We start from the raw sequence: 44,959 nt of genomic DNA on the forward strand, positions 1-44,959 counted from the left end.
CGAGTAATATCGGGCTTACGCTGTTCGTTGTTTCCTGGACGGCCCGGGCACTGCCCGGGCCGTTTCAGGCTGAGATGCCCCTGATGTGAGCCGGTAATGACCAAATCCGAACTGATCGAAATCCTTGCGCGCCGGCAGGCGCACCTGAAGGCCGATGATGTCGATCTGGCGGTCAAGTCATTGCTGGAAATGATGGGGGGCTCACTGTCGGCCGGCGATCGCATCGAGATCCGCGGCTTCGGCAGCTTTTCGCTGCACTACCGTCCGCCGCGCCTGGGTCGCAACCCGAAGACCGGCGAATCGGTTGCCCTGCCGGGCAAGCATGTCCCTCATTTCAAGCCAGGCAAGGAATTGCGGGAGCGGGTCAGCAGTGTGCTGCCGCTGGACGCAGATCCGGCCTGAGCCATCCGTCGCGCGACTTCGTGCGAATCCCACCACGAGTCGGATAAGCTACGGCCTCCTGCCAATGGAGCTGTCGCATGAAAGTTTTTCGTCTGCTGGTCCTGCTGGCGGTTCTGATCCTTGGTCTGATCATCGGTGCGGTCAACATGACGGCCATGTCGATCAACCTGCTGTTTACCCAGTTGAACACGTCCGTCGGCGTGGCGCTGATCGCCGCCCTGCTGATCGGTGTCGTGGTCGGCGCTGGTCTGGTGCTGGTAAGCGTGGTCATTCCGCTCTACAGCCAGCTGCGACGTGCCAACAAGTCGGCGGCTGCGCCGTCGGCGCCGGTGGCCCCCTCCCAATCTTTTGATGGACGTTGATCGAAGATGGAATTCGTTTCCGAGTGGTTCTGGTTCTTCCTCTGTCTTCCGTTGGCGGCTCTGGCCGGCTGGGTGATCGGACGCCGCGGCGGTCAACGCCACGGTGACAACCAGGTCAGCCACCTGTCCAGCACCTATTTCCGTGGCCTGAACTACCTGCTCAACGAGCAGCCGGACAAGGCCATCGAACTGTTCCTGCACATCGCCGAGCTGGACAAGGAAACCTTCGAGACCCAGGTCGCGCTGGGCCATCTGTTCCGTCGCCGTGGTGAAGTGGACCGCGCGATTCGCCTGCACCAAGGCCTGGTCAACCGCCAGGACCTGAGCGACGCGCAGCGCGTGCAGGCCCTGCTGGCACTGGGCGAGGACTACATGAAGTCCGGCCTGCTGGACCGTGCCGAAACCGTGTTCACCGAACTGGCACAGCTGGACCAGCGCGCGCCGCAGGCGCTCAAGCACCTGATCGGCATCTACCAAGCCGAGCGCGACTGGGAAAAGGCGATCGACAACGCCACCCGCTTCGAAGATGTCACCGGCGAGCCGATGGGCAAGCTGATCGGGCAGTTCGAATGCGAGCTCGCCGAGCGCTTCCGTGGTGCGGGCAAGCTGGAAGAGGCGAGGGCGGCCATCGCCCGCGCCTACCAGGCCGATGCAATGTCGGTCCGTGCCGGCATCATCGAGGGCCGCCTGGAAACCGATGCCGGCAATGCCGAGGCCGCCGTGCGCGCCTTCGAGCGTGCCGCCCGCAACGATCCGGAGTACCTGCCGGAAGTGCTGCCGGCGCTGATGGACAACTACCGCAAGGTCGGCGACCTGGGCGGCGCGCGCGCCTTCCTGTCCGAGATGACCGAGCATTACCGCGGCATCGCCCCGGTGCTGGCCCTGACCCGCCTGATGGAAGAGCAGGAGGGGGTTGCGCCTGCGCGCGCCTACCTCGGTCGCCAGCTCAAGGACCGCCCGTCGGTGCGTGGCGAATCGGCCCTGATCGACCTCACCCTGGCCGAGGGCGCAGATTCCACCGCGACCCTGCACGACCTCAAGCACATCACCGACCAGCTGCTGGTGCGCAATCCCGCCTACCGCTGCACACGCTGCGGATTCGGCGCGCGTACCCACCATTGGCAATGCCCCAGCTGCAAGGAATGGGGCACGGTCAAGCCGCTGTTGAATTACGCGGTGCTCTGAACCATGCCGTGGCTTGTGATGGCCGCGCTGCTGGGCCTGGCCCTGCTCAGCGCGGCATTGACCTGGGCGGCGCGCGTGTATGCGCTGCGCAGGCAGCTGCTGGATCAGCCCGGCGAGCGCCGCAGCCATAGTGTCGCCACCCCTCGCGGTGGCGGCATCGCCATCGTGATCAGTCTGCTGGTTGCCGCGGCCGTGGCCGCTTTTTTCTGGCCGGACGCCGCGCCCAGCCTGGCTGTTGCCAGCCTTGGCCTGCTGCTGGTGGCCGGCATTGGCTGGTGGGATGACCATCGGCCGCTGCCAGCCATGCGCCGGCTGCTGGTGCATTTCCTTGCCGCCCTGTTGCTGGCAGGGCTGGTCAAGATGCACGGCGGCAGCTGGCTGTTGAGCCTGCTGGTGCTGTTCTTCACCGCCTCGCTGATCAACATCTGGAACTTCATGGATGGCATCAACGGGATTGCCAGCAGCCAGGCCGTCATCGTTGCGCTGGGCTTTGCCACCGTGCTGCCGTGGCCTTATTCGCTGGTGGCCGTTGTTCTCGGCCTGGCGTGCGTGGGTTTTCTGCCATTCAATTTCCCGCAGGCGCGGATCTTCATGGGTGATGTGGGCAGTGGCGCGCTGGGCTACGCCGTGGCCGTCGTGCTGGCGGTCGCCGCACTGCACACCGACATCAACTGGATCCTGCTGTTGCTGCCGTTGTCTGCATTTCTTGTGGACGCGGGCTTCACGCTGTTGGCGCGCATGCTTTCAGGCCAACGCTGGATGGAACCCCACACCCAGCATGTCTACCAGCGCGCGGTGCAGGCAGGAGCCAGCCATGCCCTGGTGACAGGGATGTACTTTGTTTTGGGCCTGTTCAGTATTACAGTGTTCAATATCTGCACCAATTTGCAGCCGAGGTGGGAGGCTGCCGTAGCGGTCGCGTGGTTTGCCGCGCTGACCCTGCTGTGGCTCCTCCTGCGCAATGGATTGCGCCACCGATAAGGAATTACTCGATCTATGTCTTCACCCTGGCGGGACAGAATCCTCGGCCTGATGCCGCGTACGGCCATCGTCTGCCACGACTTGTTCATGGTATGGGCCTGTTGGCAGCTGTTGCATGCAGGTCGTTACTCGATCCTCGCCGATGCTCCCGCATTGCCGTTGTGGAACGTGGATACGACGCTGGTACTGGCGCTGCAGGGACTGGTGTTCTGGCGTATCGGCCTTTATCGCGGCCTGTGGCGTTTTGCCAGCGTCAGCGACCTGCTGAACATCTTCAAGGCCAGCTTCATCGGCCTGATCGCCATTGTTCTGGTACTGGCCTGGAAGCGCTTCGACGGCGTGCCGATGTCGGTGCTGGTGATCTATCCGTTCGCGCTGTCGGCGCTGCTGGGCGCTCCACGCCTGCTGTACCGGGCGTGGAAGGACTATCAGTCGCTGCAGTCCGACTCCACCGCGCGCCGGGTGCTGATTCTCGGCGCCGGCCAGGCCGCCGAGACCCTGGTGCGCGACCTGCGCCGGTCCGGCAATTTCGAGCCGGTCGGCCTGCTCGATGATGCGCCGCACCTGCGTGGCGCCAAGCTGCAGAGCCTGCCGATCCTGGGGACCCTGGACGACGCACCGGCGGTGGCCCGCGAGACCGCAGCCAAGCTGCTGGTGATCGCCATGCCCTCGCTGGATGCGGTGGGCATGCAGCGCGTGGTGGCCATCTGCGAGAGCACCGGCATTCCGTTCCGGACCGTGCCCAAGCTCAGCGACATCCTGCAGGGGCAGTCGCTGCCGGGCCAGTTGAAGGAAGTAGCGATCGAAGATCTGCTCGGCCGCAAGCCGATCATGCCGGACTGGAACCTCATCCGTGGCTGGTTGGGCGGGCGCACGGTGATGGTGACCGGTGCCGGTGGCTCGATCGGGTCCGAGCTGTGCCGCCAGTGTGCGCGCCATGGTGCCGGTCGTATCGTGCTGCTGGAGATCAGTGAGCTGCTGCTGTTGACCATCGAGGGCGAGCTGCGCCGCAGCTTCCCTGATGTCGAGATTGAAGCGGTGCTCGGTGACTGTGGTGATCCCGCGGTGATCCGCCACGCGCTGTCGCTGCACCCGGTCGACACCGCTTTCCATGCGGCTGCCTACAAGCACGTGCCGGTGCTGGAGCGTCAGCTGCGTGAAGCCGTGCGCAACAACATCCTGGCCACGGAGAACGTGGCCCGCGCCTGCCTGGAAGCCCACGTCGAGCACTTTGTGTTCATCTCGACCGACAAGGCGGTGGACCCGGTCAATGCGCTGGGCGCCAGCAAGCGCTATGCGGAGATGATCTGCCAGAGCCTGGACCAGAAGTCCACGCACACCCGTTTCGTGACCGTGCGTTTCGGCAACGTGCTGGCGTCGGCCGGCAGCGTGGTGCCGCTGTTCCGCGAGCAGATCCTCAAGGGCGGCCCGGTCACGGTGACAGACCCGGAGGTCAGCCGCTATTTCATGACCATTCCCGAGGCGTGCCAGCTGATCCTGCAGGCGGCCGCGTCGGCGTCGCACGGCGCGATCTACACCCTGGACATGGGCGAGCCCGTGCCGATCCGGGTGTTGGCCGAGCAGATGATCCGCTTGGCGGGCAAGCAGCCCTACAAGGAAATTCCGATCATCTATACCGGCCTGCGCCAGGGCGAGAAGCTGCACGAGACGCTGTTCTATTCCGACGAGGACTACCGGCCGACCGCGCACCCGAAGATCCTCGAGGCCGGCGTCCGTTCGTTCTCGCGGGACATCGTGCTGGGCAACGTGCCGAAGCTGCGCGAGGCCATTGCCCGGTACGACATCGATACGATCCAGGAAATCCTGTTTGCGACCATGCCGGAATTCTCGCCAATCGAACAGGATGCTTACATTTCATCCGCTAAGGTTGTGCCCTTTCCGGCACGTGAGGCCAACAGGCACCAATGAGCAAGCGCATTCGCAAGGCGGTATTCCCGGTAGCGGGTCTGGGCACGCGTTTTCTTCCGGCGACCAAGACGGTGCCGAAGGAGATGCTGCCGATCATCGATCGGCCGCTGATCCAGTACGCCGTGGATGAGGCGATCGAAGCAGGCTGTGACACCCTGGTGTTCATCACCAACCGTTACAAGCATGCCGTCGCCGACTATTTCGACAAGGCCTACGAGCTGGAGCAGAAGCTCGAGCGCGCGGGCAAGCACGAGCAGCTCGAATTGATCCGCCATGTGCTGCCGGAAGGCGTGCGCGCGATCTTCGTCACCCAGGCCGAGGCTCTGGGCCTGGGCCATGCGGTGCTGTGCGCCAAGGCGGTCATCGGTGACGAGCCGTTCGCCGTGCTGCTGCCCGACGATCTGATCTGGAACCGCGGCGCGGGTGCGCTGAAGCAGATGGCCGACCTCAACGAGGCCAGTGGTGCCAGCGTCGTCGCCGTGGAGGACGTGCCCCACGACAAGACGGCCAGTTACGGCATCGTCGCCACCGAGGCGTTCGACGGCCGCAAGGGGCGTATCTCGCAGATCGTGGAGAAGCCCAAGCCGGAAGACGCACCGAGTGACCTGGCAGTGGTGGGGCGCTACGTGTTGAGCCCGAAGATTTTCGAGCTGCTCGAGCAGACCCGCACCGGTGCCGGTGGCGAGATCCAGCTGACCGATGCGATCGCCGAACTGCTGAAGACCGACGAGGTCGATGCCTATCGTTTCGAGGGCACCCGTTTCGACTGCGGCACCCACCTGGGGCTGGTCGAGGCGACGATCCGCTTCGCGCTGGACAACCCGAAGCTGGCCGGCCCGGCGCGCGAGAAGCTGGCGGCGATGCTGGCGGAGTAAGGGTTTTCAAGCGCTCCGTTCGCGGCGCCTTGATTGATACGTGATGGGCGGGATGGGTGGGCCTTCGCAGGACACGCTGTAAACCCGTCCATGGGGGCTCGATGGCGCCTTGCTCGTGTGCGCTGTCCTGCGCACACGGCAAGACCGGGGTTGGGCGTCCTGCCCAACCCGCCCGAGGCATGCCTCGGGCCCATGGCGCCAACGGTCCTGCAAAGGCCCACCCATCCCGCCAGCTTGGTTTCCTGCGGGCGCGGACGGGAAGGGCGGAATCAAGAGCAGGGCAGAAACGAAAAAGGCAGCCGATGGCTGCCTTTTTTCGTTTTCGGAGCATCCACGCATGGCGTGGATCTACTGCTCTTGCCTCTTCTTATCCCACCGCCGCGGGGAGGCTGGAAGGGCCGGGTTGGCAGGGCTGCCCGGGACCGTTGGCGCCATGGATGGCGCCATCGAGCCCCCATGGATGGGTTCACGGCGTGTCCCGGGTAGCCCTGCCAACCCGGCCCACGCCTTGAAGCCCAACGAGGCAACGCCTTGAACCTTACAGCGCCTCGAAAATGCCCGCCGCACCCATGCCGGTGCCGATGCACATCGTCACCATGCCGTACTTCTGCTGGCGACGGCGCAGGCCGTGCAGCAGGGTCGCGGTACGGATCGCGCCGGTCGCACCCAGCGGATGGCCCAGCGCAATCGCGCCGCCCAGCGGATTGACCTTGCTCGGGTCCAGGCCGCAATCGCGGATCACGGCCAGCGACTGCGCGGCGAAGGCTTCGTTGAGCTCGATCCAGTCCAGCTGGTCCTGGCTCAGGCCGGCCTGCTTCAGCGCCTTCGGAATCGCGGCGATCGGGCCGATGCCCATCACTTCCGGGCGCACGCCGGCCACCGAGAAGCTGACGAAGCGGGCCAGCGGGGTCAGGCCGTAATCCTTGATCGCCTGTTCCGACGCCAGCAGCACTGCGCCGGCGCCATCGCTCATCTGCGAGGAGTTGCCGGCAGTGACGGTGCCGCCGAACTGGCCGTTGCGGAACACCGGGCGCAGCTTGGCCAAGCCTTCAGCGGAGGAATCCGGGCGCGGGCCTTCGTCGGTGTCGGCCACCTTGTTGCGGGTGATGATGCGCTTGCCGTCGGCCAGGTCGGGCTGGTGCGAGACGATCTCGTACGAGCTGATCTCGTCCTTGAAGTCACCATTCTGGATGGCGGCCATGGCCTTCTGGTGCGAGGCCAGGGCGAACGCGTCCTGTTCTTCGCGCGAGACCTTCCACTCTTCAGCGACCTTCTCGGCGGTGATGCCCATGCCGTAGGCGATGGCGACGTGGTCGTTGTCGAACACGCTCGGGGCCATCGCGATCTTGTTGCCCATCATCGGCACCATCGACATCGATTCGGTGCCGCCGGCCAGCATCAGGTCGGCGTTGCCAAGGCGGATCGCGTCGGCCGCCTGCGCCACGGCCTGCAGGCCGGAGGAGCAGAAGCGATTCACGGTCTGCGCGGCGATGGTGTTCGGCAGGCCGGCCAGCAGCACGCCGATGCGCGCCACGTTCATGCCCTGCTCGGCTTCGGGCATCGCGCAGCCGATGATCGCGTCATCGATGCGGTTGACGTCCACGCCCGGCGCCTGCGCCACGACGCTGCGCAGCACGTGGGCGAGCATGTCGTCGGGGCGGGTGTTGCGGAACATGCCCTTGGGCGCCTTGCCAACCGGGGTGCGGGTGGCGGCGACGATGTAGGCGTCCTGGATTTGCTTGGTCATTGCAGTGATCTCTTGAATAGGGGTTGGAAGAGGTTGCCGGCCAGCGGCCGGCACTACCGATGTCTTCCGTCAGTTCCGCAGCGGCTTGCCGGTCTTGAGCATGTGCGCGATGCGGGCCTGGGTCTTTTCCTGCTGGGCCAGTTCGACGAAGTGCTTGCGCTCCAGGGTCAGCAGCCACTCTTCGTCGACCAGGGTGCCGCGGTCGACCTTGCCGCCGCACAGCACGGTGGCGATGCGCTCGGCGATCTCGTAGTCGTACGGGCTGATGAAGCGGCCTTCCAGCATGTTGACCAGCATCATCTTGAAGGTGGCGATGCCGACGTCGCCGGCCACCTGGATGCGGCGTGCCGGCAGCGGCGGACGGTAGCCCGCTTCGGCCAGGGCGCGTGCTTCGGCCTTGGCGATGTACAGGGCCTCGTAGCTGTTGAACACCACCTTGTCGGTGCTGCGCAGCAGGCCCAGTTCCTGGGCGTTGACCGCCGAGTTGGACACCTTGGCCATCGCCACGGTCTCAAAGGTCTTCTTCAGTTCGGCGAACACGTCACCGCCCGGGCCAGCGGCCTGCGAGGCACGCACGGCCAGTTCCTTCAGGCCGCCGCCTGCCGGCAGCAGGCCGACGCCGGCCTCGACCAGGCCGATGTAGCTTTCCAGGAAGGCCACGGTCTTGGCGCTGTGCATCTGGAACTCGCAGCCGCCACCCAGGGCCAGGCCGCGCACGGCAGCCACCACCGGCACCAGCGAGTACTTGATGCGCTGGCTGGTGCGCTGGAAGTTGTGCACCATTTCTTCGAACTGGTCGACCTTGCCGGCCTGCAGCAGGCCGAGGGCGCCAGCCAGGTCGGCACCGGCGGAGAAGGGCTCCTTCTGCTGCCAGATCACCAGGCCCTGGAAGTCCTTCTCGGCGCGGGTGACGCATTCCTGCAGGCCATCCAGCACGTGGTCGGACACGGTGTTCATCTTGGTCTTGAAGCTGACCACGGCAATGCCATCGCCGTCGTGCCACATGCGCAGGCCGTCGTTCTCGAACACGGTCTCGCCCGGCGCGAACTTCTCGCCCAGCAGCGGATCGGGGAAGCGCTGGCGCTGGTACACCGGCAGCGACGAACGCGGCAGCTTGGCGTTGCGCGACGGGCTGTAGCTGCCCTCGGCGGCGTGCACGCCATCGCGGCCATCGAACACCCAGTCCGGCAGCGGCGCGTTGCTCATGCTCTTGCCGGCGACGATGTCATCGGCGATCCACTGCGCGACCTGCTTCCAGCCGGCTGCCTGCCAGGTTTCGAACGGGCCCAGCGACCAGCCGTAGCCCCAGCGGATGGCCAGATCGACGTCGCGCGCGGTCTCGGCGATGTCGGCCAGGTGGTAGGCGCTGTAGTGGAACAGGTCGCGGAAGGTCGCCCACAGGAACTGCGCCTGCGGGTGCTGGCTCTCGCGCAGCTTGGCGAACTTCTCGGCCGGGTTCTTGATCTTCAGGATCTCGACCACTTCCGGTGCGGCGGCGCGGTCAGCCGGACGGTAGTCCTGCTTTTCCAGGTCCAGCACCACGATGTCCTTGCCGACCTTGCGGAAGATGCCGGCGCCGGTCTTCTGGCCCAGTGCGCCCTTGGCGATCAGCGCATCCAGCCACTTCGGCGACTTGAAGAACTCATGCCACGGGTCGTTGGGCAGGGTATCGCCCATGGTCTTGATGACGTGGGCCATGGTGTCCAGGCCGACCACGTCGGAGGTGCGGTAGGTGGCCGACTTCGGGCGGCCGACCAGCGGGCCGGTCAGGCCGTCCACTTCGTCGAAGCCCAGGCCGAATTCCTGGGTGTGGTGGATGGTGGACAGGATCGAGAACACGCCGATGCGGTTGCCGATGAAGTTCGGGGTGTCCTTGGCGTACACCACGCCCTTGCCCAGGGTGGTGACCAGGAACGCTTCCAGGCCTTCCAGCACGCTGGCGTCGGTGGTGGTGGCCGGGATCAGCTCGGCCAGGTGCATGTAGCGCGGCGGGTTGAAGAAATGCACGCCGCAGAAGCGGTGGCGCAGCTGTTCGGGCAGCACGTCGGCCAGCTTGTTGATGCCCAGGCCCGAGGTGTTGGAGGCCAGCACGGCGTGGTCGGCCACGAACGGGGCGATCTTCTTGTACAGGTCCTGCTTCCAGTCCATGCGCTCGGCGATGGCCTCGATGATCAGGTCGCAGTCCTTCAGCTGTTCCAGGCCGGTCTCGTAGTTGGCCGGGGTGATGGCTTCGGCCAGCGACTTGCTGGCCAGCGGCGCCGGGCTCAGCTTGCCGAGGTTGGCGATCGACTTCAGCACGATGCCATCGGCCGGACCTTCCTTGGCAGGCAGGTCGAACAGCACGGTGTCGACGCCGGCATTGGTGAGGTGGGCGGCGATCTGGGCACCCATGACGCCGGCACCCAGCACAGCGGCGCGGCGGACTAGCAGGGAATTGGACATGGTGTAGGGCCTTTGTTGGTCAGCAGTTACTGGGTGGAATCAATGGAGGCGGGCAGGGCGCTGCCGCTGCGGGCGGGGCACGGAATCCGGCCTCGGCGAAATGGATCAGTTCATGGGCGGCATGGGCACGATGCGCCGTTTCGGTGACACCGGCAGGTCGCTTGATCAGCCCGAAATCGGCCATGGCATAGGTCAGCGAGCCAGCGAGGAAATCCAGGCGCCAATAGAGCTCTTCCTTGCTCAGGCCGGGCACACAGGTGGCGATCGCCTTGCCGAACTCACGCAGCACGTGGCCGTAGTGGTCGGACAGGAACTTGCGCAGGTTGTCGTTCTTTTCAGCGTAGGCACGGGCGATCACGCGGACGAAGGCACCGCCGTTCTGGCGGTCCTGGGCCAGCGCCAGGGCCGGCTCGACGAAGGCGGCGAGCACCGGCCGCAGTTGGCCGGGGTGTTCGTTGCGGGCACGCTCGAGCTGGGCCAGGCGGGCGCCGGTCATCTCGTCCATGCGGCGGCGGAACACCTCGTTGACCAGGTTTTCCTTGGAGCCGAAGTGGTAGTTGACCGCAGCGATGTTGACGTCTGCCTGGCTGGTGACCTGGCGCAGCGAGGTGCCGGCAAAGCCGTGCTGGGCGAACAGCTCCTCGGCGGCGCCGAGGATCCGGTCCTTGGTCGAGAAGTGGGCGGGCTTGGCCATCGGGCGGGCGGACCTTAATCAAACGATTGTTTGATACTAGAACCAGACGGTACCGTATGGCATTTTGCAGTGCAGCAAAAATGCCTTGGCTGGTCAGAATCCGCTCAGGTGGGTGAATGGGGTGGTGGCTGGGGTCGGATCCCCCCTGGGGCTCCGACCCCGGTGCTGCCCCATAATGGGGTCAGAGCCCCTGCGGGGATCCGACCCCTGCGCCCACTGCCGGCCAGCGGCCGGCACTACCACCCTGTCGTTTTATCTTTTACAATCCGCGCACGTTTATCAGGCTAAGCCCGCGTTTCGACGCGGCTTTTTTTTTGTTACCCTTCGGGCCATCAGCGGCCCGATTCCATTGGAGACATCCCATGGCGCTGGAGCGCACCCTTTCGATCATCAAGCCGGACGCCGTTGCCAAGAACGTCATCGGCGAAATCTACGCCCGCTTCGAAAAGGCCGGCCTGAAGGTCGTGGCGGCCAAGTACAAGCAGCTGTCGCGTCGTGAAGCCGAAGGCTTCTACGCCGTGCACCGCGAGCGTCCGTTCTTCAACGCACTGGTGGAGTTCATGATCTCCGGCCCGGTGATGATCCAGGCCCTGGAAGGCGAGAACGCCGTCCTGGCCCACCGCGACCTGCTGGGCGCCACCAACCCGAAGGAAGCCGCTGCGGGCACCATCCGCGCCGACTTCGCCGAATCCATCGATGCCAATGCCGCCCACGGCTCGGACTCGGTCGAGAATGCCGCGATTGAAATCGCGTACTTCTTCGCCGCCACCGAAGTCGTCTCGCGCTGAGAGTAATGCCGTGAACGAGGTCGTACAGAAAATCGCCATCCAGCCGCTGCCGAAGTCGGCACCCACGGCTGGCAAGCAGAACCTGCTCGACCTCGATCGCGCGGGCCTGGAGAAGTTTTTCGTCGAGGTTCTCGGCGAGAAGAAGTTCCGCGCCCATCAGGTGATGAAGTGGATCCACCATCGCTACGTCACCGAGTTCGATGAGATGACCGACCTCGGCAAGGTCCTGCGCGCCAAGCTGCAGGAGCATGCCGAGGTCCTCGTCCCGAACATCATCTTCGACAAGCCCTCCGCCGACGGCACCCACAAGTGGCTGCTGGCGATGGGCGTGGATGGCAAGAACGCCATCGAGACCGTGTACATCCCCGACAAGACCCGCGGCACGCTGTGCGTGTCCTCGCAGGTCGGTTGTGGCCTGAACTGCACGTTCTGCTCCACCGCCACCCAGGGCTTCAACCGCAACCTGACCACCGCCGAGATCATCGGCCAGGTGTGGATCGCGGCGCGCCACCTGGGCAACGTGCCGCACCAGATGCGCCGCCTCACCAACGTGGTGATGATGGGCATGGGCGAGCCGTTGATGAATTTCGACAACGTCGTGCGTGCCATGAGCGTGATGCGCGACGATCTGGGCTACGGCCTGGCCAACAAGCGCGTGACCCTGTCGACCTCCGGCTTGGTGCCGCAGATCGACCGCCTGTCCACGGAAAGCGACGTGTCGCTGGCGGTGTCGCTGCATGCGCCGAACGACGAGCTGCGCGAGACCCTCGTGCCGCTCAACAAGAAGTACCCGATCGCCGAGCTGATGGCTTCGTGCGCACGCTACCTGCGCGCCAACAAGCGCCGCGAATCGGTCACCTTCGAATACACCCTGATGAAGGGCATCAACGACCAGCCCGAGCACGCCCGCCAGTTGGCGCGGCTGATGCACCAGTTCGACAACGCGGTGCAGGCCAGGGACTCGGGCAAGGTCAACCTGATCCCGTTCAACCCGTTCCCGGGTACCCGCTACGAGCGTTCCGAAGAAGCGCATATCCGCGCCTTCCAGAAGATCCTGCTCGACAGCAACGTGCTGACCATGGTGCGCCGCACCCGTGGCGACGATATCGATGCCGCCTGTGGCCAGCTCAAGGGCCAGGTGATGGATCGCACGCGCCGCCAGGCCGAGTTCAACAAGACGCTGCAGGCGGGGAAGGGGAGCGATGCCGCGGCCTGACCGCCTGCCGGTGGCCCTGTTCGCAGGCGCGCTGGCATTTGCAGCGGGCGGTTGCACGACCACCAGTGAGATTCCGATCGGCCCGGGCGGGGTCGCGCCGATCCACAGCGTCCGCGATGCGCCGGGCGTGCGCCAGAAGTTCCACTACGAGGACCTGCTGGCGCTGGCTGCCCGCGACATGCAGGTGGGCAACCTGGACGAGGCCGAGCGCAAGGTGCGCCGCGCGTTGAAGCTGCAGCCCAATGGTGTGGACGCGGTGATGTTGCTGGCCGGTGTGGAAGATCGCAGGGGGCGCGAGCAGCAGGCGGGGGATGGCTTCCGCCGCGCTGCAGAGCTGGCACCGCAACGCGGTGACGTTCTCAATAATTACGCGGCATGGTTGTGCCAGCACGGCCACTCGGCCGAATCGCTGGTCTGGTTCGATCGTGCCCTGACTGCCCCGGACTACGCCACGCCCGCCGCTGCCCTGGCCAATGCTGGTGGATGCGCGCTGGACGCTGGCCAGCTTGAACGTGCCGAACGCGACCTGCGCGCCTCCCTTTCCCACGTACCTGGCAACCCGGTCGCGTTGGAGGCGATGGCCCAGCTGAGCTTCCGTCGCGGCCAGTTCATGGAAGCCCGGGCCTTCGCCGAACGTAGGATTGCGGCTGCACCGGCCACGCGTTCCGTGTTACAACTTGCGTCTGAAATCGAGGCGCGACTGGGTGATCAGGCGGCATCTGATCGCTATCTTCAGCGGATTCGACAGGAATTTCCGCAGGACGCGGGCTCCTAACTCCAGGGTTGATGCATTGTGATTGATGACCAGACTGTGAGCGATCTCGAGACTGTGGCCGGCTGCGGCACCCGCCTGCGCCAGGCCCGCGAGGCCGCCGGACTGACCCTTGAAGACGTCGGCCAGCGCCTGCGCATGCCGGTTCAAGTGGTGAAGTCGCTCGAGCAGGAGCAGTGGCAGAAGCTCGGCGCGCCGGTGTTCGTGCGCGGCCAGCTGCGCAGCTACGCCCGCCTGCTCGGCGTCGATGTCAGCGAACTGCTGGAACAGGCCCAGGTCGGCCCGGTGGTTCCGCCCACCCTGGTCAGCCACACCCATACCCCGCGTGCGCGCCGGATCGCCGAGAATCTCGGCCGCCGTGCGCTGTATGTCGGTATTACCGCCGTGCTGGCGGTCCCGGTCTGGTTCGCCACCCGTGGTCACTTCGATGGCACCGCACCTTCGCCGAACACCGCTTCGCTGGATGTGATCCCGGCCGCCGTACCGGTTACCCCGGCCGGCCCCGGGTCAGCCGCCGCGGCGCCCGCCGAAGTGGCGGCCGCACCTGTCACCAAGCCGACTGCTACCCCCTACGTTGCCTCGCTGGCCCCGGTGCCACGCGCTGCGCCGGCCGCTGCGGCCAACCTGGACATGCAGTTCAGCGGCGACAGCTGGGTCGATATTGCCGGTCCGGATGGCGGCAGCGTCGAGAAGGCGTTGATCAAGGCGGGCGAGACCCGCAGCTTCACCCCCGGCCAGGTGGCCCGGGTCACCTTGGGCAACGCCTCAGCGGTCCAGGTTCAGCAGAATGGCGCTATCGTCGATCTGACGCCCTATCAGCGAGCCAACGTGGCACGCTTTCAGGTATCCTCTGAAGGCTCCGTTGTCCCGGTTTCACACTGAGGCGCGGTTTCACCACCTTCGATAATCCCAATGGTCCCTCCCGATGGGCGGGGCGAGAGTACGCATGGCGATCGACGACCTGCTCGACGAGCACGAACAAAGTGAACGCGTCCGCAGCTGGCTGCGGAAGAATGGTGCCAGCATCCTCGGTGGCGTAGTCATCGCCATCGGTGCCATTGCCGGCTGGCAGTGGTACCAGAAGGATCAGGGCGGCAAGCTGGCCTCGGCCAATGTCGAGTACCAGAAGGCCCTGGTGGGCCTGCAGCAGAACAAGCTCGACGACGCGGCCAAGGCGGTCAAGGCGCTGGAGGCTGGCCCGTCCAGCATCTACGGCGACCTGGCTGCGCTGCAGCTGGCCAAGGCCCAGGTCGATGCCGGCGAGAATGAAGAGGCGCTGGCCACCCTGCGCGCGGTGAAGGTCGAAGGCGACCTGCAGCGCGTGGTCGACCAGCGCGTGGCACGCCTGCTGGTGGCTACCGGCAAGGGCGATGAAGCGATCAAACTGCTGGGCAGCGCCACCGACAGCAGCAGCCTGGAAATCCATGGCGATGCGCTGATGGCGCAGGGCAAGCGTGACGCCGCCCGCGAACAGTATGAGAAGGCGCTGAAGACGCTGGACGTGGCAGCGCCGCAGCGGCGACTGCTGGAAACCAAGGTTATGGACGCCGGCGGCACCGTCGCCGCCCCTGCGGAGTCGGTTTGATGAGTCAGAAGGTCATGATCACGCGCGTCGCCACCGTACTCCTGCTTGGTATGGCGCTGTCCGGTTGCAGCACCATGAAGGGCTGGTTCGCCGGCAAGGACGCAGCAGCGAAGAAGGCACAGGAGCCGGCGGAACTGGTGAAGTTCGAGCCGACCCTGAAGGTCAACAAGGCCTGGTCGGTCAACCTGGGCAAGGGCGAGCGCCGCATCGGCGTACGCCAGGGCCCGGCAGTGGCCAATGGCCACGTGTTCGCCGCGGCGATCACCGGTGGCGTGCACGCCATCGACCTGCAGACCGGCAAGAAGGTCTGGACCTGGGAGCCGAAGAAGGAAAAGAAGAAGGCCAAGCTGCGGCTGTCCGGTGGTCCGGGTGTCGGCGAGAACCTGGTGGTCATCGGTACCCTCGATGGCCAGGTGATCGCGCTGGACATCAACGATGGCAGCGAGAAGTGGCGCGCACGCGTGCCGAACGAAGTCATCGCCGCGCCGGCCATTGCCCAGGGCATGGTCTTCGTGCGCAGCAATGACGGTCGCGTCACCGCGTTCGATGCCGGCAACGGCACCCAGAAGTGGTTCAACCCGAGCGAGCTGCCGGCGCTGACCGTGCGTGGCAACGCGCCGGTGGTGGCCGGTCCGGGCGTGCTGTTCATCGGCAAGGACGAGGGCAGCGTGTCTGCGCTGGCCATGCAGGACGGCCGCACGCTGTGGGACCAGAACGTGGGTACCGGCGAAGGCCGTACCGAGCTGGACCGCATGGCCGATGTCGATGGCGCCCCGGTGCTCGACGGCAACACGCTGTTCGTGAGCAGCTTCAAGAACCAGACCATGGCTATCGAAGGCCCGACCGGTCGCCCGCTGTGGGCGCGTGACCACGGCGGTGCCGGCGGTGTGGCGGTGTCTTCGGGCAATGTTTTCGTTACCGACAACAAGGGCGGCGTGTTCGGCCTGGACAAGGCCAGCGGCGCGGCGATGTGGTCGCAGACCGCACTGGCCCGGCGCTCGCTGACCGGTCCGGCGCTGCACGGCGACTACGTGGTGGTCGGTGACTACAAGGGATACCTGCATTGGCTGCAGGCCTCCGATGGCGCGATGGCGGCGCGGGCGAAAAGCGGCGGTGATGCGCTTCTGGCCCAGCCAATCGTCGTCGATGGAGTGCTGCTGGTGCAGAACGTTGATGGCAAGCTGACCGCATTCCGGTTGGCAAATTAATACGGAGTAATCGCGATGCTGCCTTTGGTCGCCCTGGTTGGACGGCCGAATGTCGGCAAGTCGACCATATTCAATGCACTGACCCGTACACGTGACGCCCTGGTCCATGACCAGCCCGGCGTCACCCGGGACCGCAACTATGGCGTCTGCCGGCTTGACGAGGACAACCATTTCCTCGTCGTCGATACCGGCGGCATCGCAGAGGAAGAAGAAGGCCTGGCTGGTGCTACCACGCGCCAGGCCCGCGCTGCCGCTGGCGAAGCTGACCTGATCCTGTTCGTCGTCGATGCCCGCGAGGGCACCTCGGCGATGGACGATGAGATCCTGGCCTGGCTGCGCAAGCTGTCGCGCCCGACGCTGCTGCTGATCAACAAGATCGACGGCACCGACGAGGACACCGTGCGTTCGGAGTTCGCCCGCTACGGCTTCAGCGAGATGCTGACCGTGTCGGCTGCCCATCGCCAGGGCCTGGACGACCTGCTTGACGAGGTCATCCAGCGCCTGCCGGAAGAGGGCAGCGGCGAAGAGCTGGACAACGATCCGAACCGCGTGCGCATCGCCTTCGTCGGCCGCCCCAACGTGGGCAAGTCGACCCTGGTCAACCGCATCCTCGGCGAAGAGCGCATGATCGCCTCGGACGTGCCGGGCACCACCCGCGATTCGATCTCGGTGGACCTGGAGCGCGACGGCCGCGAGTACCGCCTGATCGACACCGCCGGCCTGCGTCGCCGTTCGCGCGTGGACGAGGTCGTCGAGAAGTTCTCGGTGGTCAAGACCATGCAGTCGATCGAGCAGTGCCAGGTGGCCGTGCTGATGCTCGACGCCACCGAAGGCGTGACCGACCAGGACGCCACCGTGCTCGGCGCCGTGCTGGATGCCGGCCGCGCGCTGGTGATCGCGATCAACAAGTGGGACGGCCTGACCGACTACCAGCGTGAGCAGGCCGAAACGATGCTGTCGCTGCGCCTGGGCTTCGTGCCGTGGGCCGAATCGGTGCGCATCTCGGCCAAGCATGGCTCGGGCCTGCGCGAGCTGTTCCGTGCGGTGCACCGTGCGCACGAATCGGCGAACAAGACCTTCACCACCAGCGAAGTGAACAAGGCGCTGGAAGTGGCCTACGAGACCAACCCGCCGCCGACCATCCGCGGCCACGTCTCCAAGCTGCGTTACGTGCACCCGGCCGGCGCCAACCCGCCGACCTTCATCGTGCACGGCACCCGCCTGAAGGAACTGCAGGAGTCGTACAAGCGCTACCTGGAGAACTTCTTCCGCAAGCGCTTCAAGCTGATCGGTACGCCGGTGCAGTTCATCTTCCGCGAGGGTGCCAACCCGTACGAAGGCAAGAAGAACGTGCTGACCGAACGGCAGGTCAAGGCCAAGCGGCGCTTGATGAAGCACGTCAAGGGCAAGTGATCCACGAGAGGCGGCCGCAGGGCCGCCTTTCTCGTTGTGGCGATCCTGTCGGTAGTGCCGGCCGCTGGCCGGCAACCTCAGCCAGGCAGCCCCGGCACCGGAATCCGATAGACCACCGACGCAAACTTCGCGCTCTGCTCGGTGCCTACCACCTGGCCGCCCAGTGCTTCGGCAATCCGCCGGCTGGCCACGTTGTCCACCGCCACCGGGTAGCGATAGGCGACCGCAGCGAGCCGTTCCGCGCACCAGTGGACGACGGCGCGCACTGCCTCGCGGCCGTAGCCCTGTCCGTGCTCGCGCTCGCTTATCCAGATGCCAAGCTCGGGTTCGCCCTCGGTAGCGCGGTGCACGGCGGCGATGCCCACAAAGCGTCCGTCCTGCAGATGCCGGATCACGAACGTGTATTCCGCGCCTTGCTCGATCAGGCGCAGCCATTCCTGGCCGATCGTTTCGAATGCCGCAAAAGACCCCGGCGGATCGAATGCCATGAAGCGGGTCAGCGTTGGCGTGATGCCGGCGAAGACTTCGTGGCCGTCGGCGCATGAGAACGGCCGGAGCACCAGGTGCTCGGTCTGTACGGGATTGATCAATGGTTTCACCGGCCAGAGGGTCCTACGCGCCGTCGGCTCCGTCAACATGGGCCCCGGCTCTACAATGGACGCCATGAGCATTCCAGAGCTTTCCCCCGAGCAGGCGCGTGCGCGCGTGGCCCATGGTGCGGTGCTGATCGACGTGCGCGAGGCGCATGAGCGGGCCGGCGGCATGGCCGAGGGCGCGCGTGGTGTGGCCAAGGATGAGCTGCTGACCGACCCTGCCGCGCACCTGCCTCTGCCGGAACAGGAAATCCTGCTGATCTGTCAGAGCGGCAAGCGCTCGGCTGATGCAGCGCAGGCGCTGCTGGATGCGGGCTATGCCCACGTGGCCTCCGTTGCCGGCGGCACCGTGGCCTGGCGCGAGCAGGCGCTGCCGCTGGTGCAGCCACTGACCAGCGCCGCCGACCGCGATTTCTACGACCGCTATTCGCGCCACCTGCTGCTGCCGCAGGTGGGCGAGGCCGGCCAGCGCCGCCTGCAGCAGGCCCGGGTGCTGGTGCTGGGCGCGGGCGGCCTGGGTGCGCCGGCCGGGTTCTACCTGGCGGCCGCCGGGGTAGGGCACCTGCGCTTCGCCGACCACGACCGTGTCGAGCGCAGCAACCTGCATCGGCAGATCGTGCATACCGAGGCCAGCGTCGGCCAGCTGAAGGTTGATTCGGCGCGTGAGCGGCTGCTGGCGTTGAACCCGTCCATCGAGGTCGAGGCCGTGCCCGAGCGGGTCACCTCGGAGAACGTGGACCGCCTGCTGCAGGACGTCGACGTGGTGCTGGACGGTTCGGACAACTTCCCGTTGCGCTACCTGCTCAACGATGCCTGCATCAAGCACGCCACGCCGATGGTCTACGCCGCCATCGAGCGTTTCGATGGCCAGGTGAGCGTGTTCGATGCCGGCCGCCAGCGCGGCGTGGCGCCGTGCTACCGCTGCCTGTTCCCGGAGCCGCCACCGCCGGAGTTCGCGCCCAACTGTTCCGAGGCCGGCGTGCTGGGCGTGCTGCCCGGCCTGGCAGGTGTGCTGCAGGCCACCGAGGTGCTTAAGCTGCTGCTGGGCATCGGCGAACCGTTGGTGGGCCGCCTGCTGCGCTTTGATGCGCTGGGCATGCGCTTCCGCGAGACCCGCATCAGCCCCGACCCGCAGTGCGCGGTGTGCGCGCCGGGCGCGCCGTTCCCGGGGTACATCGATTACGCCGCGTTCTGTCGGGGTGGGTGAGGGCGGGGCGGGGGCGGGGCCCTGGTAGATGCCGACCTTGGTCGGCGCTTGTGCCAACCAAGGTTGGCGCCTACCGAATCGGGTTGGCGCCCACCGAGGGGCGCGCACGGTTTCGGGATGATGCCCGGGGCCACTCCCGCTATCGTTCCATCTCCAAGACAATAAAACGCAACACACGTGCTATTGCCGTCATCGGTGTTGCTCTATCGTTGAGGCCGATTTCGATTTCCGGGGAACCCACCGCATGGCGGTAGAAGCAGCGACCAGCGAGCTGGTCAAGGTCGTCGCCCTGTTGGGCGCAGCGGTGGTGATGGTGCCGCTGTTCCGTCGGCTCGGCCTGGGCTCGGTGCTGGGCTACTTCGCCGCCGGCCTGGCGATCGGCCCGTTCGGGCTGGGCTGGTTCTCCGACCCGCAGGCGATCCTGCATACCGCCGAACTCGGCGTGGTCATGTTCCTGTTCGTCATCGGCCTGGAAATGCGGCCCTCGCACCTGTGGAGCCTGCGCAAGGAAATCTTCGGGCTGGGCACGCTGCAGATCGTCACCTGCGCGCTGGTGCTGACCAGCATCGCCAAGCTGTTTGGGCTGCCGTGGCAGATCGCTTTCATCGGCGCCACCGGTTTCGTGCTGACTTCCACTGCGGTGGTGATGCAGCTGCTGGCCGAGCGCGGCGACATCGCGCTGCCGTCGGGGCAGAAGATCGTCTCGATCCTGTTGTTCGAGGACCTGCTGATCGTGCCGTTGCTGGCGCTGGTCGCGTGGATGGCACCGGCTGCCGGCAGTGCCGATGGCGAGGGCTCGCGCTGGATGTCGGTGGCGATCGGCGTGGGTGCCATCGTCGGCCTGGTGCTGGTGGGCCGCTTCCTGCTCAATCCGCTGTTCCGCGTGCTGGCGGAGTCGAAAGCGCGCGAAGTAATGACCGCCGCCGCGCTGCTGGTGGTGCTGGGCGCGGCGCTGCTGATGCAGCTGTCCGGGTTGTCGATGGCGATGGGCGCATTCCTGGCCGGCGTGCTGCTGAGCGAATCGACGTTCCGCCACCAGATCGAAGCAGACATCGAACCGTTCCGCGGCATCCTGCTGGGCCTGTTCTTCCTCAGCGTGGGCATGGCGCTGGACCTGGGTGTGGTGGCCGGCAACTGGCCGATGATCCTCGGCCTGGTAGTGGCGCTGATGGCGGCCAAGGCGTTGTGCATCTACGTGGTTGCGCGCCTGATGGGCAGTGACCACGCGCAGGCGCTGGACCGTGGCGTGTTGATGGCGCAGGGCGGCGAGTTCGCCTTCGTGCTGTTCTCCGCCGCAGCCAGTGCCGGTGTGATCAGCCTGGACATCAATGCCAACTTCACCGCCGTGGTGGTGCTGTCGATGGCGCTGACGCCGCTGGTGGTGCTGGTCTACAAGCGCGTGGCGCCTACGCCGACCGTAAGTCTGGAAGGCGTGGATACCGCCGATGGCCTGTCCGGCAGCGTGCTGCTGATCGGCTTCGGCCGCTTCGGCCAGGTGGCCAGCCAGTCGCTGCTGGCCCGCGACGTGGACGTGACCATCATCGACAACGATGTGGAGATGATCCACAACGCCGAGCGCTTCGGTTTCAAGATCTATTACGGCGACGGCACCCGGCTGGACGTGCTGCATGCCTCCGGCGCGGGCAGTGCGCGGGCGATCGCGGTGTGCGTGAACAATGCCGAGGACGCCGACCGCATCGTCGAGCTGGTGGCCCATCAGTTCCCGCAGGCCAAGCTGCTGGTGCGCTCGTTCGACCGCGAACATTCGCTGCGGCTGATCCATGCCGGCGTGGATTTCCAGATCCGCGAAACCTTCGAGTCGGCCCTGCTGTTCGGGCAGGCGGCACTGGTGGAGCTGGGCGCGGACGAAGACGATGCGCGCGAGATTGCCGAGCAGATCCGCGAGCGCGATGCCGAGCGCTTCGAGCTGGAAATGGCCGGTGGCAGCCTGAGGGCCGGCGCGCACATGGTGTTCGGCAGCGCGCTGCCGGGTGTGCCGACGCCGACGCCGTTTACCGCGCCCAAGCGCAAGGCACGCACGCTCAATGCGGATGAAGTGCCGGAAGAAGAAGAGGAATGATCTGAAGCCTTGGTGGTGCCGGCCGCTGGCCGGCAACTGCACGGTGCTTCCTGCGTTCATGAGGTTGCCAGCCAGCGGCCGGCACTACCGAAGCGGCGGCGGCCCGCATTCCCGGTGGGCGAGGGGGCGTGAATCGGGGACAATAGCGTCCCCGCCGCCCCACGCCCGCACCCGATGACCGACTCCGCCCCCCAGCTTCCTGCCCGCATCCTCGATGGCCGCCGTATCGCCGAGGACCTGCTCGACAGCCTGAAGGTGCGGGTCGATGCCCGTGTCGCCGCCGGTGGCAGCCGCCCGGGCCTGGCCGTGGTGCTGGTGGGGGGCGACCCGGCCTCGACCGTGTACGTGCGCAACAAGCGCCGCGCGGCCGAGAAGGTGGGCATCGAAGCGTATGACTACGACCTGCCGGCCGGCACCACCGAGGCCGAGCTGCTCGACCTGATCGACCAGCTCAATGCCGATCCGAAGATCAACGGCATTTTGATCCAGCTGCCGCTTCCGGGCATCCCCGACGCGCGCCGGCTGATCCAGCGCATCGACCCTCGCAAGGACGTGGACGGTTTCCATCCGGAAAACGTCGGCCACCTGGCCCTGCGCGAGTTCGGCCTGCGCCCGTGCACCCCGCGTGGCATCACCACGCTGCTGGGCCACACCGACCAGCCCGTGCGCGGCCGCAACGCCACCATCGTCGGCGTCAGCAACCACGTCGGCCGGCCGATGGGCCTGGAGCTGCTGATTGCCGGCTGCACCGTGACCAGCTGCCACAAGTTCACCCCGAAGGACGTGCTGGAACAGGCCGTGCGCAACGCCGACATCCTGGTGGTGGCGGTGGGCCGGCCGGACATCGTGCCGGGCGAGTGGGTGAAGCCGGGCGCAGTGGTGATCGACGTTGGCATCAACCGCTTGGATGACGGCCGGTTGGTGGGCGATGTCGGGTTTGAGGCCGCAGCGCAGCGGGCGAGCTGGATCACCCCGGTACCGGGTGGCGTAGGCCCGATGACCGTGGCCACGTTGATGCAGAACACGTTGGAAGCGGCGGAAGCCGGGAACTGACCGCACTGGGCTGCTTGCCGTGGGGCTGGGTAGCGCCGGGCCATGCCCGGCGGATTGCTGCGGCGCCGCTGCGCTCGCCGGGCATGGCCCGGCGCTACCGGGGGCGCGTCGATGCCCCGTACTTCCCGCAGGTCCGCATGACCCGCTCCTGGTAGGTGCCAACCTTGGTTGGCACGAACAATCAGGCGCCAGCTCCCCGGATGGGGCAAAGACCTTCCGGTTGTGTGCCAACCAAGGTTGGCACCTACCAAAGGCGGTATGCCGCCGACCCGAATGACCCGCCCAAAGCGGCGTGCAGGGCGTCCTGAACGAATCTTCGCCCGCGCGACACTGCGTCGCATCTACCCCCTGCCACAGGCCGCGAAAACAGGGTAAAATGTCGCGCTTCCCCACATCTCGGGTATGCCGATGCTGCGCATCCAGGCTGAAGCACTCACTTACGACGACGTCTCGCTCGTCCCCGCTCATTCGACCATCCTGCCCAAGGACGTCAACCTCGAAACGCGGTTGACGCGCGACCTGAAGCTCAAGCTTCCGATCCTTTCCGCCGCCATGGATACCGTCACCGAAGCACGCCTGGCCATCGCCATGGCACAGCTGGGTGGCATGGGCATCATCCACAAGAACCTGAGCGTGGAGCAGCAGGCCGCGGAAGTGGCCAAGGTCAAGAAGTTCGAGGCCGGCGTCATCCGCGACCCGATCACCGTCGGCCCGGAAACCACCATCCGCGACGTGCTGGCCCTGACCCAGGCGCACAACATCTCCGGCGTGCCGGTGGTGGGCAGCGACGGCCTGCTGGCCGGCATCGTGACCCATCGCGACATGCGTTTCGAGACCGAGCTGGACGATCCGGTCCGCCACATCATGACCAAGAAGGATCGCCTGATCACGGTCAAGGAAGGTGCCGCGTCTGACGAAGTGCTGCAGCTGCTGCACCGCAACCGCATCGAAAAGGTGCTGGTGGTCAACGATGATTTCGCCCTGCGTGGCCTGATCACCGTCAAGGACATCCAGAAGAACACCGACTTCCCGAACGCTGCCAAGGACATCGCCACCCGCCTGCTGGTCGGCGCGGCCGTTGGCGTGGGCGGCGATACCGACCGCCGCGTGGAAGCGCTGGTGGCTGCCGGCGTGGACGTGATCGTGGTCGATACCGCGCACGGCCATTCGCAGGGCGTGCTGGACCGCGTCAGCTGGGTCAAGAAGAACTTCCCGAACGTGCAGGTCATCGGCGGCAACATCTGCACCGGTGAAGCCGCGCTGGCGCTGCTGGACAGCGGCGCGGACGCAGTGAAGGTGGGCATCGGCCCGGGCTCGATCTGCACCACCCGCGTGGTGGCAGGCGTGGGCGTGCCGCAGATCACCGCGATCGACCTGGTGGCCGAAGCGCTGCAGGACCGCATCCCGCTGATCGCCGACGGTGGCATCCGCTACTCCGGCGACATCGGCAAGGCGCTGGCCGCCGGTGCGTCCACCATCATGATCGGTGGCCTGCTGGCCGGTACCGAGGAATCGCCGGGCGAAACCGAGCTGTTCCAGGGCCGTTCGTACAAGAGCTACCGCGGCATGGGCTCGCTGGCCGCGATGGAGAAGGGGTCCAAGGACCGCTACTTCCAGGACGCCGCCACCGCCGACAAGCTGGTGCCCGAAGGCATTGAAGGCCGCGTGCCGTACCGCGGCCCGGTGGGCGGCATCATCCACCAGCTGATGGGCGGCCTGCGCGCCACCATGGGCTACGTGGGTTGCGCCACCGTCGAGGACATGCGCAGCAAGCCCAAGTTCGTGAAGATCAGCGGCGCTGGCCAGCGCGAGAGCCACGTCCACGACGTGACGATCACCAAAGAGCCGCCGAACTACCGCTCCTGATGACTGCCCGCCTCGGCCTCGTGAGCTACCTCCGCACTGCCGGCCAGCGCGCCGGCCGATACCGTGGCGGGAGCCTGCTTGGCGTGGCCATGCTGGTCGCGGGGTGCTCCGGCGCTGCCGAGCACTCCTCGGCCGAGCGGGCGCCCCCTGCGAACCGGGTGTCCTGTCCGAACCTGACCTTCGACCTGCCACAGGGCTGGCGGCTTGAACCGCAGGGGGCACTGCAATGGCGCCTGGTGCCGCCGCGCGCATCCAGTTTCAACGGCTTGCTGGTTTGCTGGCAGGGTGAATACAGCCCGGAGATTCTGCCGTCACTGCGTGATGAGAGTTATCGCCGGCTGGGCTGGTCGACACAGCTCCCGCACTTCGAGCGGAGCTTCGGTTACTGGTTCGACGAGAAGCTTGTCGACATGACCGATGCGCGGCTGATCCGCTGCGAAACCAGCAGCGCCGAGACCGAACGGCTGCAGACCTGCATGTGGGGCGATCCCTATCCACGGCGCGAGCAGCGTGCCGATGGCTTCATCGGCGTGCGATGGACCGCGCCGGATCCGGTGGCCGATGAATTGCGGCGTGAGTTGTCCGCCAGCGTGCTGAGCACCTTCTCTGTACTACCCATCCCTGAGCGCCCGAATGACCAACATCCATAACGACAAGATCCTCATCCTCGATTTCGGCGCGCAGTACACGCAGCTGATTGCCCGCCGCATCCGCGAGCTGGGCGTCTACTGCGAAATCTGGGCGTGGGACCACAACCCGGCCGAGATTGCCGGCTTCGGCGCCAAGGGCATCATCCTGTCCGGTGGCCCGGAATCGACCACGCTGCCGGGCGCGCCCGCCGCGCCGCAGGAAGTGTTCGACAGCGGCCTGCCGATCTTCGGCATCTGCTACGGCATGCAGACCCTGGCCGCGCAGCTGGGCGGTGCCACCGAAGCAGCTGACCAGCGCGAGTTCGGCCACGCCGAAGTGAACGTGATCAACCCGGATGCGCTGTTCAAGGGCCTGAGCGACCACGGCGGCGAGCCGAAGTTGAATGTCTGGATGAGCCACGGCGACCACGTCTCCGTTGCGCCGCCGGGCTTCACCATTACCGCCACCACCGACCGCATTCCGGTGGCCGCCATGGCCAACGAAGAAAAGCGCTGGTACGGCGTGCAGTTCCACCCGGAAGTGACCCACACCCTGCAGGGCCAGGCGCTGCTGCGCCGCTTCGTGGTGGACGTGTGCGGCTGCCAGACCCTGTGGACCGCCGCCAACATCATCGACGACCAGATCGCCCGCGTGCGCGAACAGGTGGGCGATGACGAAGTGATCCTGGGCCTGTCCGGCGGCGTCGATTCGTCCGTGGTGGCTGCGCTGCTGCACAAGGCCATCGGCGAGAAGCTGACCTGCGTGTTCGTGGATACCGGCCTGCTGCGCTGGCAGGAAGGCGACCAGGTGATGGCGATGTTTGCCGAGCACATGGGCGTGAAGGTGGTGCGCGTGAATGCCGCCGACCGTTACTTCAGCGCGCTGGAAGGCGTGAGCGACCCGGAAGCCAAGCGCAAGATCATCGGCAACCTGTTCGTCGAGATCTTCGACGAAGAGTCGAACAAGCTGAAGAACGCCAAGTGGCTGGCGCAGGGCACCATCTACCCGGACGTGATCGAGTCGGCCGGCAGCAAGACCGGCAAGGCGCATGTGATCAAGAGCCACCACAACGTGGGCGGCCTGCCGGAGCACATGAAGCTGGGCCTGGTGGAGCCGCTGCGCGAGCTGTTCAAGGACGAAGTGCGCCGCCTGGGCGTCGAACTGGGCCTGCCGCGCAGCATGGTCTACCGCCATCCGTTCCCGGGCCCGGGCCTGGGCGTGCGTATCCTGGGCGAAGTGAAGCGCGAATACGCCGAACTGCTGGCCAAGGCCGATGCCATCTTCATCGATGAGCTGCGCAAGGCGGATCTGTATGACAAGACCAGCCAAGCGTTTGCCGTGTTCCTGCCGGTGAAGTCGGTGGGCGTGGTGGGTGACGCGCGGGCTTATGAGTGGGTGATTGCGCTAAGGGCCGTGGAGACGATTGACTTCATGACGGCGCACTGGGCGCACCTGCCGTATGAGTTCCTGGGGACGGTGAGCAACCGGATCATCAATGAGTTGCGGGGGGTGTCGCGGGTTGTTTATGACATCTCGGGGAAGCCGCCGGCGACTATTGAGTGGGAATGAGTTGAAAGAACGAGGGCGCCGAGAGGCGCCCTTGTTGCATATGGAGCCTTCCCTCGTCTTTCAGTTCGGTCAGAAATTGCTGGGTCCCTTTATGGAAGCTATAAGGCTCCACAGCTGATTCAGCCCCGCCCGGCTCTGATAGACTTTCACCGACTCTCATCGACTTTGATGCATGCCAATTGTGCGTAATTGCCATGGCCACTGAGCCGTGGGTAACCGCTGGTCAGGTCGCCCAGCATCTGGGCGTGGCCAAGGACACCGTTTATCGTTGGCGGGAGCGTAGAGGCCTGCCAGCGCACCGTGTGGGACGACTTTGGAAATTCCAGTTGTCCGAGGTGGATGAATGGGTGCGTGCGGGCGGAGCAGATGAGGAACAATTGAACGATTCGACAGGAAACAAGTCATGACCGGTGCTCAGCAGCGCGCTGCCCTGCAAAACCAAATCTGGAAGATTGCCAACGAAGTTCGCGGTGCGGTCGATGGTTGGGACTTTAAGCAATACGTGCTGGGCACCCTGTTCTATCGGTTCATCAGCGAGAACTTTGTCGACTACATCACCGGGGGCGATTCCAGTTTTGATTACGCTGACATGGCTGATGATGATAAGAACATCGCCGCAGCCAAAGACGATGCCATCAAGACCAAGGGCTACTTCATCTACCCCAGCCAGCTGTTCGTCAACGTTGCGGCAAACGCCCCCAATAATGAAAGCCTGAATACCGATCTGGCCAAGATTTTCTCGGCCATCGAAGCGTCTGCAATTGGCTACCCGTCAGAACAAGATATCAACGGCCTGTTTGCCGACTTCGATACCACCAGCAACCGCCTTGGTAACACTGTAAAGGACAAGAATGCTCGTCTCGCGGCTGTCCTCAGGGGCGTTGCTGGACTGGACTTGGGGAGCTTTGACGACAGCCATATTGATCTATTTGGCGATGCTTACGAGTTCCTGATTTCCAACTACGCTGTCAACGCCGGCAAGTCAGGCGGCGAGTTCTTCACGCCGCAGCAGGTATCCAAGCTCATCGCGCAGTTGGCTATTCACGGCCAGACCAGCATCAACAAGATCTATGATCCCGCCTGCGGCTCGGGTTCGCTGCTGCTGCAGGCAAAAAAACAATTCGACGACCACCTCATCGAAGACGGCTTCTTTGGGCAAGAAATCAACCACACCACGTACAACCTGGCGCGGATGAACATGTTCTTGCACAACATCAACTACGATAAGTTCCACATCCAGCTTGGCAACACTCTTATCACTCCGTACTTCGGTGATGAGAAGCCTTTCGACGCCATCGTCTCCAACCCTCCCTACTCAGTGAAGTGGATCGGAAGCGACGACCCCACTCTGATCAACGACGATCGCTTTGCCCCGGCAGGTGTGCTCGCGCCCAAGTCCAAGGCCGACTTTGCATTTGTGCTGCACGCGTTGAGCTATCTGTCAGCAAAAGGTCGCGCGGCCATCGTTTGTTTCCCCGGTATCTTCTATCGCGGTGGGACCGAGCAGAAGATTCGCCAGTATCTGGTGGACAACAACTATGTCGAGAGCGTGATCTCGCTCGCCCCCAATCTGTTCTACGGGACCACCATCGCCGTGAACATTCTGGTGCTGGCCAAGAACAAGAAAGACACGGCCATCCAGTTCATTGACGCCAGCGGGCTCCTCAAAAAGGGCACCAACAACAATTTGCTTCTGGACAAGCACATCAAAGAGATCGTGGTGGCGTTTGCCAGCAAGGCCGATGTCGAACACTTCGCCAAGACTGTGTCGTTGGAAAGGGTGGCCGATAACGACTACAACCTGTCGGTTAGTAGTTATGTTGAGGCCAAGGACAATCGTGAGATCGTGGACATTGCCCAACTCAATGCAGTGCTAAAAACCACGGTTGATAGGATTGAGCAGTTGCGCAATGACATCGATGCCATCGTGGACGAGATCGAAGGCGGGGAGACCGAAGCATGACGGCGGGCGATTTCCTGGAAAGTCTGCTGGATGGGGTTGCGGTTGAGTGGGTGGCGCTAGGGGACGTCGCCAAGTACTCTGACGTTCGTATCGACTGCACTGGGATCGATGAAAGAAACTATGTTGGAGTTGATAACCTTCTCCAGAATGGGGCGGGAAAGGCTGAATCGACATATGTCCCCAGCGAAGGGCGATTGATTGAGTACCGGCCAGGTGATGTTCTTATCGGAAACATTCGACCTTATCTAAAGAAGATTTGGCTAGCCGACCAATCGGGTGGAACAAATGGCGATGTGCTTGTGGTTCGTTCCATTCATGAGGCACTGAATCCTGGCTACTTGTATCAACTGTTAACCGATGAGAGCTTCTTCGACTACAACATGCAGCATGCCAAAGGGGCGAAAATGCCTCGCGGCGACAAAGCAAGGATACTCGAGTACAAGATTCCCATCCCCTGTCCAAGCAATCCCAGTAGATCGCTTGAAATCCAGGCCGAGATTGTCCGTGTTCTGGGTGCCTTTACCGAACTGATCGTCGAACTAAACGTTGAACTGGCCGCTCGCAAGAAGCAGTACAACTACTATCGGGATCGATTGTTGAATTTCGATGAGGGGGAGGCGGAGTGGAAGACGTTGGGGGATGTCGCGCTGATCCAGCGAGGCGCCTCACCTCGCCCAATCTCCAAGTTCATCACCGAAGATGAGACTGGCGTTCCTTGGATCAAGATTGGAGATACAACGCCAGGGTCAAAGTACGTCAACGGAACAGCTCAAAAAATTACACAAGAAGGTGCAAGGAGCTCTCGCGTTCTGGATAAGGGGGACTTCATTTTGTCCAACTCAATGAGCTTCGGTAGGCCTTACATCCTTGGTATCAGCGGGGCGATACACGACGGCTGGGCGTCGATTAGCAAATTTTCCACTGTCTTGAGTTCGCATTTTCTCTATCACTATCTGTCGTCAAGTTCAGTTAAGAGCTACTGGGCTGGAAAAATAAACAGCGGCTCAGTAAGTAATTTGAATGTAGACATCATCAAGGCCTTGCCAGTGCCTATCCCAAGTCTTGCTCAACAGAATAGAATTGCAGTTCTTCTCGACAAATTCGATGCACTGACCAACTCTGTAGCTGAAGGCTTGCCACGGGAGATCGAGCTGCGGAAGAAGCAATACAGTTATTACCGCAATCTGTTGTTGAGCTTCCCAAAATCTGAAGAGGTAAAGGCATAGTATGAGTATGACGCTCGCGGAGGTCGCTCAACAACTGCAAGTCGCCAATAAGAAGGTGCGGTTGATCTATGCCTTCAACGGGACAGGTAAGACGCGACTGTCTCGAGCGTTCAATCAGCTGATTTCTCCGAAGGGAGATGGCGACGAAGCGATGCCGTCGGTGTTGGCCGATAAGAGGATGCTTTACTACAGCGCTTTTACCGAAGATCTGTTCTACTGGGACAACGATTTGGGGCGAGATTCTGAGCCCAAGCTGAAGATTCAGCCCAATGTGTTCACTAAATGGGTGCTGGAAGAGCAAGGCCAAGACCAAAGCATCATCACCACCTTTCAACGCTACACCAGCGATAAGTTGACGCCACATTTCGGCACAGATTTTTCCTCAGTCAGCTTTTCGTTCGAACGCGGTAACGATGCGCCTGAGCCCCACGTAAAAATCTCCAAGGGTGAAGAGAGTAATTTCATCTGGAGCGTTTTCAATGCCTTGCTGGAACAGGTGATTGCCGAGCTGAACATCTCGGAGGTCGCCGACCGCTCCACCGATGTCTTCAACAATCTGGACTACGTCTTCGTGGACGACCCAGTGAGCTCACTGGATGAGAATCATTTGATTGAGCTGGCTGTCAACTTGGCTGGGCTGATCAAATCCAGTGAGTCTGGCCTAAAGTTCGTCATCACGACGCATAGCCCGTTGTTCTACAACGTGCTATTCAATGAGCTCAATGCCAAGACCTGCTACATGCTGGAGAGTTTCGAAGATGGCAGCTACGCGTTGACGGAAAAGCAGGGCGATTCCAATAAGAGCTTCTCGTACCATCTGCACCTGTTGCAGACAATCGAGCAGGCCATTGCGGATCGCAGGGTTGAGCGGTTTCATTTCACCCTGCTGCGCAATCTCTACGAGAAGACTGCCGGCTTCTTGGGCTATCCGAAGTGGTCTGAGCTTCTCCCAGATGACAAGCAGCTGTATTACGGTCGCATCATCAATTTTACCAGCCACAGCACGCTGTCCAACGAAGCCGTTGCACAGCCATCGCCGGCCGAGAGCGCGACGGTCAAGCTGTTGCTGGACCACCTTAAGAACAGTCATGCCTTTTGGCAGCCTCAGAGCGCCTGACCAATGAACGACTACAAGACGATCGCCGAGTCCAGGAACTTCATCGTCCTCGACCAGTACACCCGGGAGTGGAAGGTCGCCGAGAGCTACCAGAGCGAAAGTGATCTGGAGCGCGAGCTGATCCAGGATCTGGTGAATCAGGGCTATGAGTTCGCTTCGTCCATCAAGACCTCTGTCGACCTGATGGCCAACGTGCGCGTGCAGCTGCAGGCGCTCAACGCGATTCAGTTCACCGAAGGCGAATGGCTGCGATTCGTCGACTCCTGGCTAGACAAGCCCAGCGATGGCATCGTCGAGAAGACCCGCAAGATTCACGACGACTACGTTCATGACTTTGTCTTTGACGACGGGCGCATTCAGAACATCTATCTGCTGGATAAGAAGAACATCGCCCGCAACAAGGTGCAGGTGATCAAGCAGTTTGAGCAGGCGGGCTCGCACGCCAACCGCTATGACGTGACCATTCTGGTCAATGGCCTGCCTTTAGTGCAGGTGGAACTCAAGAAGCGTGGCGTAGCGATTCGTGAAGCTTTCAACCAAGTGCACCGCTACAGCAAGGAGAGCTTTAACAGCGAGCAGTCTCTGTTCAAGTACCTGCAACTGTTTGTGATCTCCAACGGCACTGACAGCCGCTATTTCGCCAACACCACGCAGCGCAACAAGAACAGCTTCGACTTCACCATGAACTGGGCGAAGGCGGACAATACGCTTATCAAGGATTTGAAGGACTTCACGGCCACCTTTTTCCAGAAGCACACGCTACTCAACGTGCTGCTGCGTTACTCGGTGTTCGATGTCAGCAATACGCTACTGGTGATGCGGCCCTATCAGATAGCAGCCACAGAACGCATCCTGTGGAAAATTAACAGCAGCCATCAGGGCAAGAACCGGAGCGGGAAGGAGAGCGGTGGCTTCATCTGGCATACCACGGGCTCAGGCAAGACGCTGACCAGTTTCAAGGCGGCGCGTCTGGCCACGGAGCTGAACTTCATCGACAAGGTGTTCTTCGTGGTGGATCGCAAGGATCTGGACTACCAGACCATGAAGGAATACCAGCGTTTCTCGCCGGACAGCGTCAATGGCTCGGACAGTACGGCTGGCTTGAAGCGCAACCTAGCGAAGGACGACAACAAGATCGTCGTGACCACCATCCAGAAGCTCAACAACCTGATGAAGAGCGAGGTTGACTTGCCCATCTACGGCAAGCAAGTGGTGCTCATCTTTGATGAATGTCACCGCAGCCAGTTTGGTGAAGCACAAAAGAATCTGAAGAGAAGGTTCAAAAAGTTCACCCAGTTTGGCTTCACCGGCACGCCCATCTTCCCGGAGAACGCTTTGGGCGCCGAGACCACGGCAAGCGTGTTCGGTCGGGAGCTGCACTCGTATGTGATCACCGATGCCATCCGCGACGAGAAGGTGTTGAAGTTTAAGGTGGATTACAACGATGTACGGCCGCAGTTCAAGGCCATCGAGACCGAGAAGGATGAAAAGAAGCTGAGTGCGGCCGAGAACAGGCAGGCCCTGCTGCACCCGGACCGCATCCGCGAGATCACCCAGTACATCCTGACCCACTTCCGGCAGAAGACCCACCGCCTGCATGCCGGCAATAAGGGCTTTAACGCCATGTTTGCGGTCAGTAGCGTGGATGCCGCCAAGCTTTACTACGAATGCTTCAGGCAGTTGCAGAAGGCCAACGACAAGCCGCTGAGGGTGGCCACCATCTTCTCGTTCGCGGCCAACGAGGATCAGGACGCGATTGGCGACATCCAGGACGAGAGCTTTGACGTGTCGGCTCTGAACAGCAGTGCCAAGGAGTTCTTGAGCGCAGCGATCGCCGACTACAACGCGTTGTTCAAGACCAACTTCAGCGTGGATAGCAACGGCTTCCAGAATTACTATCGAGACTTGGCCAAACAAGTGAAGGCCAGGGAGATCGACCTGCTCATCGTGGTGGGCATGTTCCTGACGGGCTTTGACGCCCCTACGCTCAACACGCTGTTTGTCGATAAGAACCTTCGCTTCCACGGGTTGATGCAGGCCTACTCGCGCACTAATCGGATCTTCGACGCCACCAAGACCTTTGGCAACATCATCACCTTCCGCGACTTGGAGCAGGCGACCATCGACGCCATCACCCTGTTCGGTGACAGGAACACGAAGAACGTGGTGCTGGAGAAGAGCTACTCCGAGTACATGGAGGGCTTCACCGACGCGGCCACCGGTGAGGCACGGCGCGGCTTCAAGGAAGTGCTGCAGGAACTCGAGGCACGCTTTCCGGATCCCGCAGCGATTGAAAGAGAGGCCGACAAGAAGGCCTTCGTCAAGCTGTTTGGCGAGTACCTACGCGTAGAGAACATCCTGCAGAACTACGACGAGTTCGCCAGCTTGAAGGAGCTTCAGAGCGTCGACCTAACGGATGCCGCTGCGGTAGAGTCCTTCAAGGCCAAGCACTACTTGAGCGATGACGATCTGACTGCTCTACAGGCCATCACGCTCCCCGCGGAGCGGAAGATCCAGGACTACCGCTCAACGTACAACGATGTGCGCGATTGGCTGCGGCGGGAGAGGGCCGGGGCCGAAAAGGAGCAGTCGACCATTGACTGGAATGACGTGGTTTTTGAGGTGGATCTTCTCAAGTCGCAGGAAATCAATCTGGACTACATTCTGGAGCTGCTTTTCGAGCACAACAAGAAGATCAAGAGCAAGTCGGAATTGGTCGAGGAAATGCGACGCGTGATACGTGCAAGCCTCGGGCAGCGCGCAAAAGAAAGTCTGGTGGTTGACTTCATCAATCAGACCGACTTGGACAAGATTGACGAAAAGGCGAGCGTGATTGAGGCGTTCTACACTTTCGCCCAGGCGGAACAGCACCGTGAGGCGCACGAGTTGATCGTTGCCGAGAACCTCAACGCTGATGCCGCCATACGCTACATCACTACCTCACTCAGGCGCGAGTTCGCCAGTGAGAACGGAACAGAACTCAACGCGGTGCTGCCCAAGATGAGTCCTTTGAATCCGCAGTACCTGACCAAGAAGCAGAGCGTATTCCAGCAAATCGCCACGTTTGTCGATAAATTCAAGGGAATAGGTGGGCACGTCTGACGATCGGTGAATGTGGCGGGCGCTGAATCGTGTACGGTGTTCTGTTACTGGACATCGTTGATCAACGCCTTACGTCAGTTGTTGGCCTGACCCTCAGATCTTTCCTTGGTTAGAAGCGAACCCAGGGCCATTGTCTGGAAGAAGCTATAGTTGCGGAAAATACACCGTAAGGGGCAAATTTGATGATTCCAACTTACGACAAGTTCATCGATCCCGTATTGCGCTTCTTGGAGCGAAATCCTGGAGGCGTTGCCGCCGCCTTGGCATATGATGCCGCGGCCAATGCCCTAGGGTTGACCGAGGAACAGAAGCTCAGGGTATTGGATAGCGGTGCGCAGATCTATAAGAATCGAGCGGCTTGGGCGCATGATCGGCTGAAGCGCGCTGGCCTTTCGTCCAGCCCGAGGCGCGGCGTCTGGCAGTTGACGGAGGCCGGGAGAAGTTACGTCGGCGATCACCCGTTCCCGCTGGACGACGAAGAGGTTGGGAGAATCGCAACTGGCTATCTCGCAGTTAAGCTTCGATCCGCAGTAGATGCTGCGGGGCTAGATGGCCCTGAGTCCAGTGAACTAGCCCATGGGTCACCCGTTTTGAGCCCCGATGATCGACTTGATAGTGCGCTTGCTGAATTGAAATCCGCAACAGCGGCAGAGCTTCTGGATTGCTTGTTGCGTGTTTCTCCCGGACGGTTCGAAATCATCGTTCTTGATATCCTGCATCGATTGGGATATGGCGCGAGCCGCTCGGATCTGCTGCGCGTAGGCGGAGCTGGAGATGGTGGAATCGACGGCGTGATCTCGCTGGATAAGCTCGGCTTGGACAAGGTCTACGTGCAAGCGAAGCGCTGGAAGAGCACGGTTGGTAGGCCAGAGCTTCAGGCCTTCTACGGGGCGCTTGCTGGGCAGAAGGCCAAACGCGGAGTTTTCATAACCACGTCTGGCTTCACGCCTCAGGCTGTTGACTTTGTTGGCTCCGTTGAGGGCATTGTTATCGTCGATGGAAATCGATTGGTTGGCCTCATGATCGACAATGAGGTTGGCGTGAGCTCGCGAATTCTTCGGGTTCCATCCGTGGACAGCGATTATTTCGACGAAGATGCTTGATTCGCATTCAGGGGACGTTTTCGAGCGAACAGTCGCGAGCCCTGTTGGGGTTGATTTCGGGCCTCGTGAGCGGATGCCGCCTCATTCCGGCCGTACCTCATGACAACCCCACTCAACCAACCCCCGGCAAGCCAGAAACAGCCCATCAACCACCCCCTCATCCAAATGCCGCTCCGGGTCCGCCGCCACCCGGCAGCGGTCGGCCGCGTGCAACAGCTCCAGCACCGTCAGCGCTCCCACCATCGCGCGCTCGGTCCTCGCCAGGCTCACGCGTCGGCCGGGTGACACGTCGTTCTCCGGCCAGGGCAGGCCATCTGCACCCTCGCAGCCGCGCATGCGCTTGAGGATGCCGAGCAGGTAGTTCAGGTCGGGTAGGGGGGTGTCGTCGTTGATGGGCTCAACAACGGTGTACGAGGAAAAGGTGTCGGATTCGCTCATGGCGTCGGTTTCCTTGGCTGTGCTTAACAGCGCCACCGCGTAGGCGGGGTGGCGGACGATGCGTGGCTGCAAACCGGTTGATGCAGCGCTATTGGCCGGTGAGTCCGAAGACTCCCACGCACCGCCCGCCAGAAAGGCCGACGGATTGCCCGCCGGCACCGGTTAAGGACGGTGCCGACGGGCAAGCGTAAACAACTTGCGCGTGCATCAAACGGGTTTGCAGACCCGCTGCCACCCGTTGTCGGTGGCGCGCCATGGTGTTTACGCTGCCGCTTCGAATGCAAATTGAAATTCGCGAAGAAATCGCGCGATTCGAGAGCGAAAAACTATTGTTGCACGCACCCTTCGTGCAGCACGCGACGCCACAAGACGCATTCGTGCAGCCGCTATGTTGATTGCGAATCAAAGTGGCGCAATCGCCTATGCCGCAAGCGAATAGTGCGATGGCCTTCTTTGCAACAGTTCTTAGTCTGCCTAGGCAGGCGGCGGCGCCAGATCAGTGGCACAGCCCGAAATTCGGTTCGAACCCGACATCGCCAGAGCATCAGAACCCTCGACCAACGCCGTCCTCAACCACCGCCGCATTCCCCACCAGCAGCTCAATCATCGCCCGCGCCGCCGCCGACTGCCGCCGGTGCGGCGCATAGATCACCGAGAACGGCCGCGATCTGCCCCACAGCTGCGGCAGCACTTCCACCAGCTGCCCGCGCTGCAATCGCTCACGCACAATGAACTCATAGCTCTGGCAGATGCCGATCCCCTGTTCGGCCAGCGACACCACGCCCAGCACATCGTCGGAGGTCTCGATGGACGAACGCGGCAGCCAGTCCACGTCGCGCCCGCCGTCGCGGAAGATCCACGGCGCCAACCGCCCGGTGCGCGGCATCACGAAGGGCAAGCACAGGTGCTGCTGCAGGTCGTCCAGCGTTTGTGGCGTGCCGCGGCGTTGCAGGTAGTCCGGCGCGGCCACCAGCAGCAGCGGGGCGTCTTCCAGCTTGCGCGCCACCAGTCCGCTGTCCGGCAGCTGGCCCAGGCGGATGGCCAGGTCGAAGCCTTCAGCCACCAGGTCCACGTTGCGGTTGGTGATGTTCAGTTCCACCTGCACCTGCGGGTACTGCTGCGCAAAGCGCGCCAGCACGGGCGGCAGCCGGTAGTGGCCATAGGTGGTGGGCACGCTAAGGCGTACGCGGCCGGCCAGCGCACCGTCCTGGCCCTGTACGTCGCGCTCGGCGTCGTCCAGCAGGCCGAAGGCGGTGCGCACCTGTTCCCGATAGAGCCGCCCGGCGTCGGTCAAGCCCACGCGGCGGGTGGTCCGCTGCAGCAGCTGCCGGCCCAGCCGTGCCTCCAAGCGGGTGACCGCGCGGCTCAGCACCGAGGGCGTGGTGGACAGCGCCACCGCGCCGGCCGTGAACGAGCCGTGCTCGACCACCGCCAGGAACACCTCCACATCGCCCAGGTAGTCGAACTTACGGCTCATTTGGCTCTCCGGGGAACAGATGTTTTGCGATGGGGCCAATTTATCGCCGCTGGGGCGATGAATAAAGTGGCGGCCATTCCCCGATAGGAGCTCCCCATGAACCTGATGACCCGGCTGGCCGCAGCGCTGGCCCTGACCCTGGCCGCCAGCGGCGCACATGCCGCCAACGTGCTGGTGGTGCTGTCCGACGAAAGCCACTTGGACCTGAAGGACGGCAAGGTGCTGTCCACCGGCTTTTATCTCAACGAGCTGATGCAGCCGGTCAAGCTGCTGCTGGATGCGGGCCACGAGGTGACCTTCGCCACGCCGCAGGGGCGGGCGCCGACGGTGGATGCGTCCTCGGTGACGCCGGCGTACTTCGGCAACGATGCCGCGCAGCTGACGCTGCACAAGAACCTGCTGGAGAAACTGGGGCTGACCTCGCCGACGGCCTCGCCGGTGGTCAGCCTGGCGCGCGTCGAGCAGCAGGGTTACGCGCGTTTCGATGCGGTCTACATTCCCGGTGGCCACGCGCCGATGCAGGACCTGCTGAAGAGCCCGGCGCTAGGCCGGCTGCTGGCCGACTTCCACCAGCGCAACAAGACCACCGCGCTGGTCTGCCACGGGCCGATCGCGCTGCTGTCCACGTTGCCGGATGCTGCGGGTTTCGTGGCGACGCTGGATGCGGGTGTGATGCCGGCCACGCCGAAGTGGATCTACAGCGGCTACCAGATGACGGTGATCAGTAACCAGGAAGAAGAGCAGGCCAAGCCGCTGCTGGGCGGCGGTGAGATGAAGTTCTACCCGCAGACTGCGTTGCAGAAGGCGGGTGCGCGGTTCAGCAGCAATGCCACGCCATGGACGGGGCATGTGGTGGTGGACCGCGAGCTGATTACCGGGCAGAACCCGGCTTCTGCGCTGGAGGTGGGGCAGCGGTTGGTAGAGCGGTTGAAGTAGCGCTGCCCGCTAGGGAGTTGGTATGCCCGGAGAGGCTTTGGAGGGCTGGGCCGCCCAGGCGTCCGCAGGTCGGCTGGGCGCGAGATGCTCTGCATCGAATTCGGGCCCCGCTGCACGACAGTTGGGCATGACAGTCGCGAGTCTGATCAGGATCGTGGAGCAGGATCCTCTTCCAGGTGAGGCATTTGAAGGTCAATCCGTAGCGGGGCGATCAAGTAGCAAGCGCCTTGGTCGTGATGCTAAACCGATCAAGCTCGCTTCGGGTTAGCAGCCGATTCGCGGTAAAGCTCGCCAAGAAGGGGGTCGCTACAATTGCGCCTTCGCTCTTTGCAATCTATGGGGCTGTTCTAGGGTAACAGGCGTCCAAGATCGATATTCGCATTACGAATGTCCACAAATGTACCTGCGAGCAGATTGCGGCGGATGTAATCGCGCAGCATCCCAAGATATGGGGCCGTGTGTGCGAACATTAGGCATATGCCCTTCATCTGCAGCCCAATTTGATCTAGCTTTCCCTGTCTAATGGACGTGGGCGTCGTCCCATCCATAGAGTTTAGCTCGACAGCAAGGGATTTCAGAAGATCAAGCTTTAGCTGCAGGTCGTTAAGGACTCTCTTCCGCTCTTCAACCAGTCCCTTTCGCTGCAGTGCGTACACAAATATCGAAGTGGCCGCTTTCTGATCCCCAGCTACGATGGGAGAAATCAGGCCATTCGAGTCATAGGTGAGATGCTCTTCTGGCTGATCGATGCATGGGTGCAATAAGAGGCGATGCGGCTCCTCGGTGGCCACATCAAGTGAATGCAGTCGTACACGGATTGATTCATCGGATAGTGGGAACTGCGTGTGCTTCCCGATTGTTGTTTTTTTGGGCTGTCCTGGGACCAGGTGGCTGCGCGCGCGATTACAGTCTGCGCAAGATACGAGCAGATTTGACCAATCACCAGCTAGCCAGTAGTAGCCGGGTGCGATGACTGAACCTTTCTGGTACAAGACTTCGGACTTTGGACGGTAGTGTTCGACGTCCTTGGGTGTGACCGCGCCGAATCTGCTTTCGCAGTAAGCGCATTTCGTCCCGAAGACCTTTTCCAGCTCTTCTGAAATACTGGTGTTCTTGTAGACCTTGAAGATAAAGCGCTTCTTGGTGATTTTCTTGTCGTCGGCGTAGTTACTCCCGTCCGTGAAGAACGCAATGGCGTTCGCCAGCTCACTCGCTGCAGGAGTGATTTGACTGCCTTTCGGGCCGACGCTTGCCTTGTTGTACACAGGAACGCTAGGAGGCACGACAGTCTTCTTGATATGAATCATGTGCCCTCCAAGACGGATGTAACCGTTTCGTCCCATATGCGTCCAATCTCCGCGGCCGCGTCCTGTTTCATTTCAGGTAGGGAACTTCGTCGTCTGCTATTGCGCGTTGCGATGATGCGATCAATGGCTTCGAACATCAGCTGCTCGCGCAGCGTCTCCCCGACCAGCCTCTTACTCTCTAGCTTTTCTTTTAACGCTTGAATTTGCTCAATCTGGTCCCTGGTTGGCTCGGGTAAGGCAAGTAGCGCGTAGTAATTGTCGAACTCTTCTTCTGTCTGAGGGTCCGTTGTGCTGTTTAGTCCGAAGAACTCAGAGGTGAGAAGCTGATCGACACGAAAGTCTGAAGGAGAGGGGAGGCCACTAATGGCTTCGATTCGATGATCCTCGGCGCGCTTCATTACCACGACCTCGCCCTTTTCCAAGCCTCGTAAACAAAGCGGATCGTGAGTGGTTGCGATGAACTGCATTCCTGGGAAAGCGCGACGAAGACTCTCCACAATCCTCATTTTCCACGTGGGGTGTAAGTGTGCCCCAATTTCGTCCAATATTACGATGCCTTCAGCATTCCGCGCGCCTCCCCACATTCGAACTGCAACGTCGAGAATGTCGATGCTCATTGCAAGCACAGACTGGAATCCGTCGCTCAGCCTTTTTATAGGGGCCCTTTCCCCAAGTGCATTTACAAAAACCTTGCCTCGCCGGCGCGTTAACATCGCGCTGGCATCAAGTGCCAGAAGATCCTTGAGTGCAAGTGCAACTTCATCGAATTCACTTTTATTCGCTTTTGCCAACCACGCCTCAGCATCGAGCAGGGGAAGGAAGGGGTCGAACAAGTTGTCAATTCGAGCGTAGGGTTGCCCATACTTTGGAGGGGTGCTTTTCGGCAGCAATCGTGTTGCGCCGTAGCAGAGCAGTACCACCTGAACTTGGCGCGCCTCATCATCACCACTGGTTCTGGTTGGACCTGTGGTCGAAGTCTGCACTCTGGCCGTCTTACCTGAGGGGCGCGTGAAGATCGCCCCATCCTGCGTTACGGTCAACTTGTGAACGCCTGCGAATCCACTCATCTTGACGAGAACTGTTGCCTTCTTTGCTCGCGCGTTAGCGTTGATCAAGTCGTCAGGCGCGATCGCTCCGCTATCGATAAGAGAGGCAAAGTAGTCGGCGCCAGCAAGGCATAAGCTGATGGCCTGAAGGATCGAGCTTTTTCCCGCGCTATTCTCTCCCAAAAGCATTAGCCAGCCTCCATTACTGCTGGCTGCGACTAAGTTTATGTCAACACTCCTGATTCCCTTAAAGTTGCGCACAGATATGCGTTCGATGTCGCGCCTTTGCGACATCGAGCGCTCGCGCCCCTTCTTGTTGGAAAGAGAAAACGAAGATTGGAGTTTTTCGAATTCCTGGTAGGAGTTCTTGGCGTGCGAACGTCGATCTCGCGTAACTATATGCTGTTTGGCCAGCCAGCCAGGATTCTCTCTGCTTCTATTTTCACCAAATATCCGGCTCAGCTCTGGCTGCAACAGCTGGCGCGTCATTCCAGCGTACTCTGCAGAATCTTCCGTCATTCCTAGTAGGTCCGATAGGAGTTGTTCCAGCAGATCCTGTTGGGCGATATCCGATTTCTGTGCGCTGAGTAGGGGCACAATGAGCCCCAGCTTGAGACGGGCGTCGCGGGCGGCTCGAGCCCGCTCAGCGACCAGTCTGGATCTATTGAGCCCAAGAACAGCAATGGTGGTCTGCCCACGGATGGTGTCGCTAGTCACCTTGCCGTTCCAGTCGAAAACAAGGTGATCTTGGGGGGCATCTACACAGGGGTTAAGCAGTAGTGGCTCTTCGCGATCTAGTTCGCCGTGTGGATCAAATGCTCTCTTCGACTCATCAGACAAAGGAAAACGGTTGGCTTTGCCGCTCACGGTCCATTGATCCGAGTCCTGGTGCTTGCGCTGCCTGTTGCAATCAGCGCATGACAAAAGAAGGTTTTGCCAATCCGCTGCTAGCCACCAGTATCCCGGGTGAGACGGACTTTCGGCTACGCCGCCTTTAGGTCTATAAAGCTCCACATCCAGAGGGCCAGCGGCGCCGACGCGAGTCTCGCAGTACGCACACTTATCGTGGAAAAGCGGACCTAGGCTCCTGACTACATCCTGAGACCTATACGCGCTAAAGGTGAAGCGTTTCTGACGGTCGCCATGGCTATAGAACGCCTGTGCTTGCATGCGTTCTCTCTCGGCCTTCCCACCGGGATGGAAAGTACTTGGGACGGGCACGCGCCCTTTATCGACATAGATCATCTGCGGAGTCTACTCGGCCACTAAAAAAACTGCATCCTCAACTATTCACGTAGAGGCTATATGCTCTTCGGTGGCTATACTGCCTATTGGAGTTGGCTTCCGCCAGCCGCTGGTGCGCTACAAGTGTCCGCGCGGTGTAACTCTCGATAGGCCGAGCGCAGTAGGTGGGCCGAAAATGAGATCGTCTGCTGGAGTAGTCGTCGATCCCTTCTGCGAATGGACGAGACGCGGAGCAGGGGAGCAGTAAGTCCAGGCGGCAGCTCCGTGAATTCAGGAAGCTGCCAACGTTCGATCGCCCTCGGAGGAACATATGACAGCTACTTGTCCATCAGTGATGCGGTTACTTTAAAGGAAAGGGCCGGGTGCAGAGGCTACACTCCGTTCCCACCCCTCATGGAAGCTCGCCCATGTTCAATGGAAAAGTCGCGGTAGTTACCGGCTCCACCAGCGGTATCGGTCTTGGCATTGCCACCGCGCTGGCGCGACAAGGCGCCGACATCGTGTTGAATGGATTTGGCGATGCGCAGGAGATCGAACGCATCCGTTCCGGCCTGGAAGCCGAGTTCGGTGTGCGGGTGGCGCATGATGGCGCCGACCTGTCCCGTGGTGAGGCCGTGCGTGGCATGATTACCCACGCCGTTGCGACGATGGGGCGCATCGACATCCTGGTGAACAATGCGGGCATCCAGCACACCGCATCGATCGAGGAGTTTCCCGTAGCGAAGTGGGATGCGATCCTGGCGCTGAATCTCTCGGCGGTGTTCCACTCAACTGCGGCGGCCTTGCCTTACATGAAGCAGCAGGGATCCGGTCGCATCATCAACATCGCGTCGGTGCACGGGCTGGTGGGCTCGGTGAACAAGTCGGCCTATGTGGCGGCAAAGCATGGCGTAGTGGGGTTCACCAAGGTGACCGCGCTGGAGAATGCAGGCACCGGCATCACCGCCAATGCGATCTGCCCAGGCTGGGTGCGAACGGCGCTGGTCGAGCAGCAGATCACCGCGTTGGCGGAGCGCGAGGGAACGGACCAGGAGTCCGCTGCTCGCGCGCTGCTGGCCGAGAAACAGCCCTCGTTGCAGTTCGTGACGCCTGAGCAGTTGGGGGAGATGGTGGTGTTCCTGGCCTCGGATGCTGCGGCTCAGATTACGGGCACGGCGCTGCCGGTGGATGGAGGCTGGACGGCGCGCTAGCTGGCCGGCTGCCCGCCGGGCATGGCCCGGCGCTACCGGCAGATCGGTGTGGGGTCCGGTGTTATCGGGAGGTTGGCGCGGTGGTTCGGCGTTATCGAAGCCGCGTTGGATCAATCAGGGGAATCTCGCCGAGCGCGCCCAGCGTGACGTGATGGCTGCAGAACCCGAACGGGATAACTGTGGCGGGCCGCACCTTGTGGCGCGGCACGCTTTCGATTTCCCGTACCTCATCGACGGCCAGAGCGAGCGTTTCCGCGCCCGCCTGCATCAGCAGCATGGCCGGGCAGCCGTGGGCGAACGCGGACAAACCAATGGCCTGACGCAGGTCGACCACCGGCAGGGCGTGGCCGCGCACGGTGAGGTGCGGGCGGGCGCCACTGCCGGGGCGATCAAAGGTTTCCGGGCCGCGGATTTCAATCGCGGCTTCGACATCGATGGCAAACAGGTGGGTACCGGCCCGCACAACAACAACTTCAATGAAGGCCGGCGACGACGGGGCCGGTTCACCGGCCGAAGGGGAAGAGGGCTGCAAGAGGAACCTGTGGAAGGGTATTGAAACTGCAACGCAATGATGCCGTGTTGACGTGACGTAACGCGTACTTTGCAGATGAGCGGCCAGCACGCGTTGCATGCATCGTTCAGCGGGATCAAGGCGCCTTCACGGGTTGGCTTGGGCCGTGGGCTGATTGCCAGCCACGGGCTGGCACTACTGGGGTTTGGCGAAGACGTCCAGGCCTTTGCCGGTTTCCAGCAGCGATTTCAGGCTCGACAGCACGATCGGCCAGCCCTGGCGGATGCCGGTATCCATGCCGCTGCCCGGTTCCAGCTCGTCATGGGTCACCGTCAGCTTGACCATGTCCTCATACGGCACGATCTCGAACGTCACCCGGCTGTAGGCCTTCGGGTTGTCCGCCTGCGAGGCGGCAGCCCAGGTGATCACCAGCCGCGAGGGTGGGGTGTTTTCCACCACTTCGCCTACCAGTTCGACCTTGCGCTCGTCATTGGCGCGCACGTGCTGCCAGCGCGAGCCGGGTTTCCAGTCCGATACGTTTTCATGGCCCCAGTAGGTGCGGGCAATCTCCGGCCGGGTGATGGCTTCGAACACCTTCTGCGGCGTGGAGGCGATATAGATCACGTGGATGAAACGGGTGGATTCAGCGCTCATCGTCATTCTCCTTCCAGTTCCTGTTTGAGGTCATGCAGCAGGCTCAGGCGCTGCTGCTCGAACTTGCTTACCCAGCGCGTATAGACATCGTGCAGCGGCACCGGGTTGATGAAGTGCAGCTTCTCGCGGCCACGCCTGACGGTGCTGATCAGGTTGGCGTCTTCCAGCAGGCCCAGATGCTGGGTGACCGATTGCCGGGCCATCTGCAGGTGCTCGCAGAGCTGCCCCAAGGTCTGCCCGTTGCGTTCGCACAGCAGGTCCAGCAGCGTGCGGCGCGTGGGATCGGCCAGTGCCTTGAACACCTTGTCTGCATCCATGGGGTGCCTTCAATTCCAGTTGTCGATCTTGACGTCGTGCGGGCTGGGCTGACCGCGCCCGGTTTCCAGCAGGGATTTCAGGCTCATCAGGAAGATGGCCCACTTGGTGCTGCAGTGGTGCATGAACTCCACGCGCTCCTTCCAGCCTTCATGGCTGAACAGCACGATGCAGTAGTCGCCGTCCTGGTGCAGGGCGAAACGCGCGGTGGTGCCGATCCATTCCGGTGGGCCGTCGATGAATTCCCACAGCACCCGCTCGCTTGGCTGCAGCTGCAGCAGCTTCATCTGCATGGCGCCGATTTCCTGGCCGTTGGCGGTGAAGCGGGCGGTGACGGTGCCGCCGGGGTGGCGGTCGCCGGTGGTGTCCTCGGCCCACCAGGCGGCGATGCCTTCAGGTGTGGCCAGGGCCTGGTAGACCTGGGCTGATGGGGCCTTGATGCCGACTCTGTGAGCGATATCCACCATGACTGTGGCTCCACGGTGGGCGGCGGGGTGCCGTCCGTGGGATCACAATAGGCAGGTAAATGCCTGCATGTCAACTCCGCCGCCGTGAACGCACGGTCGTGGTAGTGCCGGCCGCTGGCCGGCAACCTGGTCGAGTTGGGGGACTGCAGTTGCCGGCCAGCGGCCGGCACTACCGGTCAATGCAGCGGCGTGGATTGTCGATCGTGGTGGTGCCGGCCGGTTGCCCGCCGGCTGGGGGTGTTGGGTGGTTTGAGTTGCCCGCCCG

General features: G+C 62.7%; 40 protein-coding genes (1 of these 40 cut by a window edge). 28 read left to right on the top strand and 12 right to left on the bottom strand.

From position 1 onward, the window contains the following. The 7 genes from rpsA to galU form a co-directional block, all read left to right on the top strand. A protein-coding gene (gene rpsA / locus M2299_RS10125; protein ID WP_025875032.1) for a 30S ribosomal protein S1 crosses the window boundary here: on the top strand, window positions 1–7 show its 3' portion. Its footprint begins 1,679 nt before the window's first position; the window shows 7 of its 1,686 coding nt (coding positions 1,680–1,686); the start codon falls outside the window, past its left edge; its stop codon occupies window positions 5–7. 89 nt (window positions 8–96) lie between these two features. Further along, entirely contained in the window at window positions 97–402 is a 306-nt protein-coding gene (locus M2299_RS10130; RefSeq protein ID WP_005409286.1) for an integration host factor subunit beta, read from the top strand. A 77-nt stretch (window positions 403–479) separates the two neighbouring features. After that, window positions 480–764 carry a lipopolysaccharide assembly protein LapA domain-containing protein gene (locus tag M2299_RS10135; RefSeq protein ID WP_025875021.1) on the top strand — a complete coding sequence of 95 codons (285 nt, stop codon included), beginning with the start codon at window positions 480–482 and terminating at the stop codon, window positions 762–764. Window positions 765–770: 6 nt separating this feature from the next. Then, window positions 771–1,949: a lipopolysaccharide assembly protein LapB gene (gene lapB / locus M2299_RS10140; RefSeq protein WP_049466151.1), complete on the top strand. Its 1,179-nt coding sequence runs from the start codon at window positions 771–773 to the stop codon at window positions 1,947–1,949. 3 nt (window positions 1,950–1,952) lie between these two features. Beyond that, window positions 1,953–2,930, top strand: coding sequence for a glycosyltransferase family 4 protein (locus tag M2299_RS10145; protein ID WP_100436136.1), 978 nt, complete (start codon window positions 1,953–1,955; stop codon window positions 2,928–2,930). A 15-nt stretch (window positions 2,931–2,945) separates the two neighbouring features. Beyond that, window positions 2,946–4,859, top strand: coding sequence for a nucleoside-diphosphate sugar epimerase/dehydratase (locus M2299_RS10150; protein ID WP_162292037.1), 1,914 nt, complete (start codon window positions 2,946–2,948; stop codon window positions 4,857–4,859). Next, window positions 4,856–5,734: a UTP--glucose-1-phosphate uridylyltransferase GalU gene (gene galU, locus M2299_RS10155; RefSeq protein ID WP_100436137.1), complete on the top strand. Its 879-nt coding sequence runs from the start codon at window positions 4,856–4,858 to the stop codon at window positions 5,732–5,734. Before M2299_RS10150 ends, galU begins: the two co-directional genes overlap by 4 nt. 538 nt (window positions 5,735–6,272) lie before the next feature. Here galU and M2299_RS10160 read toward each other — a convergent pair. The 3 genes from M2299_RS10160 to M2299_RS10170 form a co-directional block, all read right to left on the bottom strand. Continuing rightward, on the bottom strand, window positions 6,273–7,481 hold the full coding sequence (locus tag M2299_RS10160) for an acetyl-CoA C-acyltransferase (protein ID WP_280884281.1): 1,209 nt from the start codon (window positions 7,479–7,481) through the stop codon (window positions 6,273–6,275). Window positions 7,482–7,550: 69 nt separating this feature from the next. Continuing rightward, on the bottom strand, window positions 7,551–9,923 hold the full coding sequence (locus tag M2299_RS10165) for a 3-hydroxyacyl-CoA dehydrogenase/enoyl-CoA hydratase family protein (RefSeq protein ID WP_032977563.1): 2,373 nt from the start codon (window positions 9,921–9,923) through the stop codon (window positions 7,551–7,553). Window positions 9,924–9,942: 19 nt separating this feature from the next. Next, window positions 9,943–10,617 (bottom strand): TetR/AcrR family transcriptional regulator, encoded by a 675-nt coding sequence (locus M2299_RS10170; protein WP_280884282.1) that lies wholly within the window; start codon window positions 10,615–10,617, stop codon window positions 9,943–9,945. Between the two features lie 362 nt (window positions 10,618–10,979). On the opposite strand from M2299_RS10170, the gene ndk reads away from it, so the two are divergent. The 7 genes from ndk to der all read left to right on the top strand — a co-directional run bounded on the left by ndk (window position 10,980) and on the right by der (window position 17,599). Further along, a complete protein-coding gene (ndk, locus tag M2299_RS10175) occupies window positions 10,980–11,405 on the top strand; it encodes a nucleoside-diphosphate kinase (protein ID WP_008265389.1) in 426 nt (141 codons plus the stop codon). Window positions 11,406–11,415: 10 nt separating this feature from the next. After that, on the top strand, window positions 11,416–12,621 hold the full coding sequence (gene rlmN, locus M2299_RS10180) for a 23S rRNA (adenine(2503)-C(2))-methyltransferase RlmN (protein WP_032977561.1): 1,206 nt from the start codon (window positions 11,416–11,418) through the stop codon (window positions 12,619–12,621). Next, window positions 12,608–13,396, top strand: a complete 789-nt coding sequence (locus M2299_RS10185; RefSeq protein ID WP_280884283.1) for a tetratricopeptide repeat protein — start codon at window positions 12,608–12,610, stop codon at window positions 13,394–13,396. Before rlmN ends, M2299_RS10185 begins: the two co-directional genes overlap by 14 nt. Before the next feature lie 18 nt (window positions 13,397–13,414). After that, the gene (locus M2299_RS10190; RefSeq protein WP_025874999.1) at window positions 13,415–14,275 is read left to right on the top strand and encodes a RodZ domain-containing protein; all 861 of its coding nucleotides are present in this window, start codon (window positions 13,415–13,417) and stop codon (window positions 14,273–14,275) included. Window positions 14,276–14,339: 64 nt separating this feature from the next. Then, window positions 14,340–14,978 (top strand): tetratricopeptide repeat protein, encoded by a 639-nt coding sequence (locus tag M2299_RS10195; protein ID WP_280884284.1) that lies wholly within the window; start codon window positions 14,340–14,342, stop codon window positions 14,976–14,978. Then, window positions 14,978–16,186 carry an outer membrane protein assembly factor BamB gene (gene bamB / locus M2299_RS10200; protein ID WP_032977555.1) on the top strand — a complete coding sequence of 403 codons (1,209 nt, stop codon included), beginning with the start codon at window positions 14,978–14,980 and terminating at the stop codon, window positions 16,184–16,186. The genes M2299_RS10195 and bamB overlap by 1 nt, the downstream gene beginning before the upstream one ends. Before the next feature lie 15 nt (window positions 16,187–16,201). After that, window positions 16,202–17,599 (top strand): ribosome biogenesis GTPase Der, encoded by a 1,398-nt coding sequence (gene der / locus M2299_RS10205; protein WP_025874993.1) that lies wholly within the window; start codon window positions 16,202–16,204, stop codon window positions 17,597–17,599. 77 nt (window positions 17,600–17,676) lie between these two features. Here the strand turns inward: der and M2299_RS10210 are convergent, their stop codons facing one another. Continuing rightward, complete coding sequence (locus M2299_RS10210; protein WP_238379061.1) at window positions 17,677–18,264, bottom strand: GNAT family N-acetyltransferase; 588 nt, start codon at window positions 18,262–18,264, stop codon at window positions 17,677–17,679. On the opposite strand from M2299_RS10210, the gene moeB reads away from it, so the two are divergent. The 12 genes from moeB (at window position 18,263) to M2299_RS10270 (ending at window position 35,108) form a co-directional block, all read left to right on the top strand. Further along, window positions 18,263–19,399, top strand: coding sequence for a molybdopterin-synthase adenylyltransferase MoeB (gene moeB, locus M2299_RS10215; protein WP_100436140.1), 1,137 nt, complete (start codon window positions 18,263–18,265; stop codon window positions 19,397–19,399). The genes M2299_RS10210 and moeB overlap by 2 nt on opposite strands. A gap of 244 nt (window positions 19,400–19,643) precedes the next feature. Further along, window positions 19,644–21,479, top strand: a complete 1,836-nt coding sequence (locus M2299_RS10220; RefSeq protein ID WP_059063917.1) for a monovalent cation:proton antiporter-2 (CPA2) family protein — start codon at window positions 19,644–19,646, stop codon at window positions 21,477–21,479. 174 nt (window positions 21,480–21,653) lie between these two features. Next, on the top strand, window positions 21,654–22,532 hold the full coding sequence (folD, locus tag M2299_RS10225) for a bifunctional methylenetetrahydrofolate dehydrogenase/methenyltetrahydrofolate cyclohydrolase FolD (protein ID WP_093819795.1): 879 nt from the start codon (window positions 21,654–21,656) through the stop codon (window positions 22,530–22,532). 408 nt (window positions 22,533–22,940) lie between these two features. Further along, a complete protein-coding gene (guaB, locus tag M2299_RS10230) occupies window positions 22,941–24,398 on the top strand; it encodes an IMP dehydrogenase (protein ID WP_032976170.1) in 1,458 nt (485 codons plus the stop codon). Beyond that, on the top strand, window positions 24,398–25,048 hold the full coding sequence (locus M2299_RS10235) for a hypothetical protein (RefSeq protein ID WP_025874981.1): 651 nt from the start codon (window positions 24,398–24,400) through the stop codon (window positions 25,046–25,048). Before guaB ends, M2299_RS10235 begins: the two co-directional genes overlap by 1 nt. After that, window positions 25,032–26,597, top strand: a complete 1,566-nt coding sequence (gene guaA, locus M2299_RS10240; RefSeq protein ID WP_108265561.1) for a glutamine-hydrolyzing GMP synthase — start codon at window positions 25,032–25,034, stop codon at window positions 26,595–26,597. Before M2299_RS10235 ends, guaA begins: the two co-directional genes overlap by 17 nt. Before the next feature lie 194 nt (window positions 26,598–26,791). Beyond that, the gene (locus M2299_RS10245; RefSeq protein WP_280884285.1) at window positions 26,792–27,004 is read left to right on the top strand and encodes a helix-turn-helix domain-containing protein; all 213 of its coding nucleotides are present in this window, start codon (window positions 26,792–26,794) and stop codon (window positions 27,002–27,004) included. Continuing rightward, the gene (locus M2299_RS10250; protein ID WP_280884286.1) at window positions 27,001–28,560 is read left to right on the top strand and encodes a type I restriction-modification system subunit M; all 1,560 of its coding nucleotides are present in this window, start codon (window positions 27,001–27,003) and stop codon (window positions 28,558–28,560) included. Before M2299_RS10245 ends, M2299_RS10250 begins: the two co-directional genes overlap by 4 nt. Then, on the top strand, window positions 28,557–29,786 hold the full coding sequence (locus M2299_RS10255) for a restriction endonuclease subunit S (RefSeq protein WP_280884287.1): 1,230 nt from the start codon (window positions 28,557–28,559) through the stop codon (window positions 29,784–29,786). The genes M2299_RS10250 and M2299_RS10255 overlap by 4 nt, the downstream gene beginning before the upstream one ends. A gap of 1 nt (window position 29,787) precedes the next feature. Further along, window positions 29,788–30,903, top strand: coding sequence for an anticodon nuclease (locus M2299_RS10260; RefSeq protein WP_280884288.1), 1,116 nt, complete (start codon window positions 29,788–29,790; stop codon window positions 30,901–30,903). A 3-nt stretch (window positions 30,904–30,906) separates the two neighbouring features. After that, window positions 30,907–34,005 (top strand): type I restriction endonuclease subunit R, encoded by a 3,099-nt coding sequence (locus M2299_RS10265; RefSeq protein ID WP_280884289.1) that lies wholly within the window; start codon window positions 30,907–30,909, stop codon window positions 34,003–34,005. Between the two features lie 182 nt (window positions 34,006–34,187). Then, window positions 34,188–35,108, top strand: a complete 921-nt coding sequence (locus M2299_RS10270; RefSeq protein ID WP_280884290.1) for a restriction endonuclease — start codon at window positions 34,188–34,190, stop codon at window positions 35,106–35,108. 81 nt (window positions 35,109–35,189) lie between these two features. Here M2299_RS10270 and M2299_RS10275 read toward each other — a convergent pair whose 3' ends face one another. Next, entirely contained in the window at window positions 35,190–35,546 is a 357-nt protein-coding gene (locus M2299_RS10275; RefSeq protein ID WP_280884291.1) for a hypothetical protein, read from the bottom strand. A gap of 544 nt (window positions 35,547–36,090) precedes the next feature. Beyond that, on the bottom strand, window positions 36,091–37,023 hold the full coding sequence (locus M2299_RS10280; protein ID WP_280884292.1) for a LysR family transcriptional regulator: 933 nt from the start codon (window positions 37,021–37,023) through the stop codon (window positions 36,091–36,093). 96 nt (window positions 37,024–37,119) lie between these two features. On the opposite strand from M2299_RS10280, the gene M2299_RS10285 reads away from it, so the two are divergent. Further along, complete coding sequence (locus M2299_RS10285; protein WP_280884293.1) at window positions 37,120–37,959, top strand: type 1 glutamine amidotransferase domain-containing protein; 840 nt, start codon at window positions 37,120–37,122, stop codon at window positions 37,957–37,959. A 347-nt stretch (window positions 37,960–38,306) separates the two neighbouring features. On the opposite strand, the gene M2299_RS10290 is transcribed toward M2299_RS10285, so the two are convergent. Then, complete coding sequence (locus M2299_RS10290; RefSeq protein ID WP_280884294.1) at window positions 38,307–39,266, bottom strand: hypothetical protein; 960 nt, start codon at window positions 39,264–39,266, stop codon at window positions 38,307–38,309. Continuing rightward, on the bottom strand, window positions 39,263–41,179 hold the full coding sequence (locus tag M2299_RS10295; RefSeq protein ID WP_280884295.1) for an AAA family ATPase: 1,917 nt from the start codon (window positions 41,177–41,179) through the stop codon (window positions 39,263–39,265). Before M2299_RS10295 ends, M2299_RS10290 begins: the two co-directional genes overlap by 4 nt. Before the next feature lie 785 nt (window positions 41,180–41,964). Between M2299_RS10295 and M2299_RS10300 the strand changes: the two genes are divergently transcribed. Then, entirely contained in the window at window positions 41,965–42,747 is a 783-nt protein-coding gene (locus tag M2299_RS10300) for a 3-hydroxybutyrate dehydrogenase (protein ID WP_280884299.1), read from the top strand. 91 nt (window positions 42,748–42,838) lie between these two features. Here M2299_RS10300 and M2299_RS10305 read toward each other — a convergent pair whose 3' ends face one another. From M2299_RS10305 to M2299_RS10320, 4 genes are all read right to left on the bottom strand, one after another. Further along, on the bottom strand, window positions 42,839–43,378 hold the full coding sequence (locus tag M2299_RS10305) for a chemotaxis protein CheW (protein WP_280884296.1): 540 nt from the start codon (window positions 43,376–43,378) through the stop codon (window positions 42,839–42,841). Window positions 43,379–43,453: 75 nt separating this feature from the next. Beyond that, window positions 43,454–43,912 carry an SRPBCC family protein gene (locus M2299_RS10310; protein WP_033830924.1) on the bottom strand — a complete coding sequence of 153 codons (459 nt, stop codon included), beginning with the start codon at window positions 43,910–43,912 and terminating at the stop codon, window positions 43,454–43,456. Window positions 43,913–43,914: 2 nt separating this feature from the next. Next, window positions 43,915–44,229, bottom strand: coding sequence for a metalloregulator ArsR/SmtB family transcription factor (locus M2299_RS10315; protein WP_100436164.1), 315 nt, complete (start codon window positions 44,227–44,229; stop codon window positions 43,915–43,917). A gap of 9 nt (window positions 44,230–44,238) precedes the next feature. Beyond that, window positions 44,239–44,694, bottom strand: coding sequence for an SRPBCC domain-containing protein (locus M2299_RS10320; RefSeq protein WP_099842344.1), 456 nt, complete (start codon window positions 44,692–44,694; stop codon window positions 44,239–44,241). Window positions 44,695–44,959: the final 265 nt, after the last annotated feature.

It is taken from the genome of Stenotrophomonas sp. 1278, from assembly GCF_029892765.1.
GTDB lineage: Bacteria > Pseudomonadota > Gammaproteobacteria > Xanthomonadales > Xanthomonadaceae > Stenotrophomonas > Stenotrophomonas indicatrix.

Excerpts from the sequence above, each read along its gene's own strand:
- lapB (WP_049466151.1), top strand. The coding sequence starts at position 771 with ATGGAATTCGTTTCCGAGTGGTTCTGGTTCTTCCTCTGTCTTCCGTTG.
- M2299_RS10275 (WP_280884291.1), bottom strand. The coding sequence starts at position 35,546 with ATGAGCGAATCCGACACCTTTTCCTCGTACACCGTTGTTGAGCCCATC.
- M2299_RS10170 (WP_280884282.1), bottom strand. The coding sequence starts at position 10,617 with ATGGCCAAGCCCGCCCACTTCTCGACCAAGGACCGGATCCTCGGCGCC.
- M2299_RS10135 (WP_025875021.1), top strand. The coding sequence starts at position 480 with ATGAAAGTTTTTCGTCTGCTGGTCCTGCTGGCGGTTCTGATCCTTGGT.
- M2299_RS10130 (WP_005409286.1), top strand. The coding sequence starts at position 97 with ATGACCAAATCCGAACTGATCGAAATCCTTGCGCGCCGGCAGGCGCAC.
- M2299_RS10285 (WP_280884293.1), top strand. The coding sequence starts at position 37,120 with ATGAACCTGATGACCCGGCTGGCCGCAGCGCTGGCCCTGACCCTGGCC.
- M2299_RS10145 (WP_100436136.1), top strand. The coding sequence starts at position 1,953 with ATGCCGTGGCTTGTGATGGCCGCGCTGCTGGGCCTGGCCCTGCTCAGC.
- der (WP_025874993.1), top strand. The coding sequence starts at position 16,202 with ATGCTGCCTTTGGTCGCCCTGGTTGGACGGCCGAATGTCGGCAAGTCG.
- M2299_RS10185 (WP_280884283.1), top strand. The coding sequence starts at position 12,608 with ATGCCGCGGCCTGACCGCCTGCCGGTGGCCCTGTTCGCAGGCGCGCTG.
- M2299_RS10150 (WP_162292037.1), top strand. The coding sequence starts at position 2,946 with ATGTCTTCACCCTGGCGGGACAGAATCCTCGGCCTGATGCCGCGTACG.
- M2299_RS10300 (WP_280884299.1), top strand. The coding sequence starts at position 41,965 with ATGTTCAATGGAAAAGTCGCGGTAGTTACCGGCTCCACCAGCGGTATC.
- bamB (WP_032977555.1), top strand. The coding sequence starts at position 14,978 with ATGAGTCAGAAGGTCATGATCACGCGCGTCGCCACCGTACTCCTGCTT.
- M2299_RS10210 (WP_238379061.1), bottom strand. The coding sequence starts at position 18,264 with ATGGCGTCCATTGTAGAGCCGGGGCCCATGTTGACGGAGCCGACGGCG.
- M2299_RS10160 (WP_280884281.1), bottom strand. The coding sequence starts at position 7,481 with ATGACCAAGCAAATCCAGGACGCCTACATCGTCGCCGCCACCCGCACC.
- folD (WP_093819795.1), top strand. The coding sequence starts at position 21,654 with ATGACCGACTCCGCCCCCCAGCTTCCTGCCCGCATCCTCGATGGCCGC.
- M2299_RS10165 (WP_032977563.1), bottom strand. The coding sequence starts at position 9,923 with ATGTCCAATTCCCTGCTAGTCCGCCGCGCCGCTGTGCTGGGTGCCGGC.
- M2299_RS10255 (WP_280884287.1), top strand. The coding sequence starts at position 28,557 with ATGACGGCGGGCGATTTCCTGGAAAGTCTGCTGGATGGGGTTGCGGTT.
- M2299_RS10220 (WP_059063917.1), top strand. The coding sequence starts at position 19,644 with ATGGCGGTAGAAGCAGCGACCAGCGAGCTGGTCAAGGTCGTCGCCCTG.
- M2299_RS10245 (WP_280884285.1), top strand. The coding sequence starts at position 26,792 with ATGGCCACTGAGCCGTGGGTAACCGCTGGTCAGGTCGCCCAGCATCTG.
- guaB (WP_032976170.1), top strand. The coding sequence starts at position 22,941 with ATGCTGCGCATCCAGGCTGAAGCACTCACTTACGACGACGTCTCGCTC.
- M2299_RS10265 (WP_280884289.1), top strand. The coding sequence starts at position 30,907 with ATGAACGACTACAAGACGATCGCCGAGTCCAGGAACTTCATCGTCCTC.
- M2299_RS10250 (WP_280884286.1), top strand. The coding sequence starts at position 27,001 with ATGACCGGTGCTCAGCAGCGCGCTGCCCTGCAAAACCAAATCTGGAAG.
- ndk (WP_008265389.1), top strand. The coding sequence starts at position 10,980 with ATGGCGCTGGAGCGCACCCTTTCGATCATCAAGCCGGACGCCGTTGCC.
- guaA (WP_108265561.1), top strand. The coding sequence starts at position 25,032 with ATGACCAACATCCATAACGACAAGATCCTCATCCTCGATTTCGGCGCG.
- M2299_RS10310 (WP_033830924.1), bottom strand. The coding sequence starts at position 43,912 with ATGAGCGCTGAATCCACCCGTTTCATCCACGTGATCTATATCGCCTCC.
- M2299_RS10270 (WP_280884290.1), top strand. The coding sequence starts at position 34,188 with ATGATTCCAACTTACGACAAGTTCATCGATCCCGTATTGCGCTTCTTG.
- galU (WP_100436137.1), top strand. The coding sequence starts at position 4,856 with ATGAGCAAGCGCATTCGCAAGGCGGTATTCCCGGTAGCGGGTCTGGGC.
- M2299_RS10260 (WP_280884288.1), top strand. The coding sequence starts at position 29,788 with ATGAGTATGACGCTCGCGGAGGTCGCTCAACAACTGCAAGTCGCCAAT.
- M2299_RS10280 (WP_280884292.1), bottom strand. The coding sequence starts at position 37,023 with ATGAGCCGTAAGTTCGACTACCTGGGCGATGTGGAGGTGTTCCTGGCG.
- M2299_RS10305 (WP_280884296.1), bottom strand. The coding sequence starts at position 43,378 with ATGCAACGCGTGCTGGCCGCTCATCTGCAAAGTACGCGTTACGTCACG.
- M2299_RS10235 (WP_025874981.1), top strand. The coding sequence starts at position 24,398 with ATGACTGCCCGCCTCGGCCTCGTGAGCTACCTCCGCACTGCCGGCCAG.
- M2299_RS10195 (WP_280884284.1), top strand. The coding sequence starts at position 14,340 with ATGGCGATCGACGACCTGCTCGACGAGCACGAACAAAGTGAACGCGTC.
- M2299_RS10315 (WP_100436164.1), bottom strand. The coding sequence starts at position 44,229 with ATGGATGCAGACAAGGTGTTCAAGGCACTGGCCGATCCCACGCGCCGC.
- moeB (WP_100436140.1), top strand. The coding sequence starts at position 18,263 with ATGAGCATTCCAGAGCTTTCCCCCGAGCAGGCGCGTGCGCGCGTGGCC.
- M2299_RS10290 (WP_280884294.1), bottom strand. The coding sequence starts at position 39,266 with ATGATTCATATCAAGAAGACTGTCGTGCCTCCTAGCGTTCCTGTGTAC.
- M2299_RS10320 (WP_099842344.1), bottom strand. The coding sequence starts at position 44,694 with ATGGTGGATATCGCTCACAGAGTCGGCATCAAGGCCCCATCAGCCCAG.